The organism is Bacillus sp. F9_6S_D1_P_5 (genome assembly GCF_054823925.1).
Window position 1 is genome coordinate 1 of sequence record NZ_JBTREW010000026.1, and the last position, 57671, is coordinate 57671.

The 57671-nt window shown below is 35.2% G+C and carries 59 protein-coding genes, 3 riboswitches and 2 other annotated features (1 of these 64 running past the window's edge); of the genes, 40 read left to right on the plus strand and 19 right to left on the minus strand.

Annotated features, from left to right (window positions below; translation table 11 throughout):
- Positions 1-111: 111 nt before the first annotated feature.
- Both pssA and ACUXEY_RS24105 read right to left on the minus strand, forming a co-directional pair.
- Positions 112-813 carry a CDP-diacylglycerol--serine O-phosphatidyltransferase gene (gene pssA / locus ACUXEY_RS24100; protein WP_000285421.1) on the minus strand — a complete coding sequence of 234 codons (702 nt, stop codon included), beginning with the start codon at positions 811-813 and terminating at the stop codon, positions 112-114.
- A 181-nt stretch (positions 814-994) separates the two neighbouring features.
- Complete coding sequence (locus ACUXEY_RS24105; RefSeq protein ID WP_461301792.1) at positions 995-2881, minus strand: LTA synthase family protein; 1887 nt, start codon at positions 2879-2881, stop codon at positions 995-997.
- Between the two features lie 248 nt (positions 2882-3129).
- Between ACUXEY_RS24105 and ACUXEY_RS24110 the strand changes: the two genes are divergently transcribed.
- The 12 genes from ACUXEY_RS24110 to ACUXEY_RS24165 all read left to right on the plus strand — a co-directional run bounded on the left by ACUXEY_RS24110 (position 3130) and on the right by ACUXEY_RS24165 (position 14292).
- On the plus strand, positions 3130-3525 hold the full coding sequence (locus ACUXEY_RS24110; RefSeq protein WP_166705391.1) for a DUF3888 domain-containing protein: 396 nt from the start codon (positions 3130-3132) through the stop codon (positions 3523-3525).
- A gap of 89 nt (positions 3526-3614) precedes the next feature.
- Positions 3615-3796, plus strand: a riboswitch (Lysine riboswitch).
- Positions 3797-3976: 180 nt separating this feature from the next.
- Positions 3977-5293 carry a diaminopimelate decarboxylase gene (gene lysA / locus ACUXEY_RS24115; protein WP_166705392.1) on the plus strand — a complete coding sequence of 439 codons (1317 nt, stop codon included), beginning with the start codon at positions 3977-3979 and terminating at the stop codon, positions 5291-5293.
- 117 nt (positions 5294-5410) lie between these two features.
- Positions 5411-5519, plus strand: a riboswitch (SAM riboswitch).
- Positions 5520-5591: 72 nt separating this feature from the next.
- Positions 5592-5735: a YezD family protein gene (locus ACUXEY_RS24120; protein WP_000116165.1), complete on the plus strand. Its 144-nt coding sequence runs from the start codon at positions 5592-5594 to the stop codon at positions 5733-5735.
- Between the two features lie 86 nt (positions 5736-5821).
- Positions 5822-6526: a phosphoadenylyl-sulfate reductase gene (locus tag ACUXEY_RS24125; RefSeq protein WP_078384272.1), complete on the plus strand. Its 705-nt coding sequence runs from the start codon at positions 5822-5824 to the stop codon at positions 6524-6526.
- Positions 6527-6564: 38 nt separating this feature from the next.
- Positions 6565-7701, plus strand: coding sequence for a sulfate adenylyltransferase (sat, locus tag ACUXEY_RS24130; protein ID WP_000107517.1), 1137 nt, complete (start codon positions 6565-6567; stop codon positions 7699-7701).
- 12 nt (positions 7702-7713) lie between these two features.
- On the plus strand, positions 7714-8313 hold the full coding sequence (gene cysC / locus ACUXEY_RS24135) for an adenylyl-sulfate kinase (RefSeq protein ID WP_461301793.1): 600 nt from the start codon (positions 7714-7716) through the stop codon (positions 8311-8313).
- A gap of 157 nt (positions 8314-8470) precedes the next feature.
- Positions 8471-10093: a nitrite/sulfite reductase gene (locus ACUXEY_RS24140; protein ID WP_461301794.1), complete on the plus strand. Its 1623-nt coding sequence runs from the start codon at positions 8471-8473 to the stop codon at positions 10091-10093.
- Positions 10094-10103: 10 nt separating this feature from the next.
- Positions 10104-10304 (plus strand): DUF3906 family protein, encoded by a 201-nt coding sequence (locus tag ACUXEY_RS24145; RefSeq protein WP_071757530.1) that lies wholly within the window; start codon positions 10104-10106, stop codon positions 10302-10304.
- Between the two features lie 85 nt (positions 10305-10389).
- On the plus strand, positions 10390-11166 hold the full coding sequence (gene cobA / locus ACUXEY_RS24150) for a uroporphyrinogen-III C-methyltransferase (protein ID WP_166705396.1): 777 nt from the start codon (positions 10390-10392) through the stop codon (positions 11164-11166).
- Between the two features lies 1 nt (position 11167).
- A complete protein-coding gene (locus ACUXEY_RS24155; protein WP_461301795.1) occupies positions 11168-11923 on the plus strand; it encodes a sirohydrochlorin chelatase in 756 nt (251 codons plus the stop codon).
- On the plus strand, positions 11898-12515 hold the full coding sequence (locus ACUXEY_RS24160; protein ID WP_429602142.1) for an NAD(P)-binding protein: 618 nt from the start codon (positions 11898-11900) through the stop codon (positions 12513-12515). The genes ACUXEY_RS24155 and ACUXEY_RS24160 overlap by 26 nt, the downstream gene beginning before the upstream one ends.
- Before the next feature lie 61 nt (positions 12516-12576).
- Positions 12577-12825: a binding site (T-box leader), on the plus strand.
- 111 nt (positions 12826-12936) lie between these two features.
- On the plus strand, positions 12937-14292 hold the full coding sequence (locus tag ACUXEY_RS24165) for a sodium-dependent transporter (RefSeq protein ID WP_461301796.1): 1356 nt from the start codon (positions 12937-12939) through the stop codon (positions 14290-14292).
- A gap of 31 nt (positions 14293-14323) precedes the next feature.
- Here ACUXEY_RS24165 and ACUXEY_RS24170 read toward each other — a convergent pair whose 3' ends face one another.
- Together ACUXEY_RS24170 and ACUXEY_RS24175 are read right to left on the minus strand one after the other, a co-directional pair.
- A complete protein-coding gene (locus ACUXEY_RS24170; RefSeq protein ID WP_429602143.1) occupies positions 14324-14503 on the minus strand; it encodes a hypothetical protein in 180 nt (59 codons plus the stop codon).
- Positions 14504-14576: 73 nt separating this feature from the next.
- Positions 14577-15839, minus strand: coding sequence for a murein hydrolase activator EnvC family protein (locus tag ACUXEY_RS24175; protein ID WP_166702122.1), 1263 nt, complete (start codon positions 15837-15839; stop codon positions 14577-14579).
- Positions 15840-16331: 492 nt separating this feature from the next.
- Between ACUXEY_RS24175 and gltP the strand changes: the two genes are divergently transcribed.
- From gltP to ACUXEY_RS24220, 9 genes are all read left to right on the plus strand, one after another.
- Complete coding sequence (gltP, locus tag ACUXEY_RS24180; protein WP_098096779.1) at positions 16332-17603, plus strand: glutamate/aspartate:proton symporter GltP; 1272 nt, start codon at positions 16332-16334, stop codon at positions 17601-17603.
- Between the two features lie 66 nt (positions 17604-17669).
- Complete coding sequence (locus tag ACUXEY_RS24185; protein ID WP_461301797.1) at positions 17670-18188, plus strand: ribonuclease FAU-1 family protein; 519 nt, start codon at positions 17670-17672, stop codon at positions 18186-18188.
- A gap of 120 nt (positions 18189-18308) precedes the next feature.
- Positions 18309-18414, plus strand: a riboswitch (SAM riboswitch).
- Positions 18415-18508: 94 nt separating this feature from the next.
- Complete coding sequence (locus ACUXEY_RS24190) at positions 18509-19825, plus strand: Na+/H+ antiporter NhaC family protein (protein WP_000665481.1); 1317 nt, start codon at positions 18509-18511, stop codon at positions 19823-19825.
- A gap of 229 nt (positions 19826-20054) precedes the next feature.
- On the plus strand, positions 20055-20411 hold the full coding sequence (locus tag ACUXEY_RS24195; protein ID WP_000808632.1) for a lmo0954 family membrane protein: 357 nt from the start codon (positions 20055-20057) through the stop codon (positions 20409-20411).
- A gap of 45 nt (positions 20412-20456) precedes the next feature.
- Positions 20457-21119 (plus strand): PspA/IM30 family protein, encoded by a 663-nt coding sequence (locus ACUXEY_RS24200; protein ID WP_000814138.1) that lies wholly within the window; start codon positions 20457-20459, stop codon positions 21117-21119.
- Positions 21120-21225: 106 nt separating this feature from the next.
- Positions 21226-21966, plus strand: coding sequence for a cell wall-active antibiotics response protein LiaF (gene liaF / locus ACUXEY_RS24205; RefSeq protein ID WP_429602144.1), 741 nt, complete (start codon positions 21226-21228; stop codon positions 21964-21966).
- Entirely contained in the window at positions 21966-23021 is a 1056-nt protein-coding gene (locus tag ACUXEY_RS24210) for a sensor histidine kinase (RefSeq protein WP_461301798.1), read from the plus strand. Before liaF ends, ACUXEY_RS24210 begins: the two co-directional genes overlap by 1 nt.
- A complete protein-coding gene (locus tag ACUXEY_RS24215; protein WP_000598709.1) occupies positions 23018-23650 on the plus strand; it encodes a response regulator in 633 nt (210 codons plus the stop codon). The genes ACUXEY_RS24210 and ACUXEY_RS24215 overlap by 4 nt, the downstream gene beginning before the upstream one ends.
- Positions 23651-23708: 58 nt before the next feature.
- The gene (locus ACUXEY_RS24220) at positions 23709-24047 is read left to right on the plus strand and encodes a DUF3922 domain-containing protein (protein WP_166702639.1); all 339 of its coding nucleotides are present in this window, start codon (positions 23709-23711) and stop codon (positions 24045-24047) included.
- A gap of 24 nt (positions 24048-24071) precedes the next feature.
- Here the strand turns inward: ACUXEY_RS24220 and brnQ3 are convergent, their stop codons facing one another.
- On the minus strand, positions 24072-25427 hold the full coding sequence (brnQ3, locus tag ACUXEY_RS24225) for a branched-chain amino acid transport system II carrier protein BrnQ3 (RefSeq protein ID WP_166702127.1): 1356 nt from the start codon (positions 25425-25427) through the stop codon (positions 24072-24074).
- Positions 25428-25483: 56 nt separating this feature from the next.
- Positions 25484-25742 (minus strand) — a binding site (T-box leader).
- 282 nt (positions 25743-26024) lie between these two features.
- Here brnQ3 and ACUXEY_RS24230 point away from each other — a divergent pair.
- Positions 26025-26234, plus strand: a complete 210-nt coding sequence (locus ACUXEY_RS24230; protein WP_000880630.1) for a hypothetical protein — start codon at positions 26025-26027, stop codon at positions 26232-26234.
- Between the two features lie 39 nt (positions 26235-26273).
- On the opposite strand, the gene ACUXEY_RS24235 is transcribed toward ACUXEY_RS24230, so the two are convergent.
- Entirely contained in the window at positions 26274-27050 is a 777-nt protein-coding gene (locus ACUXEY_RS24235; RefSeq protein ID WP_461301799.1) for a class I SAM-dependent methyltransferase, read from the minus strand.
- 108 nt (positions 27051-27158) lie between these two features.
- Between ACUXEY_RS24235 and ACUXEY_RS24240 the strand changes: the two genes are divergently transcribed.
- Entirely contained in the window at positions 27159-28010 is an 852-nt protein-coding gene (locus ACUXEY_RS24240) for a hypothetical protein (RefSeq protein WP_461301800.1), read from the plus strand.
- A 108-nt stretch (positions 28011-28118) separates the two neighbouring features.
- Here the strand turns inward: ACUXEY_RS24240 and ACUXEY_RS24245 are convergent, their stop codons facing one another.
- On the minus strand, positions 28119-28316 hold the full coding sequence (locus tag ACUXEY_RS24245) for a hypothetical protein (protein ID WP_001053353.1): 198 nt from the start codon (positions 28314-28316) through the stop codon (positions 28119-28121).
- Positions 28317-28463: 147 nt separating this feature from the next.
- Between ACUXEY_RS24245 and ACUXEY_RS24250 the strand changes: the two genes are divergently transcribed.
- From ACUXEY_RS24250 to hmpA, 3 genes are all read left to right on the plus strand, one after another.
- Positions 28464-29561 (plus strand): site-2 protease family protein, encoded by a 1098-nt coding sequence (locus ACUXEY_RS24250; protein WP_166702130.1) that lies wholly within the window; start codon positions 28464-28466, stop codon positions 29559-29561.
- 114 nt (positions 29562-29675) lie between these two features.
- On the plus strand, positions 29676-30194 hold the full coding sequence (locus ACUXEY_RS24255) for a hypothetical protein (protein ID WP_461301801.1): 519 nt from the start codon (positions 29676-29678) through the stop codon (positions 30192-30194).
- A 159-nt stretch (positions 30195-30353) separates the two neighbouring features.
- Positions 30354-31562 (plus strand): NO-inducible flavohemoprotein, encoded by a 1209-nt coding sequence (gene hmpA, locus ACUXEY_RS24260; protein WP_461301802.1) that lies wholly within the window; start codon positions 30354-30356, stop codon positions 31560-31562.
- A gap of 30 nt (positions 31563-31592) precedes the next feature.
- Here the strand turns inward: hmpA and ACUXEY_RS24265 are convergent, their stop codons facing one another.
- Entirely contained in the window at positions 31593-32105 is a 513-nt protein-coding gene (locus ACUXEY_RS24265) for a Crp/Fnr family transcriptional regulator (RefSeq protein ID WP_166702133.1), read from the minus strand.
- Positions 32106-32274: 169 nt separating this feature from the next.
- On the opposite strand from ACUXEY_RS24265, the gene ACUXEY_RS24270 reads away from it, so the two are divergent.
- The gene (locus tag ACUXEY_RS24270) at positions 32275-32502 is read left to right on the plus strand and encodes a hypothetical protein (RefSeq protein WP_000882907.1); all 228 of its coding nucleotides are present in this window, start codon (positions 32275-32277) and stop codon (positions 32500-32502) included.
- 294 nt (positions 32503-32796) lie between these two features.
- Here ACUXEY_RS24270 and ACUXEY_RS24275 read toward each other — a convergent pair whose 3' ends face one another.
- The 3 genes from ACUXEY_RS24275 to ACUXEY_RS24285 form a co-directional block, all read right to left on the minus strand.
- Positions 32797-33597 (minus strand): sulfite exporter TauE/SafE family protein, encoded by an 801-nt coding sequence (locus ACUXEY_RS24275; protein WP_076856103.1) that lies wholly within the window; start codon positions 33595-33597, stop codon positions 32797-32799.
- Positions 33598-33714: 117 nt separating this feature from the next.
- Complete coding sequence (locus ACUXEY_RS24280; RefSeq protein ID WP_166702134.1) at positions 33715-34713, minus strand: inorganic phosphate transporter; 999 nt, start codon at positions 34711-34713, stop codon at positions 33715-33717.
- A gap of 11 nt (positions 34714-34724) precedes the next feature.
- Positions 34725-35345: a DUF47 domain-containing protein gene (locus tag ACUXEY_RS24285; RefSeq protein WP_000231448.1), complete on the minus strand. Its 621-nt coding sequence runs from the start codon at positions 35343-35345 to the stop codon at positions 34725-34727.
- Positions 35346-35657: 312 nt separating this feature from the next.
- On the opposite strand from ACUXEY_RS24285, the gene ACUXEY_RS24290 reads away from it, so the two are divergent.
- Entirely contained in the window at positions 35658-37700 is a 2043-nt protein-coding gene (locus tag ACUXEY_RS24290; protein ID WP_461301803.1) for a transglycosylase domain-containing protein, read from the plus strand.
- A gap of 95 nt (positions 37701-37795) precedes the next feature.
- Here ACUXEY_RS24290 and ACUXEY_RS24295 read toward each other — a convergent pair whose 3' ends face one another.
- The 3 genes from ACUXEY_RS24295 to ACUXEY_RS24305 all read right to left on the minus strand — a co-directional run bounded on the left by ACUXEY_RS24295 (position 37796) and on the right by ACUXEY_RS24305 (position 41237).
- Positions 37796-38224 carry a hypothetical protein gene (locus ACUXEY_RS24295; protein WP_461301804.1) on the minus strand — a complete coding sequence of 143 codons (429 nt, stop codon included), beginning with the start codon at positions 38222-38224 and terminating at the stop codon, positions 37796-37798.
- A gap of 195 nt (positions 38225-38419) precedes the next feature.
- Positions 38420-39730 carry a Gly-Xaa-Xaa repeat protein gene (locus ACUXEY_RS24300; protein WP_461301805.1) on the minus strand — a complete coding sequence of 437 codons (1311 nt, stop codon included), beginning with the start codon at positions 39728-39730 and terminating at the stop codon, positions 38420-38422.
- 235 nt (positions 39731-39965) lie between these two features.
- Entirely contained in the window at positions 39966-41237 is a 1272-nt protein-coding gene (locus tag ACUXEY_RS24305; RefSeq protein WP_461301806.1) for an ATP-binding protein, read from the minus strand.
- Between the two features lie 160 nt (positions 41238-41397).
- Between ACUXEY_RS24305 and ACUXEY_RS24310 the strand changes: the two genes are divergently transcribed.
- The gene (locus ACUXEY_RS24310) at positions 41398-42243 is read left to right on the plus strand and encodes a DUF72 domain-containing protein (RefSeq protein ID WP_461301807.1); all 846 of its coding nucleotides are present in this window, start codon (positions 41398-41400) and stop codon (positions 42241-42243) included.
- A gap of 283 nt (positions 42244-42526) precedes the next feature.
- Here the strand turns inward: ACUXEY_RS24310 and ACUXEY_RS24315 are convergent, their stop codons facing one another.
- From ACUXEY_RS24315 to deoD, 4 genes are all read right to left on the minus strand, one after another.
- Positions 42527-42721 carry a DUF3924 domain-containing protein gene (locus tag ACUXEY_RS24315; protein WP_001094861.1) on the minus strand — a complete coding sequence of 65 codons (195 nt, stop codon included), beginning with the start codon at positions 42719-42721 and terminating at the stop codon, positions 42527-42529.
- A gap of 120 nt (positions 42722-42841) precedes the next feature.
- Positions 42842-43372 carry a tyrosine-type recombinase/integrase gene (locus tag ACUXEY_RS24320; RefSeq protein ID WP_000806236.1) on the minus strand — a complete coding sequence of 177 codons (531 nt, stop codon included), beginning with the start codon at positions 43370-43372 and terminating at the stop codon, positions 42842-42844.
- 107 nt (positions 43373-43479) lie between these two features.
- The gene (locus ACUXEY_RS24325; RefSeq protein ID WP_461301808.1) at positions 43480-45291 is read right to left on the minus strand and encodes a sensor histidine kinase; all 1812 of its coding nucleotides are present in this window, start codon (positions 45289-45291) and stop codon (positions 43480-43482) included.
- A gap of 156 nt (positions 45292-45447) precedes the next feature.
- Entirely contained in the window at positions 45448-46155 is a 708-nt protein-coding gene (gene deoD / locus ACUXEY_RS24330) for a purine-nucleoside phosphorylase (protein WP_000110707.1), read from the minus strand.
- Positions 46156-46330: 175 nt separating this feature from the next.
- Here deoD and ACUXEY_RS24335 point away from each other — a divergent pair, with 175 nt between their 5' ends.
- Complete coding sequence (locus tag ACUXEY_RS24335) at positions 46331-47119, plus strand: hypothetical protein (protein ID WP_166702141.1); 789 nt, start codon at positions 46331-46333, stop codon at positions 47117-47119.
- A gap of 4 nt (positions 47120-47123) precedes the next feature.
- Here ACUXEY_RS24335 and mprF read toward each other — a convergent pair whose 3' ends face one another.
- Positions 47124-49709, minus strand: coding sequence for a bifunctional lysylphosphatidylglycerol flippase/synthetase MprF (gene mprF, locus ACUXEY_RS24340; RefSeq protein WP_429602155.1), 2586 nt, complete (start codon positions 49707-49709; stop codon positions 47124-47126).
- Positions 49710-49896: 187 nt separating this feature from the next.
- Between mprF and ACUXEY_RS24345 the strand changes: the two genes are divergently transcribed.
- From ACUXEY_RS24345 to resC, 10 genes are all read left to right on the plus strand, one after another.
- Entirely contained in the window at positions 49897-50286 is a 390-nt protein-coding gene (locus tag ACUXEY_RS24345) for a hypothetical protein (protein ID WP_429602156.1), read from the plus strand.
- A 22-nt stretch (positions 50287-50308) separates the two neighbouring features.
- Positions 50309-50800, plus strand: a complete 492-nt coding sequence (locus tag ACUXEY_RS24350) for a YpuI family protein (protein WP_429602157.1) — start codon at positions 50309-50311, stop codon at positions 50798-50800.
- 105 nt (positions 50801-50905) lie between these two features.
- Positions 50906-51820, plus strand: a complete 915-nt coding sequence (locus ACUXEY_RS24355; RefSeq protein ID WP_098670396.1) for a superoxide dismutase — start codon at positions 50906-50908, stop codon at positions 51818-51820.
- A 111-nt stretch (positions 51821-51931) separates the two neighbouring features.
- Positions 51932-53056 (plus strand): D-alanyl-D-alanine carboxypeptidase DacB, encoded by a 1125-nt coding sequence (dacB, locus tag ACUXEY_RS24360; protein WP_461301809.1) that lies wholly within the window; start codon positions 51932-51934, stop codon positions 53054-53056.
- The gene (gene spmA / locus ACUXEY_RS24365) at positions 53049-53645 is read left to right on the plus strand and encodes a spore maturation protein SpmA (protein WP_000247808.1); all 597 of its coding nucleotides are present in this window, start codon (positions 53049-53051) and stop codon (positions 53643-53645) included. The genes dacB and spmA overlap by 8 nt, the downstream gene beginning before the upstream one ends.
- The gene (gene spmB, locus ACUXEY_RS24370; protein ID WP_000029511.1) at positions 53642-54172 is read left to right on the plus strand and encodes a spore maturation protein SpmB; all 531 of its coding nucleotides are present in this window, start codon (positions 53642-53644) and stop codon (positions 54170-54172) included. Before spmA ends, spmB begins: the two co-directional genes overlap by 4 nt.
- Positions 54173-54461: 289 nt before the next feature.
- Positions 54462-55190 carry a 23S rRNA pseudouridine(2605) synthase RluB gene (rluB, locus tag ACUXEY_RS24375; protein WP_029440666.1) on the plus strand — a complete coding sequence of 243 codons (729 nt, stop codon included), beginning with the start codon at positions 54462-54464 and terminating at the stop codon, positions 55188-55190.
- A gap of 94 nt (positions 55191-55284) precedes the next feature.
- The gene (gene resA, locus ACUXEY_RS24380) at positions 55285-55806 is read left to right on the plus strand and encodes a thiol-disulfide oxidoreductase ResA (protein ID WP_151631096.1); all 522 of its coding nucleotides are present in this window, start codon (positions 55285-55287) and stop codon (positions 55804-55806) included.
- A gap of 121 nt (positions 55807-55927) precedes the next feature.
- Positions 55928-57553 carry a cytochrome c biogenesis protein ResB gene (resB, locus tag ACUXEY_RS24385; protein WP_166702147.1) on the plus strand — a complete coding sequence of 542 codons (1626 nt, stop codon included), beginning with the start codon at positions 55928-55930 and terminating at the stop codon, positions 57551-57553.
- A gap of 14 nt (positions 57554-57567) precedes the next feature.
- Positions 57568-57671, plus strand: partial view of a cytochrome c biogenesis protein ResC gene (gene resC, locus ACUXEY_RS24390; RefSeq protein ID WP_087958103.1) — the 5' portion only. The gene runs 1054 nt beyond the window's last position; the window shows 104 of its 1158 coding nt (coding positions 1-104); its start codon is at positions 57568-57570; its stop codon lies beyond the right edge, outside the window.

Consider the following 57671-nt stretch of genomic DNA (forward strand, 5'->3'; position numbering starts at 1 on the left):
AAAGATGGCTCCGATTGAATATCGGAACCACCTTTTAAGTGCTTGATTTTTCAGGGCTTTTTTATTAAACTGTCCATTTTATAGGGTACAGTTCAGAACCGGAAGGTTTTTTTATTTGTCTTTATTTGCTCTTTTAGATGGTCTTTGTCTAAGAAATTGAGATAGCATATACAAAATGTATAGTGGAATAGCAATGAATAAGAAAACAGAAAAATTACCGAACCCTGTTTGGTACATTGTGATAATGATTCCAACTAAAAATAGTGTAATAATGATGCTATATCGTGGAATTGGTACATCTTTTAAACTTGGGATACGAATGCGGCTCACCATTAAAAATGCGAACGTTACAAATACTGTAATAAGAACGATTTTTGGAATGGTATGTGAAAATAATGTTAAGAAAGCAACAAGCCCTCCCGCTGCTGTAATCGGTACCCCAGTGAAATATTTCATTGAAGTAGAAGATGGTGTTACATTAAATCGTGCTAAACGATATGCTCCGAAAAGAGGGAATAGTCCCGCTATGTATAGTCCGATGATTCCGTAATTGGAGAAAGATGTGTAATACATAAGAACAGCAGGTGCGGCACCAAATGTTACGACATCTGCAAGTGAGTCAAGCTCTTTTCCCATTTGTGAATCAACGCGTAATAAACGAGCAACACGCCCATCAAGACTATCTAACATCATCCCGATAAGTACTAAAATAGCAGCTGATTTATAATATCCTAAAGATGCATAGCCGATTGACAAGAATCCACTATATAAATTTCCGAGCGTAAATAAGTTTGGAATAGCTGCTCTATACAAAATCTGATCCCTTGCTTTCTGTAATAAATTCTTAATTAGTGTATGAAAGTTTACTTATTTTATCATACCATAAATTTCTTCCTCATACGAAAAAAATTCCCAATTTGTGAAAGATTTCATAGAAGAATGATTTGAAAAATAAGTGAAAAAAGAAGCAACTTTTATAAAGTTGCTTCTTGTATTATTCAAATTTCGTTGTCATCGTTCCAGTTTTATACCGATTGTTAGGGTCGAAACGTAATAAATCTCCATAAATGAGTTTGTCGGAGAGTTTCAATTCATTTTTTGCTTTTTCAATATTCGGTTGACATAATGAAATGTCTGCTTCTTCACCCGTATTTCGTTTATAACACATGTTTTTTGTATACACATAATCTTCTGAAACGAAGCTACCATCACGCATTACCATAAGTGGGTCTTCTTCTTTAATAAATAAGTCAGTTCCAAATTCAACCGATTGATTTGTTTTAATACCAAGTAAATGAAGTAGCGTTGGTTTAATATCAATTTGACCAGATACTTTAGAAATGACTTTTCCTTCTTGACCAGGCACGTGAATAATGAGAGGGACGCGTTGTAATTGCATAGAATCAAACGGTGTAATAGCGTCTTTCCCAAGGAACTGAGCCATAGATGCGTTATGGTTTTCAGAAATACCGTAATGATCTCCGTAAATGACAATAACGGAATTATCATATAGTCCTTCTTCTTTTAATTGTTTAATAAATTGTTTAAGAGCTTCATCAGTGTAACGAACAGTTGGGAAGTAACGATTTACAACACCACTTTCTGAATTGAACTCATCAACATATTGGTCTTCTGGATTTAGAAGAAACGGAAAATGGTTAGTTAAAGTAATGAATTTTGTATAGAACGGCTGTGGTAAAGATTTTAGCTTTGGAATAGATTGTTCAAAGAACTCTTTATCTTTTAATCCCCAACCGACAGACATTTGTTCTGTGCCTACGTAATCATTTAAATTAAAGTAACGATCATATCCAAGTGCAGGATACATTACATCACGATTCCAAAATGTTTTATCGTTTGAATGGAAGACAGCAGAAGAATATCCGTATTTCTTTAACTGTTCTGGTGTAGCTGTATATTCATTTGTTGCGTGAGTAAAGAATACAGAACCGCGGTCTAACGGATAAAGTGAATTTTCAACGATAAATTCAGCATCAGAAGTTTTACCTTGTCCTGTTTGATGATAGAAGTTATCGAAATAAAAACTATCTTTAATAAATTCGTTTAAAAATGGAGTGATTTCTTTTCCATTTATTTTTTTATTAATAACAAAACTTTGTGTAGATTCCATGGAAATCAAAATGACATTTTTACCTTTTGCAGCTCCAAATAAGTTTTTATCAACTTGCTTATCTTTTGAGTCTGTATAGTTTTTAATTTCAGAGAACCCGTCACCACTTGCAAATACACGTTCAGCTGAAGATTTAGATTGAAGTGTAATATCGAATAGATGATATGTGTATAAACCTAAATTTTTCACGACAGTTTGACGATCAAATGAACGTGAGAACATTTGTGGTTTATAAATAACTGAAATAACAATTTGTAATGCTAGTAGAGCTGTTACACCGCTAAAGAAAGTTCGCTTCTCAGAGCGAGAAAGTGGCGTCTTGTCGCAAAATGCCGGGAATTTACGCGAAAGAAACATTAAAATAATCGCGTCTGCAAATAACAGTAATGTTTTATACGTAAAGAGTTCTTTTATACTTGTCCCTAAATCAGCCATATTATTTGTTTGAAATAATACTGGGAACGTAACGAAATCGTTATAAAACCCATAAAACATTGCATTTCCAAATAAAATGAATGATAGTATAAAACTAATTCCAACTATAATGCGGTTTCGGTGTTTAGATGCAAACAAAGCAAAACCAAAAAATAAAAGTAACGCAGCTAGTGGATTAATAAAAAGCATAAATTCTTCAAAGAAATTATCAATTTTAATATCGAATGCTAGCTTGTACACAATATATGTTTTTATCCATAATAAAACGACTGCAACGAGTGCAAATCGCAGTTTTGGAAACAGACGTTGTAGCATAATATACTCCTCTCCTAAAAAGCATGACAGTTCTTGTGAGCCGATTTAATTAGCGCCTCATTTTATATATACGAACAGTCCTTTGTTATTATGTTTATTATACTATGAGTATCATTATACGAAAATAAAAGAGAGTTGTGGGCTTTTTTATAATAATTGAGTAGAAAAAGGGCAGTAGGAGACAATAAAACGGAGTTTCTATATATGATTATTGTCGTACGCAGAAAGAATCGTGTAAGGAGGTTATAATGCGAAAGTTATTGTATTTTATAGTATGTAGTAGTGTTATACTTTTTGCTTCACCGAGTGTGTCGGTAGCCCAATATGATGCACCTCTTATGGAAGATGCCCTTTATTCTGTCTTATTTCCGAAAATAAATAAAGCAATTGAAAAACAATATGGGAGTTTAAAACCTTATCAATGTCCTAAAATTATCAGTTTAAAAAAAGTGTATAGCGGTACATATTTATTTCAAGCGAGTATTGAAGTGACGAAGTATGAGCAGGTTGGTGGGAAAATTGTTCCACCATTTGAGAAGGTAACGATTACATTTAATAATGAAGAGGGCGAATGGGAAGTAACAAAGATAATAGTAAAGCGCTTACCAAATGATACGAAATTAAACTGTAAAAAAACAATATAAAAAATTATTTGACAAATAAAATGTTCCTTTGGTATTGTTAATAACAACAATTAGATGTTTGAAAATTAAATAGACTTACCTCATCTACTCTCAAAGGTAGAGGCCGCGATAGGAAAGAGTAAGCTATGGGAGATTTAATGGAATCTGTGATCATAGGTTGAAAGGGACTATTGCCGAAATATAAGAATAACCATCTTATTCATATATTGGGACTGCATTGAATAAATGTAGTACTGTCATAAGATTTATTTTATGGAGAGCTATTTGGAGATGTTGATGCGGTTTCTTATTTTGAGGAGATAACAACTCGTTTATTTTTTCAATATATATTTTTCCTAATAAGAAACGCGTGTGAACATTGTTCCGCGCGTTTTTTGTCTATCTAAAAGCGTGCTGCAATGAATAGAAGATTGGGGTTATGAGTTTTAGAGGAAATAAGGGAGGAATTCAAATGTATTTACACGGCACAAGCCGAATCAATGGGCAAGGACACTTAGAAATTGGAGGGTGCGATACGACGCAGCTAGCAAAACAATATGGAACACCACTTTATGTATACGATGAAGAGTCTATTCGAGGAAAGTGCCGCGCGTTTCATCGTGCTTTTAAAGAAAGTGGTTTCACTTACCAAGTAGCATATGCAAGCAAGGCGTTCTTGTGCATGGAGATGTGCCGAGTGGCTCGTGAAGAGAATATGTCATTAGATGTTGTTTCTGGAGGGGAATTATATACTGCGCTTCAAGCAGGATTTCCGGCATCGCGTATTCATTTTCATGGCAATAATAAAACAGATGAAGAAATTGTGATGGCTCTTCAGGCGAATATTGGTTGTTTTGTCGTAGATAATTTCTTAGAATTAGAGATTTTGCATGATTTAGCAGTGCAACATGGGAAATTTGTGAACATATTAATTCGTGTAACGCCTGGAGTAGAGGCGCACACACATGAATATATTACAACAGGTCAAGATGATTCGAAATTTGGATTTGGCGTGTCAAATGGTCAAGCGATGCAAGCAATTGAACTTGCTTTACAAAAATCAAATTATAACGTGCTAGGGATCCATTCACATATTGGGTCGCAAATATTTGAAACAGCTGGTTTTGTTCGAGCAATTGAAGTTCTTCGCCAATTTTTAGAAGAAGTGAGAGAGCAAACAAACTATGTAGTAAAAGTGTTAAATGTAGGCGGGGGATTTGGAATACGTTACACAGAGTCAGATACACCATTAACTCTTGAGACATATGTGCGAGCTGTAACAAGTGCAGTGAGAGAACAATTTACAGTATGTAATTATCCATTGCCAGAAATATGGGTTGAACCAGGTCGTAGCATTGTAGGAGATGCTGGAACGACACTTTATACAGTCGGATCTGTGAAAGACATTCCTGGTATTCGGAAGTATGTATCAGTGGATGGTGGGATGACTGATAATTTAAGACCTGCTTTATATAACGCTCGTTATGAAGCGATGTTAGCGAATCGAGGGAACGATGAGAACGAGGAAGTTGTTTCGATTGCAGGAAAATGTTGTGAGAGTGGAGATATGTTAATTTGGGATATCACTTTACCGAAAGTTGCTACTGCTGATTTATTAGCAATTTCTTGTACAGGGGCATACGGGTACTCGATGGCGAATAATTATAACAGGATTCGTAGACCAGCTGTCGTCTTCGCGAAAGGCGGCACATCACAAATTGTTGTAGAGCGCGAAACATATGAAAATATCATTGGGAACGATCGCATACGTATTAAAGAACTGGTTTAAATAGGGGAAAAGGAGTTGTTCGGATGGGCAATTCCTTTTTTGTAAAATAAAATAATTAAAATATATCGGAAAACTAGGATTGAAAAAAATCTGAATTGTGATAAAATACAAATACAAAGCTTATCAAGAGAAGCGGAGGGAACTGGCCCGACGAAGCTCGGCAACCTGCTTATAGAAAGCAAGGTGCTAACTCCAGCAAAATGGAATCCATTTTGAAAGATAAGGTAAAATATATTACCGAACAGTCTTTTCGAAATGGGAAAGATTTTTTTTATGAATAAAAAGGGGGGCTGTTCGCGTGAGCGTACGGGAACATTTTGAGGAAGTATCTGAGAGAATTCAAGCGATGCTTGCTGATATGAAATATGGTTCAATTACAATTGTTGTGCAAGATGGGAAAGTCATTCAATTAGAGAAAAGTGAAAAAGTACGTTTAAAGTAAAAAGCGCTGACTAGAAAAACTAGAGGCGGTTTTAACCTATATCATTAGGTTAAAACCGTCTTTTTGCTTTTACAGGGGGAAAGAACATGTTGACGTATGAAACGTGGGAAGAAAATAACATTTCATTTTCAGAAGAAGATGAAACGAAAGGCGCGCTATCTGTATTAAGTTGGGCTTATAAAGAATACAAAAGTGAAATTGTATACGCATGTAGCTTCGGAGTGGAAGGGATGGTACTACTGCATCTTATAAACCAAGTAAATCCATCTGCTAAAGTTGTATTTTTAGATACAAATGTTCATTTTCAAGAAACGTATGAATTAATTCAAAAAGTGCGGAGACGATTTCCTTCATTAAATATTATAGAACAACAGCCGGAACTTACACTTGATGAACAAGCGAAGTTGCATGGTGAGAAATTATGGGAAAGTAATCCGAATCTCTGTTGTAAAATTAGAAAAATTTTACCGTTAGAAAAATCATTAGCAGCAGAAAAAGCGTGGATATCGGGCTTAAGGAGGGAACAATCAGAAACACGTAAGCATACAAAGTTTATAAATCAAGATCATCGCTTTCAATCTATTAAAGTTTGTCCGCTCATTCATTGGACGTGGAAAGAGGTATGGCGATATGTATACAAACATAGTTTGCCGTATAACCCGCTGCATGATGTTGGATATCCAAGTATTGGGTGTGAGAAGTGTACGTTACCTGTAGGTGAGGGTGGCGATTCGAGAGATGGTAGATGGGCCGGGAAAGTGAAAACTGAATGCGGTCTACATTACCAATAAGATGAATTTGAAAATAAAGCTAAGAGAGGATATAGAAAATGAGTACAAGAAACGAATTAGTAAATCTTATAGATGAGACATATGACGTATCACAAATTGAAAAAGAAATTGCGCTAGACAACATTGCGTTAAGTGATTTAGAGCTATTAGCGACAGGGGGATATAGCCCGCTTACTGGTTTTTTAGGAAAGAAAGATTATGACTCGGTTGTAGAAACGCTTCGTTTAGTTAACGGGAGTGTTTGGAGTATACCGATTACGTTACCAGTAACAGAAGAAGTAGCAGAGAGTCTGAAAGCTGGAGAGGAAGTAAAACTTGTTAACGCTGGAAATGTATATGGCGTCATTCAAATAGAAGATATTTTTGTGCCTGACAAGGAAAAAGAAGCGTTACTAGTGTATAAAACGACGGATGAGGCTCATCCTGGAGTGAAAAAATTATACGAACGACCGAATGTTTACGTCGGAGGAGCTATTATTCTTACGAAACGTTTTGAAAATAATCCGTTTCCTTCTTATCATTTAGATCCAATTGAAACGAGAGAAGAATTTAAAAAACGTGGTTGGAAAACAGTAGTCGGATTCCAAACGAGAAATCCGGTACATCGTGCCCATGAATATATTCAAAAATCTGCTCTTGAAATTGTAGACGGCCTCTTTTTGAATCCGCTCGTTGGAGAAACGAAGTCGGATGATATTCCTGCTGATGTAAGGATGGAAAGTTATGAAGTATTACTTCAAAATTATTATCCGAAAGATCGTGTCTTTTTAAGTGTATTTCCTGCAGCAATGCGTTACGCAGGACCGAGGGAAGCGATATTTCATGCGCTAGTTAGAAAGAATTTTGGATGTACACACTTTATAGTAGGGCGCGATCATGCAGGGGTAGGAGACTATTACGGTACTTATGAAGCGCAAGAAATTTTTACAAACTTTACAGTGGAAGAGTTAGGGATTACACCGCTATTTTTTGAACATAGTTTTTACTGCGCGAAATGTGAAGCGATGGCTTCGACGAAAACATGCCCGCACGGAAAAGAAGATCATGTCATTTTATCAGGTACGAAAGTAAGAGAATTATTAAGAAACGGTGAGGTTCCGCCAAGTACATTTAGTCGTAAAGAAGTAGTGGAAGTACTAATTAAGGGTTTGAAAAAAGAAGTAGTAACAGAATAGGGAGAGAATGAGATGGACACAAATATTACTTGGCATACAGCATCTGTTTCAAAAGATGAGAGAAGAATAAAAAATAGGCATCATAGTTTTGTAGTTTGGTTTACTGGATTATCAGCTTCAGGTAAATCTACAGTGGCGAACGCGGTTGCTCGTAAACTATTTGAAAAGAATATTGGAAACTATGTACTAGATGGAGATAATATACGCCACGGTTTAACTAAAGACTTAGGTTTTTCTGAAAGTGATCGTATGGAGAATATAAGAAGGATTGGCGAAGTGGCGAAGCTATTTGTAGATCAAGGTACTGTTGTTCTTACGGCATTTATTTCACCGTTTCGAATAGACAGAAAACAAGTTAGAGATCTATTAGCTGCAGATGAGTTTATAGAAGTGTTTGTAAAGTGTCCAATTGAAGAGTGCGAAAAGCGTGATCCGAAAGGGCTTTATAAAAAAGCAAGAAAAGGTGATATTAAAGAGTTTACAGGTATCGATTCACCGTATGAGGAACCAGAGCAAGCGGAATTAATTGTAGAAACGCACAAGTATTCTATTGAAGAATGTGCAGAACAAATTGTGAAGTACTTACAAGAGCGTAGTTTTATCCCGCATTAACAGGCAGTAAAACTCCCAACTCAAAATTTGTCTAGGGAAAAGAAGTTAGGTGGGAGATAAACTGCCCGTAAATGCCCGATTGGTTAAGGTTAATAATCAGTGGGGGATAAACACCCCCCACTGATTAAAGTTTCACTTTATATAGGGGGATTAAAAAATGAGTTATGAAAAAGTATGGGCTAACAATGAAAAATTAAATCAAACTGAGAAAAATAAATTGAAAAAAGATGGATTGCAAATCTTTAATGATATTCCTTATTATGCGGAGAATGGCTTCGAATCGATTCCGAAAGAAGAGTGGGATGCATTCAAATGGGCAGGGTTGTATTTACAAAGACCGAAAGAAGCTGGATATTTTATGATGCGTGTAAATATTCCTTCAGGGATTATTACGAATGCACAGGCAGAAGTGCTTGCTTCTATCGCTGAGGATTATGGGCGTGACGTAATAGATATTACGACAAGACAGGCGATTCAGTTTCATTGGTTAGAAATTCATCAAATTCCAGATATTTTTAAAAGGTTAGCAAGAGTTGGGTTATCTTCAGCTGGAGCGTGTGGTGATATAACGCGTAATATTACAGGAAATCCGCTTGCTGGCATTGATGCAAATGAACTGTTTGATACAACTGGTATTGTGAAAGAGGTATATGACTATTTCCAACATAATGAAGAGTTTTCTAACTTACCACGTAAATTTAAAATGTCTATTAGTTCTAACATTTATAATTCAGCAAACGCAGAGATTAACTGTGTTGCATTTACACCTGCAACGAAAGAAATAGATGGTGAGAAAAAAGTTGGTTTTCATATAAAAGTAGGCGGTGGATTATCAGCTCGTCCATATTTAGCTGATGAATTAGATGTATTCGTTTTACCGGAAGAAGTAAAGGTGGTATCGATTGCGATTGCTACGATATTCCGTGATTTTGGATATCGCGAAAAACGTCATTTAGCTCGTTTGAAATTTCTTGTTGCAGACTGGGGAGCAGAGAAATTTAAAGAGAAACTAATAGAGTATACGGGACCATTGCAAAGTAAAGGAGAAAGTGCTGTCAAAGGATGGAATGCTGGATACTTTTATGGGGTTCAAGATCAAAAACAAGATGGACTAAAATATGTAGGTTTTAATGTGCCGGTAGGACGTCTACATGCAGAAGAAATGTTTGAGATTGCAAGAATTGCTAAGCAGTATGGAAATGGACAGATTCGTACATGTAATTCGCAAAACTTTATTATTCCGAATGTTCCGCCAGAAAATGTGACGGGTTTACTAAATGAGCCATTGTTTGAAGCAATATCAGCAAGTCCGAAATCATTTATTGGTCATGCGGTTTCTTGTACTGGTATTGAATATTGCAACCTTGCTTTAGTAGAAACGAAAGAAAGATTGCGGAAAATTGCCGAATACTTAGATACACAAATTGCACTTGATGTTCCGGTTCGTATTCATATGGTAGGGTGCCCGAATTCATGTGGTCAACGTCAAATTGCTGACATTGGATTACAAGGTGTGAAAATGAAAACGAAGGAAAAAGGAATTGTTGAAGCATTTGAAATATATGTAGGTGGAACGTTATTAGATGGTGGTGCTTATAATCAAAAGTTAAAAGGGAAAATAGATGGCGAGGATCTACCTGCTGTACTTGCTTCATTTATAAGTTATTTCAAAGAGAATAAATTACCAGCTGAAACGTTTTATGATTTTGTCGGTCGTATCGGTGTAGATACATTACAAATAGCGTTAAATAACGTACTAGAAGAATTAATAGCGTCTTAGGAGGGACAATATGGATTTATATCGATTTGAAGCTGTGTTAATAAATAGTATTGTTCCGATTGTTGTCGTTGCTCAAAGTGAAGAACAGGCATTTAAGCTCGCGGAGATGGAGCTTGAAAAGCATTTTTTACCGTTGCCAGAAGTAAAGGAGATTTCCCTATTTGAAAAAAAGAAGATTCGAAAAGGGGCGGCTTTTGTTATTCATGAGTAAGGAACAAGTAATACGAAATAATGCAAACTTCCATTCGTATATAAGGATGGAAGTTTCACTTTAATAGTAGAAATGAGGAGAGATGATGGGGAAGGTTTATATCGTTGGTGCGGGTCCTGGTGATCCAGATTTAATTACTGTGAAAGGGTTGAAATGTATTAAAGAGGCAGATGTTATTTTGTACGACCGTCTCGTAAATAAAGAGTTACTTTCCTATGCAAAGCCTGAAGCGGATTTAATTTATTGCGGAAAACTACCAAATTATCACACGATGAAGCAAGAGACAATTAACACGTTTCTTATTAAGTATGCGAAAAAAGGAAAAGTTGTAACGAGGCTTAAGGGCGGCGATCCATTTGTATTTGGTAGAGGGGGAGAAGAAGCTGAAGCGTTAGCGAAGCAAGGGGTACCATTTGAAATTGTTCCTGGTATTTCAGCTGGAATAGCTGCTCCTGCTTATGCTGGTATTCCGGTGACACATCGTGATGCAAGTGCAAGTTTTGCTATTGTGACAGGGCATAGGAAAGAAGATGCTGAAGAAGAAGTGAAGTGGGAACATTTAGCGAAAGGTGTAGAGACTTTAGCTGTATATATGGGGGTTAGTAATTTACCCTACATATGTGAACAACTGATGAAGCATGGAAAAGATAAAAGTACACCTGCTGCTATTATTGAGCGAGGAACGACATCTATGCAGCGCACAGTTGTTGGGACGTTAGGGACAATTGTAGATGTTGCCAAAAAAGAACAAATTCAAAATCCGAGCATGATTGTAATTGGAGAAGTGGTCCGTTTTAGAGAAAAAATCCATTGGTTTGAGAAACAGACAGAAAGTACGTATCAAGTAAGTGGAGTGTTATAAAATGAAAGCCATCTTATATATATGTCATGGAAGTCGTTTGAAAGCAGCTAAAGAAGAAGCGGTTGCTTTTATTACGTCATGCATGAACCGTGTAGAGGCAAGTATTCAAGAAGTTTGTTTTTTGGAGTTAGCGAGTCCGACTATTGATGAAGGGTTCCGTACATGTGTGAAGCGTGGTGCTACAGAGATTATTGTTATTCCAGTTTTTTTATTAGCGGCAGGTCATGTGAAAAAAGATATCCCGTTTGAATTGGAGAAGTTAAATAATCAATTTTCGGATGTTAAAGTGACCTATGGTAACCCATTTGGTGTATCAGAAACACTTGTTAAATCGGTATATAGCGGAAGTGGCATTGAACAGGAAGATAAGAATGAAGTGACGCTACTTCTCGTTGCAAGAGGGAGCAGTGATCCTGACGTATTACGAGATATAAACTGGATCGCCTCTTTATTTCAAACAGAAGAGAGAATTAAAAAAGTAGAGGTTTGTTATTTAGCGGCTGCTGAGCCGAAATTTGAGGAGAAGTTAAAGGAAGTTGTAGAACGAAAAGAAAAGAACATCGTTGTGCTACCTTACTTGTTATTTACAGGTTTACTTATGAAACATATTGAAAAAGAAGTGGGCCGATATGAGTTGGGTGATATAAAAATAAGTCCGTATTTAGGAAAGAATGAAGCGTTTCAGTATATGTTAATTCAAAAAACGAAGAAATTATTGAAGGGGGATCAATATGTATCCACTTACAGTGCGAGTTGAGAAGAAACGTGTTGTTGTCATTGGTGGAGGGAAAGTTGCTGGGTTCAAAATTATTCCTTTACTAAAACAAGATGCGGATATAGTTGTGGTAAGTCCTGAATTGGATGCAAATTTAGTGAAACTAGTAGAAGAAAAGAAAATCCGTTGGTATCAAAGGGAGTATGAAAAAAGTGACATTAAAGACGCTTTTTTAGTCGTAGCAGCGAGTAGTGATGCCGTATTAAATGAACAAATAGCTGAAGATAGCGCAGAAAATCAATTAGTAAATGTTATTACGAACCCGGAAAGTGGTAATGTTCATTTTCCAGCGGCGATTCATCGTGGATTACTGAATGTGGCTGTTTCTACTGGAGGAGCGAGCCCGAAACTTGCAAAAAAAATTCGTGATGATATCGCAAATAAATATGACGTGGCGTATGAATCATATCTTGATTTTTTATACGAAGTTAGAATAAAAGTGAAAGAATTACAAATAGAGAAAAAGCAGAGAAATATATTGTTGCAAGAAGTATTAAAGTCGATATATGTTCAAGATGAACAAAAAAGAGAAATGTTTTTACAAGAATTAGAGAGAAGAGTTCATATAGGATAATGAATAAATTGTACTTTACAACTATAAAAATATAATTTATAATCACAAGTAACTTCAATAGATGAAATCGATGAGCAAGAAGAGTATGTATATTTGATACGTTCAGAGAGCTGGGGTAAGGTGTGAGCCCGGTACGATAAAATATACAGAATGGGCTTGCGAGAGGTATGTTGAACATTGTAGTAGGCAACCCGGGTTCCGCCGTTAAAAGGATAGAGTATCGGAGTTTTTCCTGTACTTGAACAAGTGGGATTTATCAATCCAATTGAGGTGGTACCACGGTATTTACATTACATATATCGTCCTCTACATGCATATTTGCGTGTAGGGGACTTTTTTATTTTCTAAAGGAGGTGTGCGAGTATGAAATGAAAGTGTATAATTAACAAAAGTTTAAATATTCAGAAAAGGAGAATTTATGATGAAAGAAACACAGCAATGGACGTCGAAAATAGGCTTTGTACTCGCAGCAGCCGGAGCCGCAGTAGGTCTTGGTGCGATATGGAAATTTCCATATGTTGCAGGTAATGGTGGGGGAGGCGCATTCTTCCTTGTATTTTTACTATTAACTTTATTTATAGGTATGCCGCTTCTTTTAGCTGAATTTGTTATTGGACGTAGTACGCAAAAAGAGGCAGTTACAGCGTATAAAGTATTGGTGCCAAATAGCAAGTTATATCCTTGGATTGGTCGTATGGGTGTTGTTACTTGTTTTAGTGTACTATCTTTTTATAGTGTTGTAGGTGGATGGATTTTACTGTATTTATACTATAGTGTTACAGGAAGCTTCTGGAATGGTGCTGTTGATTATGGACAATTGTTTGGTGAAACGATTTCAAATCCAGTTAGCGCGATTGGAGCACAATTTATCTTTATGCTTTGCACTATTTTTGTTGTAAGTAAAGGTGTAGAGAAAGGGATAGAAAAAGCAAGTAAGTATATGATGCCGCTATTATTTATTTTATTTATTGCGATCATAGTTCGTGCGTTAACATTGGATGGTGCTTTTGCTGGGGTAGAGTTCTTCTTAAAACCAGATTTTTCAAAGCTGACAGCAGATACAATTTTATACGCGATGGGACAATCGTTCTTCTCGTTAACAGTTGGTGCCTCAGTAATGGTAACGTATAGTTCATATTTGAAGAAAGAAGAGCATTTAGCTAAATCAGCAACATCTATTGTAAGTTTAACTGTTTTTATTACAGTACTTGCAGGATTAGCAATCTTCCCGGCGATTTTCGCATTAGGCGTTAAGCCGACTGAAGGACCAGGACTACTGTTTATCGTCCTTCCAGCAGTATTTGCGAAAATACCATTTGGACAATTTTTCTTTATTATGTTTTTAGTTTTATTCTTCTTTGCAACGTTAACATCGGCGATTTCTATGCTTGAAATTGTAGTAGCATCTGTTGCGAAAGATAATGAGAAAAAGCGTCCGTCAGCATCATTATTAATTGGTATTCTTATTTTTGCAGTTGGAATTCCGTCAGCTCTATCGTTTGGAATTATGAGTGATGTGAAGATATTTGGGAAAACGTTCTTTGACTTAGTCGATTTCTTGGTAAGTAACGTATTACTGCCGCTGGGTGTACTAGCCATTTCGCTATTTGTACCAAATAAAATGAGTAAAGAAATGTTAATGAAAGAATTAGAAGTTACGGAAACGAAAGGGAAAACATTATTTAATATTTGGTTCTTCTTACTTCGTTATGTTATTCCAGTAACGGTAATCATTGTATTTTTAAATGCGATAGGCGTATTTAAAATGTTTGCATAATAAAAAGACGGAGATTTCTCCGTCTTTTTTATTATGTTGGAGGTGTATTTAATAAGCGATTATAGGCTGTGACGACTGCAATAAATGATTCAATTAAAAATAACGCTGAGCCGCCAAATGTAAATAACCGGCCAATGTAAGTTTCTCTAGCTTCTTCTATTTTTTGTTGTAATTGTGTAGTCGTATGATTTCCCCCGTAAAATATAGGCATTTAGTTGTAGTCTATGTGGAGTGCCTATAGTGTGTGAAGGGAAAAGAAAAAACTCGGTATGCACCGAGTTTTTTTATAATCCGATATAAGGAGATGGATCAACTGCGTTTGTCTTACCGACATTCCATTCTCCAAGATGAAGTTCGAAGTGTAAATGTTGTCCGTATGATTGGCCAGTATTCCCCATAAATCCAAGTTGAGTGCCTTGTTTTACAGTTTGGCCATTTGATACAGAACGGCTACTCATATGAGCATATACTGTCGTGTATGTTTTTCCGTTAATACGGTGAGATAAGTACACAACATTTCCGTAACTAGATGATAATTCTGAGCGAATAACAACGCCATCTGCAGCGGCTATAATGGGAACAGTTCCTGAAGCAGCGATATCGATTCCTTTATGGTTATCTAAAGAACGTGCGCCAAATCCAGAAGTTTTTGATCCAGCTGCTGGTTTAATAAATCCACCGATGTTTGTATCGTGCGGTACCGGAGCGGCTTGAGCAGGTGTGGCAGCTTGTTTGCGAGCTTCCTCTGCCTTCCGTGCCTCTTCAGCTTTACGAGCTTCTTCTGCGCGCTTTTCTTCTTCAATTGCTTTTTGAACAGCTTGACGCTGATTTTCTAAAATACCTTTAGATTCTTCTAATCCTTCAATCTCTGAATCTACTTTTGCTACTTTCGTATGTAGATCGCTAATAAAGGTTTGCTGCTGTTGTTGATTCGTTTGCAACTCTTGTTGTTTTTGAACTAATTTCTGTTCGGCTTCTTTTAATTGTTGCTCTTTTTTCTCGACAGCCTCTTTTTCCTTCGTCACAGCATCTTGGTCAGTTGTTTGTTTTTTCACAATATCGGTATCGTTGTTTAAAATTAAACTGACAGAGTACATATTATCAACGAGATCAGCAATGTTTGCAGAATTTGTTAATACTTCTGTAATGATATTTGTGCGAGGTTTTTCTTGCATAGATTGCAGTCGTTGTTTAATAACTTCCTGACGTGTATCTATGTTTGTTTGTAATTGTTCTATATGTTTCTTTTTTTCGGCAATTACTTGTTGTGTTTTACTAATTTCTTTTTTTGTATCGTTTAACTCAGCTTCGTTTTTATTAATAGAAGTAGTTAAGTCGTCAATTTTCTTTTGTAATTCTTGAATTTCTTTTTCTATTTGTTCTTTCTCAGCTGATTTATTTTGTAAGTCATTTTGTTTTCCTTCTAATTCAGATTGAATATTAGATAATTTATCTTGATTCGTTTCAGCGTATACGGGTGAAAGTAGTGGAGAAACAAAAATTGTTCCTGCTGCTAAAACACTAAACGCTGCAAATTTCTTTTTCATGGTTGTCTAACTCCTTTCCCTATGAATGTTATATATCATAAGAAGAAGAGTGTCTATCGTTGTAATCATAATGTAAAGAAAATTTTATAAAATTGCTAAGTTTTGTCGGAATTTAGCATTTTTCAACAGTAATTGTAATGTTGATTTTATTTTTTTAGTTTGTGCAACAAAGGTGTATTCTAAATTTTTTCTGTAAAATAAAGGGAAAAAACGCAGTTTTATATAGTGAAATTCAAGTTGAAAACCCAATAAAATACTAGTGAGGAATCGTTCTCATGTGAGGTTTTCTGACATGGGATTTGTTTTTGTCAAGAAAATTATTTGCGTTCAGGAAAAGTTATTTTGTTGTCAGATTTAAAATTTTGATTTATGATTTTTAACAGGGACAAAATGTAGTGAATTGTCGAATAATATGTAATACTCTTAATTTCGAGTTTTATAGAGATAGAATGAGAGATAGAGTGACACATCGAAGAGGGGGTTACAATAAATATGAAAAGAATAGGACTTGCATGGCAAATATTAATTGGTCTTGCGCTAGGTATTGCAGTTGGGGCGATTTTCTTTGGCAATCCGGCAGTGGTGAGTTATTTACAACCAATTGGTGATATTTTTATCCGATTAATTAAAATGATCGTTGTACCGATTGTTGTAGCAAGTATTGTTGTTGGAGTTGCTGGTGTTGGCGATGTTAAAAAATTAGGTCGACTAGGCGGAAAAACAATTATTTACTTTGAAATCATTACAACAATTGCAATTATTGTCGGTCTATTAATTGCGAATATTTTCCAACCAGGAAAAGGCGTAAATATGGAGCAGTTAACAAAGACAGATATTTCGAAATATACACATACGACAGAGCAAGTACAAAGTCATTCATTTGCAGATACATTTGTAAATATTGTTCCAACGAACATTATGAAGTCATTAGCTGACGGAGATATGCTTGCTATTATCTTCTTCTCTGTATTATTTGGTTTAGGTGTAGCAGCAATTGGTGAAAGAGGAAGACCGGTTCTTCAATTTTTCCAAGGTGTAGCTGATGCAATGTTTTACGTAACAAATCAAGTTATGAAATTTGCACCATTTGGTGTGTTTGCGCTAATTGGAGTTACAGTTTCTACATTTGGTCTCGCTTCATTAATTCCATTAGGGAAATTATTAATTGTAGTATACGGAGCAATGATTTTCTTCGTTGTAGTCGTATTAGGGATTACAGCGAAAATATTTGGAATTAACATTTTCCAATTCTTTAAGATTCTAAAAGACGAGCTGATCTTAGCATATTCTACAGCTAGTTCAGAAACAGTTTTACCGAAAATCATGGAGAAAATGGAGAAGTTTGGTTGTCCGAAAGCAATTACATCTTTCGTTATTCCGACAGGTTATTCATTTAACTTAGATGGATCAACTTTATATCAAGCAATTGCGGCTATTTTCTTAGCACAAATGTACGGTATTGATTTATCTATTACACAACAAATTACATTATTACTTGTATTGATGGTAACATCAAAAGGTATCGCAGGCGTACCGGGCGTATCATTCGTTGTATTATTAGCGACACTTGGTACAGTAGGTATTCCACCTGAAGGTTTAGCATTCATCGCTGGTATTGACCGTATTTTAGATATGGCTCGTACAGCAGTTAACGTTGTAGGTAACTCTTTAGCAGCTGTAGTTATGTCTAAGTGGGAAGGTCAGTATGACGCTGAAAAAGGACAAGCCTACTTGAAAGAAATTTCTAATAAGCAAGCAGCTTAATTATAATTTGAACAAGCTCTCACATAATATGTGGGGGCTTTTCTATATAGAAGGGGAGCAGACGTAATGAAACGTAAATATGGTGACGGTTCTTCGTGGAAGCGACTACTAGAGAAGAATTATACGGTTAAGCAAATAGAAGAGGGAATGCTAGGAATACTGGAAATAAAAAAGGTGAGAGAACCGAGTTGTAAAGAATATGACGGTAAAGAGCTATGTATTGCTGGCAATCAGTATACGTGGATTCAATATTTCATAGACGGGAAAAACTTTGCGATTACCGCTATGTTAGATGATCAAAAAGAATTAGTGCAATATTATATCGATGTGGCGAAAGAATATGAAATAGACGAGCGTGGTTTACCGTATTTTGATGATTTATATTTAGATGTAGTGTTATTACCGAATGGTAAGATGTATGTGCTAGATGAAGATGAGCTAGAGGATGCTTATAAAAGTGGCGATGTTACAAAAGAAGAGTATGAGTTAGCTTGGTACACTACGAAATGGATAATAGATGCAATAAAAAATAGTGAATTTTATTGGATTTCAATATTGGAAGAAGAAATCAAAAAGTTAAAATGATTGTTGTATTCAAATTTTTGCATAATTACCAAAAAAATCTATACAAAAAATAATTGACTTTTGTTTTGTAAGCGAGTAAAGTTAGGGAAGAAATTATTATTAAAAAATAAATATGAAACCTTCTTATAAAGAGAGGCGGAGGGACTGGCCCTACGATGCCTCGGCAGCGGACTCGATTTCAGAGTGCTGTGCCAAATCCAGCAAGCATGTGCTTGAAAGATGAGAAGAGCGTTTCTTATAGATGTATAAGACCTCTTCTCATTGGAAGAGGTCTTTTGTTATTCATTAGAAAAAGGTTGAAACTAGGGAGAGATGGTACTTTGAAAGAAACGAGAGGAAATGGTTTGGCTTTATTACCACTTGGGATATTTTTGGCGCTATTTATTGGTTCTGGAATTATTACAGGTGATTTCTATAAATTGCCGATACTTGTAGCAATTTCAATTGCTGTAGGGGTTGCTTTAGCAATGAACCGTAAAGAAAGCTTTAATGTAAAAGTAGAACGATTTGCTAAAGGTGCAGGGAACCCAGATATTATGATTATGGTTCTAATTTTTGTCCTGGCAGGAGCATTTTCTGAAACAGCAAAAGGGATGGGCGGCGTTGATTCTACAGTTAACTTAGCGTTATCCATTTTACCGCAAGGATTTATCGTAGCTGGAATTTTTGTTATAGGGGCATTTATTTCATTGGCGATGGGAACTTCAATGGGAACAATTGCTGCATTAGCACCAATTGCTGTAGGTATTAGTGGGCAAACTGATATCTCCATTGCACTTACGATGGCTACTGTTGTTGGCGGGGCGATGTTTGGTGATAATTTATCATTTATTTCAGATACAACAATCGCAGCTGTACGTTCACAAGGAACAGAAATGAAAGATAAGTTTAAAACGAACTTTTTAATTGTACTACCAGCAGCGATTATTACAATTGTACTATTAGTAATCATTACTTTAGGAAGCGACACGCAAATTAAAGCACATAGCTTTGACTGGATAAAGATTTTACCGTATGCAGGAGTACTGATTACAGCATTACTTGGCTGGAATGTACTTATTGTATTAACTGGTGGAACTGTACTATCCGGCGTTATCGGTCTTTTAGATGGAAGTTATACGTTAGAGAGTTTCTTTAAAAGTGTAACGACTGGAATGGGCGGTATGATGGAGTTAGTATTACTTGCTATTTTAATTGGCGGTATGGTCGAACTAATTCAATATAATGGTGGCATTCAATATTTAATGAATATTTTAACACGTAACATTCGTTCAAAAAAAGGAGCAGAGTTTGGTATCGCTGGTTTAGTAGGTATGACGAATATGTGTACAGCGAATAATACGATTTCTATTATCTTTACAGGTCCGCTTGCGAAAAATATTGCAGATCAATATGAAATTGATCCCCGTAAATCAGCGAGTGTATTAGATCTTTTCTCATGCTGTGTGCAAGGATTAATACCATACGGCGCGCAAATGTTAACAGCAGCAGGATTTGCGGCGTTATCTCCAATTGAACTGTTACCATATGCGTTTTATCCGATCTTAGTTGGAGTATGTGGAATCATTTCTATATTAATTGGTTTCCCGAGGTTTTCTAAAGTAGCGGGAAAGAAAGAGTATCATAAAACAGCATAATGAAAAATGAAGTTTATGAAATGAAACGAAAGCCGTACAGAGAATGTCCTCTGTACGGCTTTTTATATGCGCTAAAAGAGTGAATGATACGATGCTACCGCATGTTTTTACAAAAGGCTGAATGCAACTCAGTCTTAAGTCTGAGTCGAAAACGGTTCTTAAGCTCGTTATGGAAAAAAGAAAAAATAGTTAAGATAAGAGTATCAAATCGAAGGGAGGCAAGCACAAGATGAAACAATTTCTAGCGTTTATCGCGGCTGGTATTTTAGCTTTAATTGCTCTTGGCAGTCTTGCTGGTATTATAGGATTCGCAATTGGAGCAGGAGTTGTGTACTGGAGCTATAAATCATTTGTGCGAGCACAATCATTTTTTGGAAAGTTAGCTTGGGGTATTGTTGGTTTAATCGGCTTGTCCATCGCCCTTTCTCATTCCCCAGCATTAATCGGTATTGCAGCATTAGTAGTTCTATACTACGGATACCGTGAGTGGAAAAAAGAAAAAGATGTAGTTGTTGATTCTGCTCCAGAAAGTTCTAAACCATATAGCAACTTTGAAGATGAGTGGAACAAGTTAATGAAAAACTAATATAAAATAAATCAAATTTATAAAGTAGAAGAGAGGAAGATTATAATGAAACAATCTTTATTCGGACGTGTACGCGATGCAATTTTAGCAGATTTTCATAATGTGTTAGATGAGAAAGAAAGAAAAAATCCAATCGCTATGTTAAACCAATATTTACGCGATAGTGAGCGTGAAATAACAAAAATTGAGAAATTAATTCAGCGTCATAAAACATTAAAATCTAATTTCGCTCGTGAGCTTGAGCAAGCACGTTATTTCGTGAATAAAAGATCAAAACAGGCTATTATCGCTCAAGAAGCAGGCGAATTACAGTTACACGAACGTGCATTAGAGGAAGTAGCTTATTATGAAGGGCAAGTCACTCGATTAGAAGAAATGTATGCAGGTGTTGTAGAGCAAATTGATGAGTTAGAGCGTCGTCTTTCTGAAATGAAAAATAAATTAAAAGAAATGCACGCAAAGCGTATGGAATTAATGGCACGTGAAAATATGGCACATGCGAATCGCCGTATGAATACTGCGATGCATAAAATGGATGAAAATAATCCGTTCTTACGATTTGAAGAAATTGAGGATCATATTCGTGACTTAGAAACTCGTATGAATGAGGAGCATGAACGTGACACATTTGATATGAAGATTGCAAAGCTTGAGCGTGAAATGAAGGAAAAGAATGATGTATCGTTAACGAAAGAGTTAACAAAATAATAGTAGTATATTATAAAACAGGCTTATGATATAGTGATAGGAGAAAAGGTGTTGGAAAGCAATGCCTTTTCTTCTATGTATATGTGACAAGAAGGGGGGAGCTGAAATGAAGAAACATTTTTCAAAAACACAATTAATGGGGATGCTCCTCATCATATTTGGATTCGGTCTTTTTCTTGATATGATACTTGGACATTTTGAACCAGGTGGTCTCATTTTTGCATTTATTATGCTTATGTTTGGAAGGCATTATCGTAAAAAGAATCGTTATGTACGGGGAAATGTATTTTTATTTGTTGGTGGTATCGTATTTTTATTCTTCTTATTCTCATCAGCAGCATTTGTTCTTGTCGTATTCGCTTGTTTAGCTTTAATTGGTTATCAATTGATTCAACAAGGACATAAGCAAAAGGCAATGAAGGTTGAAATTAAAGAAAAAGGGATTATAGACGAAGAGAAGCAAATATATCGTACAGAACCATATTTGAAAAATATGTTTGTAGGTAATGTACGAATGATGGATCATATTTATGAACTTGAGGATATTAATCTTCAATATGGTGCTTGTGATGTGGAAATAGATTTAACAACTGCTATGATTCCAGAAGGAGAAACGGTAATTGTTATTCGGGGTGTCGTTGGTAATATTCGTTTATATGTGCCATATGATATTGAACTGTCTTTAAATCATTCTGTTATTGTCGGACGTGTGCTCTTGCCAGGACATGAAGAGACAGGGTTTAACCGTAATGTTACATTTAGAACAGAGCAGTATAAAGAGGCTCCTCGGCGTATTAAAATTATTTCTTCGCTTGTCGTAGGCGATACGGAAGTGAGGAAAGTATAATGAAGAAACAAAAAAATATTTCATGGATGTATATTCGTTATTCTATGTTGTCCTCTGTTAGTATCGCACTCATTTGTACAATTGTATATGTATGGAAGAGCGAGCAACAAGTGTATGATTTATTATGGAAAGAATCCATCGCTTCTGTTCCAATTGGCTTGTTTATTATGACTACAAGTTTACTTATCGGGGGAATTGTAGGATATGCAATTGGTTACTATATAGAGCAGCGTATACAAGGGTTAAATACGTTTTTATTTGAAGTAGAGCGAGGGAATTTTCCAACCGATGTTTCGTTTACTGCAGATGATGAATTTCATGAAGTGGAACGAAAAGTAATCGTTCTTGCTCGTCGATTAGAGGAGCAAGCTGGACTCTTTCAAAAAGTAACGAATGAACGAGCTCATTGGAATGAAGAGATGAGACAAGAAGCGATTTCCCAGGAAAGGCATCGATTGGCGAGGGAGCTGCATGATTCTGTAAGTCAGCAGCTTTTTGCAATGTCGATGATGATGTCGGCTATTAATGAACAAGTAGCTGTATTTCCAGAAACGACGAAAAAGCAGTTGCAGCTCGTTGAAAATATGGTTGTAAATGCACAATCAGAAATGAGAGCATTGCTTCTTCATTTACGCCCAGTGCAGTTAGAAGGTAAGAAACTAACAGAGGGTATAGAAGAGCTTTTAACAGAGCTGTCTAGAAAGCAACATATGAAAATTGAATGGTTAATTGAGCCAATAGAATTGAAAAAAGGTGTAGAAGATCATTTATTCCGCATTGTACAAGAGGCGCTGTCTAATACTTTACGACATGCGAAAGCAAAGAAAACGGAAGTGCGTCTTCGAAAAATTGATCAATATGCAATATTGAAAATTATTGATGATGGCGTGGGATTTGAAGTTGGAGTTAATAAAGCTGGTTCATATGGTTTAAGATCCATGCAAGAGCGTGTGCATGAAATTGGTGGGACATTAAAAGTGCTTAGTTTTCCGGCTAAAGGTACGCAAATAGAAGTGAAAGTACCGATTATGATTGAGAGAGGGGGAGAATCATGATAAAAGTATTATTAGTGGATGATCATGAAATGGTTCGAATGGGTGTATCAGCATATTTATCAACACAGCCAGATATTGAAGTAGTTGGAGAAGCTGAAAATGGAAGAAAAGGTTCAGAGTTAGCTTTGCAATTAAGACCGGATATTATTTTGATGGACCTTGTCATGGACGAGATGGATGGGGTTGAAGCAACACGAGCTATTATTCAGGAATGGCCAGAAGCAAAAATTGTAGTTGTAACGAGTTTTTTAGATGACGAGAAATTGTACCCTGTAATTGAGGCCGGAGCGACAAGTTATTTATTAAAAACATCAAGAGCGAGTGATATAGCAGACGCTGTACGAGCTACTTATGATGGAGAAACGGTATTAGAGCCAAAAGTTACTGGTAAAATGATGTCTCGTATGCGTCAGAAGAAAGAACAACCTTTGCATGAGGAGTTAACAGAAAGAGAGTCTGAAATTTTGTTATTAATTGCAGAAGGAAAAAGTAATCAAGAGATTGCAGATGAATTGTTTATTGCCCTAAAAACAGTAAAGACACATGTGAGTAATATATTAAATAAGCTAAATGTAAGTGACCGGACACAGGCGGTTATTTATGCGTTTAGACATCAATTGACGAAATGATAAAGTAAAACTTTAATCAGTGGGAGGGGTTATCCCGCTGATTATTAGTTTGCACCAAATCTTTTTATTGACGTTAATAAATGTAAGCGTTATCATTAAGTTGTTGACAGTACATACAAAGGGGAGAATGTATATGTTAGTTCAAACTATATTTGGCATGGATAAGTCTAAAAAATTAGGGGATTATGTGAACGCATTACAAGCACTTTGTGAACAATATAATGTGGAAACAAATAAAATTGCAATTGTTGAGGCGACAGAAGAGTACTATTTATTTTTAGTGAAACAAGAGGATTGCTATGATGTTGTCAAAGTAGAAACAGTGGATACAAATATCGACTATTATACGAAAGCTTATAAAATAAGTAGCTTTAATCATACTGCTTTTCAAATGTAAAAAAACTCCCGAAAGGGAGTTTTTTTAGGATGCTTTTACTTCATGAGATTCAGTCAGTAAAGGAACTTTTTTCGCACCGCTTAACTTAGCGATTATAAGACCGATAAGGGCTCCGGCTAATGCTGGTATTAACCAGCCAATTCCTTCATTATATAAAGGGATAAATTCAAAATATGGTGTGATAAATGAAATAGAAATACCACCTTGTTTTAATCCATCAAATACGCTCACCACTGCTGCTCCAATTAAAGCACCTACATAAACAGAGCGATATCCACCGAAATATTTATGTAGTAACGATAGTAGAACGAGTACAATTGCAATTGGATATACGACAAGTAGAATTGGAACAGAGATAGCAATAATTTTTGTTAAACCTAAGTTGGCAACTAATAATCCTAATGCACAAATGATGCTAGCGAACGTTTTATATGAAAATGTAGTCAATAATGTTGAGAAGTATTGACTACATGCAGATACAAGTCCAACACATGTTGTTAAGCAAGCGAGTGTAACGATTAGAGATAATAGAAGTAGGCCATATGGACCGAATAATTGCTGTACGATGACAGTAAGTAATTGTCCACCATTTTTTGCATATCCAAGAGAGACACTAGTTGCACCGAGCCAGCCAAGTGCACCATATACAAGTACGAGACCGGTAGCGGCAATAAGTCCTGCTTTCGCTGTTGCGATGGCAATCGATTTACGGTCCTTTACACCTTTAGAACGAATGGCATTTACTACGATAATTCCAAATGCAAGTGCAGAGATGGTATCCATCGTTAAGTATCCTTCCATAAATCCTTTGAAGATTGGAGAGGTTTGATACTCTTGCATTGCTGCTCCTGATTGCCCGAGTGGTGTAAATACACTTTTAACAAATAATAAGAAAATAGAGAGTAATAAAATAGGTGTTAAAATATTTCCGATGCGATCGACAAGTTTAGATGGATTTAAACTAAGCCAAAATACGATAGCGAAGAAAATGACCGTGTATAAAAATAGTGCTAGGCTACTAGAGCGAATTGTTTCTGGTAAGAAAGAACTAACGCCCATTTCATAAGCGACATTTGCAACGCGCGGAATTCCCATAGAAGGACCGATTGCGATGTATACAACTACAGTAAAGAAAATTCCGAATAATGGGTGAACATGACTTGCAAGTTGTTGCATACCATTTCCTGATAAAGAAATTGCAATAACAGTTAATAATGGTAAACCGACTCCTGTTAGTAAAAACCCAATCATTGCCGGCCAAAAGTTTTCACCTGCATTTTGTCCAAGCATGGGAGGGAAAATTAAATTACCTGCCCCAAAAAATAAAGAAAATAGCATAAGACCAGTGAAAAAAATATGTTTTTTTGATACAGTGTTCATTGTTTTTCCTCCTTTTTTAAATTCATTTGTAAGAACACAAAAAACTCGTCCCTAAAGAAAGGGACGAGTTATATTTACCCGCGATACCACCCTAATTTATACATGTAGAAATGAGTCTATATGTATACGGCTTTACAACGTACAACATGATACGTGTTCCTTGTAACGGGGGACAGCCGGTAAGAACTTACTGTAACATTCGGTTCTACTTCTCGGAGATGATTTTCGGTTACGCACTGAACGTTGGCTTTCAGCAAATCGCCAACTCTCTGGTGGACAGTCCTATAACGTACTCGTTCTCGTCAATGAATTTTTATTCAAGTATTCTGACAGTATTGTTGCATGTTTTTTTTTGAAAGTCAATATTTTTTTGAAAAGATATATTTATATGCGGAATTACCTGAGGGAATATTCTTTGTTTTGAAGCGGAGGGGGATGTAAATTGGATTGTAAAATAGGAGTGAAAATTTGTAGAGAATTGTAAAATTTGTGGAGAAAGTTGATATTTATAGGAGTAAAGAAGGTATTGTTTGAATTTACAGAGAATAATACAACAATCCACTTGCTGGAAAGAACAAACCAAAAGAGGTGACTGAAATGCTTGCGATGGGAGTATTATTTGGCATTATTGCTATAATTGGTTTTATGTGGTTATATTATTCGCGTTCGTTTAAACAAGCAGAAGTTTTACTCTTTCAAAAAGGTAGTTTGTTGACAAATCAGTCTAGATATTTAGTATGTCCGAAGTGTGGAAGTGCACAGGCCAGAAGTGGAGGGTATCAAGAGTGTTGCAAAATTAGATTATGAAAGAAGGAAGCCTCACATTATTTTGTGAGGCTTCCTTCCTTACAATTTCATGGCGCTCCAAATTGTCCATCGATCTCTTTCGATAATAGGAGATACGTTTTGCAAGGCAGTCTGTACTTGTTGTAGAAGTTGAGAAAGTTCATAATCTGTTAATTCGTATAGAATAGATCGACCTGTTCGAGGTGATAAATCTTGTAGCAATGCTTCTACAGAATCATGTATTTTTCGTACTTCCCATTGTGTTTGAGCGGGGAATACGTGAAGAAAATATTTTTGTAGTTCCTGTTGTATTGTGTTGGTTTTTGGACGTCTTTTTGATTCAATATCAATGAGTTTTGGAAAGATAGAGAAAAAATATCCACGGATGTGTTCAGGGCTTCCAGGAATTGTACAATCTTCAATGGTCCGGTCTTGTACAATAAGTACACCGTTTTTCTTTAATATACGAGAAGCTTCACGTAGAAATGTAGGAATGTCGTGTAAATGATGAATAACTGCGCGCGAAATAACAATGTCGAATGTATCATTAGGATAGGGGACGCTATGTGCATCGCCGTGAATGAATGAAATGTTTGAAAAACCGCTACAATTTTCTTTTGCAGCTTGTAATATTTCTTTTGAAAAATCCAGCCCAACAACACTTTTTGCTCCCATAAGAGCAAGTTCTTTCGTATAAATTCCACCACCACAGCCGATATCAATTATTTGCTTGTTTTGTATACTTGTAATACTTTTTATCATTTTTCCCCAAGAAATATGGGCGTTTCGCTGTGCGTATGTGTATTTATTGTTTGCATCGTGAAAATTAATAGACATGAAAAAGACCTCCTTTCAATGCTTAGTATAGCGTATTTTATAGTGTGTCACGTTTTTGTTTTTTGTATGAAGATTATAAGGATTTCTTATTGTAAAGGGAGGATTAAATTGAAAAGGAAATATGTATTGTTAGTGCTTGCTATGTTACTAGCATCTTGTAGTCAAACTGAGCCAAAAAAAGAAACAGAAAAAGTAGAAGAGACGGTGAATGAAGTGAAAGAAATAATAGGGGTAACTGTTATACAAAAAAAACATAAAGAGAAAAAGTTACAGGAATCAGAAGCGAAGTTAGTAATAGACATTATGGATAAAGCGGAGAAACAAGAAATAACAGGGAGCTTTGGTGAACCTGAATATGAAATACAAATTAGTAGAGATGGGAAGAAAGAAACGTATTATGCATGGCTAAGAGGAGAAGACAGACGAGGTTGGGTACAACATAAGAAAGCTATGTATATGCTAAATAAAAAAGATACGGAAAAGCTTTTGGCTATATTTCCAAATGTTTCAGAACAAAAAGAAGATGAGAAGCAGGTAGGACCTTTAACGGAAGTAACAAAAAAAGATTTGCAGATTACCGCGTTTCATATTAAAGCAGGAAATCAAAAAGTGAATTATACGGTACGGTATACAATTTCACAATCACTATACAAAAAGTTAGAGAAAGAAAGAGAATATTATTTGCAAGTCATTTATCCGGAAAAAGTTCAAAAATTAATTGGAGCAAAAGAGAGTGAGGAAATTTCAGGTGAAAAGGTAAAGGAAGGGTATAAACAGTATGAATTACGTGCTACTGTGCATGTAAAAGATGCTTCAGAATCACAATTAAAGGCATTAGAAACATATTATGAAAATTATGATTTGAAAATATTAAATAGTAAAAAAGAGAAAATAGGTGTTTTTCAAAATATCATTCAAATTGTGAAAGATTATGGTGAAAAAATGGATTTACAAAGATAAAGTGAAACTTCAATTAGCCCTTACGGATCGGGGGGGGAATGTCAATTCGTAAAGTCTATATGACCTTTCCTAGGAAATGATAATAGAGAGGGGAAAATCCCCTCTCTATTACTTTGCCTTTGCAGATGGCTCATTCATTGATTTTCGTGTAATAAGAAAAGAAATCATAAGGGCGGACAGGATGATAAGAGCAATAAATACGTGATTGGGCAACAAATCTAATAATAATACGTAACTAACGGTATAAAAAATAAGAGTTGAAGCTAAAAACGATAGAGCTCCTATTATAAGTGATTGTAAATTCATTTGTATGCACCTCCTTGTATTTATATTTTTGGCTAAAAATGGATTATATAAACATTATTTCTAACAATAGAAAAAAATATGTCATAATAGAGAAAAGAACAAGCTTTGATGAATATGATTCATTCATGAGAGATAAAGGAGAGGAATATGAAAAATAATAAAAAAGGATTATGGGGAATTATTGTTGCAATAGGTCTATTTTTACTTTCTAAGTTAAAGTGGGTATTTGCAATTTTTAAATTAGCAAAGTTTTCAACGGTGTTTAGTATGTTTCTATCACTTGGTGCATACGCAGTTATATATGGTTGGAAATTTGGGGTAGCGCTCATTTATTTGTTATTTATTCATGAAATGGGCCATTTATGGGCTGCGAAAAGAAAAGGTATACCAACATCGCCAGCAATATTTATTCCATTTATGGGTGCTCTTATTGGGATGAAAGAGATGCCGAAAAATGCAAAAGATGAAGCTTACATCGCCTTTATGGGACCTCTTTTCGGGTTGTTGTCATTTTTACCGGCAATTCCACTTTATATAATAACGAAAGAGCCATTTTGGGCATTAATTATTTTACTTGGAAGTATGATTAACTTCTTTAACTTGATTCCAGTTTCTCCATTAGATGGTGGGCGAATTATTTCAGTTGTAAGTACAAAGATTTGGGGAGCGGGCCTTATTGTATTGCTCGGTTATTCTATTTACTTTAAAAGTATTTTGGGAGGGTTTATTGTTATTATCGGTTGTATGGAATTATATAGAGTAATAAAGAGAGATGGGCCAATTAAGGAATTAGGATATAGAATTGATGGAATGAAAGAATATGTTGCAAGGCTTGAAGAGGAGTTAAAAGAAACTGGTGCAGTACATCGAAATATATATATGATGCAACATGAAATAAATGTATTAAGGCAAAAAGAACGAGAGAAAGAATTAAAAACAGGAGAACTTCAAAAGCTTGAAGTGTTAGAGTATCTTTTACCAAAGTTTGAGCCACTTGATTACGTCCCATATGAAGATGAAAAAGAAACATATACAATTCATATAAGAGAAGCATTTGAAATGTCAGAAAGAAAATTACAGGAATGGGATGCAGACAAGAGACAACAGGAAAACTATTACAAAGTGGATACAAAAACGAAATGGACAGTATTTGCTTGTTATATCGGATTAATGGCTATACTCGGTTACACAGCTTATGAAGGATATGTTGTTTTACAAGAACATTTGCCAACGAGAAATGTATAGAAAAATATTGTCGAAATGATAGGAAGGATTTATACAGGAATTATTTTTCTACGAGAGAATGTTACAAGTATAGTCATACATTGTAATATCTTTAATAGATAAGGGGTTCTGTATATGAAGAAATTGTTACGTGTATTCGGGATTATTATCGTGATGATCATTGCGAGCTATAGTCTTATGAAAGTGCTGTTACATTATGCGAATAAGCCTGCGGAGGTAAATACGGTAGCTCAAATAGAAGATGTGCAAGAAGAGACAAAAGTGCTAGATTTTATTCGTATGACACATGAAAGCTATAATAATTTCTTAAATTATGGTAAAGCAGAGAATTATACAGAAGGGGACTGGAACCAATTTAAACAATGGTTTCAACAACAAGAATCGTCTTTAAAAAATATACATAAAGAAATAAAGAATGAAAAAATAAAACGCGATGTAAATAGAAGCTATGAAATTGCAAAAAAAGGTGTGGAACTTCACAATATTGAGTATGTAGTTTATGCACATCGTGTATACCATGACTTAGATATTATCGTAAATAAATATAGAGGTGAAACGAACATCTGGGGGTATACAGAATTTGGAGATGGGAAAGATATAAGGGTAATTGAACAAGCTATTGAGTCTAAATAATAAGCTAGCTAGAATTCTAGTTAGCTTATTTTCTTTTGTAAGTACAATGTTCATATATTTTTCACAAAAACACCGTGTTAATAGTGATTAAAATCACAATCTGTATTATACAATTCAGTTAAACTAAAAACAGTTAAGGAAATAGAGGAGTGGGATACAATGTTAAGTGAAAAAACAATTGAAATTGTAAAGTCAACAGTACCATTATTACAAGAAAAAGGCGTTGAAATTACAACGAGATTTTATGAAATTTTATTTTCGGAACATCCGGAGTTATTGAATATTTTCAACCATACAAATCAGAAAAAGGGAAGACAACAACAAGCGTTAGCGAATGCTGTTTATGCAGCTGCAACGTATATTGATAATTTAGAAGTTATTATTCCAGTTGTAAAACAAATTGGTCATAAGCATAGAAGTTTAGGTATTAAAGCAGAGCATTATCCGATTGTAGGTACATGTTTACTACGTGCAATTAAAGAGGTCGCAGGTGCACCTGATGAAGTGTTAAACGCATGGGGAGAAGCTTACGGTGTCATTGCTGATGCATTCATTAGCATTGAAGCAGAGATGTATGAAGAAGCGGCACATAAAGAGGGCGGATGGAAAGATTTCCGTAACTTTGTAGTTGTTAAAAAAGTGAAGGAAAGCGATGTTATTACGTCATTTTATTTAAAACCTGAAGATGGAGGGAAAGTTTCTTCATTCATCCCAGGACAATATGTAACGGTTCAAATAAATATCGAAGGTGAAACATATACACATAATCGTCAATATAGCTTATCAGATGCCCCTGGAAAAGAATATTATCGTATTAGTGTAAAGAAAGAAAAAGGTGTAGATACACCGGATGGTAAAGTATCTAACTACTTACGTGATCATGTAAAAGAAGGCGATATATTACCAGTAAGTGCACCGGCAGGAGATTTCGTATTAAATATGGATTCAACATTACCAGTTGTACTAATTAGTGGTGGAGTAGGTATTACACCAATGATGAGTATGCTAAATACGTTAATTGAACAAAATTCAAAACGTAATGTATGTTTTGTTCATGCCGCACTAAATAGTAATACACATGCAATGAAAGAATACGTTGAGACAATAGATAATGAATACGAACAAGTTAAAGCATACACTTGCTATTCGGCACCGACTGAAAAAGATCTGGAAATGAAAAACTTTGATAAAGAAGGTTTCATTGACGCTGAATGGTTGCAAACGATTATTCCGACAACAGAAGCAGAATTTTATTTCTGTGGCCCAGTACCATTTATGAAACATATAAATGCAGCACTAACTAATTTAGGTGTGAAACAAGAGCATATTCATTATGAATTTTTCGGTCCAGCAGCAAGCTTACAATAGATGTAATTTGAATAAGCAAAAAACGAGGTATTATTTTACCTCGTTTTTTATTTGTTCTCGTAATAGTCGATTTACCGTTTCACGGCGTATACCAATGAGCTGACCAATTTCAGTTTGTGTTAATATTTCATATATAGGAATGTCACCTAAATATAGTGTGAACCATTCTTGTAAGCGATGAAGACGTTCTTTTGGAGAGACGGTCGTCAATTGATCGATACGTTGCTGCATCATTCTTAATTTTGATTGTAATTGCATAGCGATATCTGCATATGATGCAGGGTTCGCTTGAAGTTGATCGTACCACTCATTACTCATTATAGGTTCAACTTCTGTTTTCATTAAAGCGATTGCTGTACCGTGATATTCCTTCGGTGAAATTAAGGAATGGTGAGGTATCGTTTCTCCTGGAACGATAATGTTGAATAGAAATGGTGTTCCATCTTCTTCTATCCTTACTACTTTTAATAAACCTGTTTTTATAAAATATAAAGGACCGTCCTCGCCTTGACGGAATAATACATCTCCTTTGTGTAGAATCAATGTTAGCCCCCCATTTAAACATTTCTATTTCTTTTATTTTAGCGTATATGTATAAAGACAATATGTTTTTAAACAGCAATTTCATTGACGAAATATATGCTATTACAGTAGTATACTATTTAGTGTGTAATAGTACTAGCAATGAATACGCTGTAGGGGGTTTAGTATATTGTTAGATGCGATAAAAATGACGGATATGAGAATTCCGGCGAATGCTATCATTCATGTAGAAGAGATGAAGGGTGGAGTCGTGTTATCCGTTGAAGTGGACGGCCAAATTATTTATACGATGGCTTATGATGAAGAAACAGATAGTTATGCTGAATTATATGATCGAAACGATAAGAGGGCGTGCCAAGTACATGAGGATTTTATGGGATGGTCACTTCTTCACTAAAAAAGATGTCAATATGACATCTTTTTTTATTAAACCGATAGAATATACAAAGAAATGAAATATAAGGATAAAATTTGTAATAAATGATTTTGCATTGTTAGCACTTTGTAACTGCAAGTAAACTATTTTTTCGCTATCATAAAGATAACAGTCGCAGTTATAGGAGTGGTCAACGTGAGGAAAGTACATATTTCTAATTACATGCTATTATGTGTTTGTTTAATTTTATTTGTTCTCTTAGGAGGATTTTTATATTCATGTGTATAAGAAAAAACGCATTCTAAAAAGAACGCGTTATAAAAAAGAAGTAATGATTAATCTAGTTCCGAGAATAATTAATGTGATACGTAATAAATTAATTACGGCGTTACCGCTTAATTTTGTATTAATATAAGCCCCGATTTTTCCGCCAATCCATGCACCAGGAATAAGAATTAATGCGTAAATCCAGCTGACATTTCCAAGAGAGATGTGAGTTGCCGAACTTACAATTGCTGATAGAAATACGATAAACATCGAAGTTGCTACAGCAATGTGTGCTGGGAATGCAAAAAGTAGCATCATTGCTGGAACAAGTAAGGCACCGCCACCAATTCCAAATAACCCAGATATAAAACCAACTATAAAGGCGATAAAGATAGCGAGAAGCGGTGGGAATTGATAGTGTACAGTGTTTCCTTCGTTATCTGTAAAAGAACGCTTAATTACCGTCATATTTGATAAAGAAAGGGGGTTTAATTTGTCTCGTAACATAAGAAGAATGGAGACAAAAATAAGGAAAATCCCAAAATATAAAGAAAATGTATCTTGGTTTAAAAATTTATTTGCCCACGAGCCAATGATGCCACCAGGGCCACTCCCGATAAATAAAATAAGTCCACTTTTGTAATCTACTCGTTTATGCTTCATATAAGTAAGGGTGGAAGATAGTCCTGTAAAAACGACTGTTACCATTGAAGTTCCTACTGCAAGTTGTGGTGATAGGCTGTGTAATCCGATTAGTAACGGAACAATAATAATTCCGCCACCAAGCCCGACTAGACTCCCGACTGTCCCGGCGATTAGCCCGATGAAAAGTAACATGATGTATTCCAAAATTGCCAACTCCTCTATATAACTTATCCACCAATTATTATACACGCTTTTTCATGAGAAAAAGCTTTGTTCACAAAAAAGTCGTCTTCCTAGAAAAATAAGGAAGACGACTTTTAATTAAAAGATTAATTGTAATAAAGAGTAAAATAAAGCAGCTAAAGAAGCTGAAATAGGAAGTGTGATAACCCAAGTAATTAACATGCGTTTTGCAGTTCCCCATTTTACACCTTTTACACGATGAGAAGCACCAACCCCTAAAATAGAAGAAGAGATAACGTGCGTCGTACTAACTGGTAAGTGAATGAATGTTGCCCCGAAAATAACAAGAGATGATGATAAATCGGCAGCTACACCATTTACAGGACGAATTTTCATAATTTGTCCACCGACAGTTTTAATAATTTTCCATCCACCGACAGAAGTACCAAGACCCATTGCAATCGCACAAGATAATTGTACCCAGAACGGGATGTCGCTAGAAGTATGGTAGCTATTAGCCATAAGAGCCATCGTGATGATTCCCATTGCTTTTTGCGCATCATTCGTACCGTGTGTATAAGCTTGTAATGCAGCAGTGAAAATCTGGAATATACGGAAGTTTTTGTTCGTCTTCGTTAAATTGAAGTTTTTAAAGACGACTTTAAAAATACTGTATACGGTATAACCGATAACAAAAGCGATAATCGGTGAAATGATTAAAGCTTCAAGAATTTTGATAAACCCTTTAAGATTTAATGAGCTAATACCGGCAGCAGCGATAGCTGCACCTGCGATTGAGCCAATAATTGCATGCGAAGAACTACTTGGAATACCGTAGTACCAAGTAATTAAGTTCCAAGCTATTGCCGCAAGTAAAGCAGCTAAAATTACAAGAGAACCATTTTGCAAGGCAAATGGGTCAACGATATCTTTTGTAATCGTTTTTGCTACACCTGTAAATGTCATTGCACCTAAAAAGTTCATAATAGCTGCCATAACAATTGCATGTCTAGGCTTTAGAGCTTTCGTTGAAACAGCCGTTGCAATAGCGTTTGCTGTATCGTGAAATCCATTGATAAAGTCAAAAGCTAAAGCGCAAATGACTACTAAAACGGTCAGTATCAAGAGTGTATCCATGATCAAACTCCTTACGCGTTCTTCATAATAATTGTTTCTAGTACGTTTGCAACGCTTTGGCAGCTATCCGCTACTTCTTCAAGCTCTTCGTAAATCTCTTTGTATTGAATAATTTTAATCGGATCTTTTTCACGAGAGAATAAGTGTTTAATCGCATGACGGCGAATATCATCACATTGCGATTCGTAATCCTTAATCTTAATCGCATTTGTACGAATGTCGACTAATTTTTTGTTAGACATTAATTCAACAGAGTTTGCAATTTCAATCGCACATTGATTAATTGCTTCTACGAATTTAATCATGTATTCATCAGCTTCTGTAATAGAATACATTTCGAATAGACCAGCACTATGATCTAATCCGTCTAATACATCATCCATACTCATTGCAAGTTGTAGGATGTCCTCACGTTCAATAGGAGTAATAAACGCTTTGTTTAGCTCCATAATGATTTCGTGAATAAATGAGTCACCTTTTGACTCATACTCTTTCATGCGCATAGAAAACTCTTTTAAATCGCTAGCATTTTTAATTTTATACTCCACGAAAAACTGCGCGCCTTCTTTTAAATTTTCGGAAACATTCATTAACATTTCAGAAAATTTATCTTTTTTTGATTTAAAGACCATTATTAGTTACCCCCACAAAAGTAATATATGTAAAATATATTGGCTAGTCAATTCTAACAAAAAACTGTCGTTTTTTAAAACATTTTATCGAAAAGTTTACAAAAACTTAACATAACTCTTATTGTTGTATTAATAATATTAATAATCAATATTGAATATCTTACTTGTAGAATGTCCTTTTCTTGCAAAAAGTATGAATGTGAAAGAAAAGCTTTACACTACAGGAAAGACTACGCTATTATAATAAATTTAAAAGGAGGTATATTCTTCCTTTTGAAAAGAAGAGTGTAAACAAACGAAGGAAGTGAACGAATGAAATTGAAGAACACTCACTTAAAAAAAATGCAGGAGTGGTTCAATAAGAGAAAGAAACTTCGTAATTCATTAATTGTATTAGGAAGTTTACTTGCTACTCTATTTATTGCTATAAATATAATAATTTCCATTCAAGACATATCTGAATTAAAACAAGCTGTTCCGCAACCGACCTTAATTTATGATGCAAATAATGAAGTTGCGACTAAATTAGCTTCTTCTAAAACAGAAGGTGTTAAAAGGAAAGATATTCCTGATATTATGGTTCAGGCAATTGTTGCAGTTGAAGATAAGGAATTTTTTAATCATCACGGTATTTACTATAGTGGAATTATAAGTGCAGTTTTTAAAAATATTACAGCAGGAGAAGTTGTAGCAGGGGGAAGTACAATTACACAACAACTTGCGAAAAATGTATTTCTAACACAAGACCGCACATACTCTCGAAAAATAAAGGAATATTTTTTAACAAAAAAAATAGAGCGTACGTATACGAAAGATGAAATTATTGAAATGTATATGAACCAAATTTATTTTGGTGAAGGTGCTTGGGGGATAAAAAGAGCAGCTAAATCTTATTTTGATAAAGAGGTAAAAAATTTAACAATTTCAGAAGCTGCAACGATTGCAGGATTAATTAAAGCACCATCTGCATATTCACCTTATAAAAACTTTAATAAGTCAATTGAAAGACGTAATGTCGTATTAAGTTTAATGAAAGAGCAAGGGTATATTTCTGACGAACAGTATAATAAAGAAAAAGAGAGCGGTCTTGTATTAAAACGTGGTGTGGATGATAAATACAAGGGGAAATATTCTCAATATGTAGACTATATTGTTAGAGAAGCGATGGACAAGTACGAATTAACACAAAATGAAATTTTAGCGGGTGGTTATCGTATTTATACAGAGCTTGATCCGAAAAAACAACAGGCTGTAGAAGACGTTGTGAATAATGATAGTTATTTCAAAGATAGTGGCTCAGACCAACTTATGCAAACGGGTGTAGTTCTTACGAATCCAAAAACAGGTGGTGTACCAGCTTTAGTTGGAGGTAGAGGGCCGTATCAGTTTTTACAGTTTAACCATGCAACCCAATTAAAAAGACAACCTGGCTCAACGTTAAAGCCTTTAGCTGTATATGTACCCGCGTTAGAGCAAGGGTATGAAGTATACGATATATTGAAAGATGAACCATTTAATATTAAAGAATATAAACCACAAAATAGCGATCATACTTTTCACGGTGATGTGACAATGTATGAAGCTGTGGCAAAGTCGTACAATGTTTCGGCTGTTTGGCTATTAGAACAGATTGGATTAGATAAAGGATTGAAATCTTTAGAGCGATTTGGTATTCCATTAGTACCAGAAGATCGTACGTATCCGATTGCTTTAGGCGGTATGCATGTAGGTACATCTCCATTTGTAATGGCTCAAGCGTATAGTACATTTGCAAATGATGGTGTCCAAGTGGAAGCTCATGCGATTAGAGAGATACAAAATGCTGAAGGTGAAACGATTGGAAAGTGGTATAAGAAAGAGACACGAGTGACAAGCGAGAAAATTTCTCAAAAGATGACATATTTATTAAAAGGTGTTGTCGAAAAGGGGACGGGCGAAAAGGCGAAAGTTAATAATGTTGATACAGCCGGTAAGACAGGAACTACTCAAATTGTAAATGGACCAAGCACCGGTGCAAAGGATTCATGGTTTGTTGGATACACACCAGATTTAGTAGGTGCGATTTGGATAGGATATGATAAAACAGATAGTGATCATTATGTTCCGGGCGGGAGTCAAATTACGACGACAATGTTCCGGGATATTATGAGAAAAGCGAATGCCAATCCAGCTCAAAAAGCATTCCAGTTATCGCTCATATCTGAGGCTGATTATAAAAAACAATTGAATACAATAGAAGAGGAAAAACGAAGAAAAGAAGAAGAGAAGAGAAGGAAAGAAGAAGAACAACAAAGAAAAAAAGAGCAACAAGAGTGGATTGATAAAGTGAAAGAATGGATTCCTTCATTTTGGTAAAAGAAAGAGGCGGATAACGAAATTCGCCTCTTTTTCGTATGAAAAACAAAGTGAAACTTAAAATGGTGAAGATTTTCATCTACTCTTACTAGTTATTACTCGTTAAGTATAATGTTCGTACTGCCAAAGGATTCGGAATCATATGTGACGATTATTTTTCCTTTACTAATAGGTTCGTAAGGTAATTTTTCTTCGTAATTACCATTATTTTCATTGTGGATAGTGAGTGTAATTTCATCAATGTCTTTATTTGTATACTGATCTTTAATGGCTTCAGCGATTTGAAGTAATGCTTCGGAACTAGAAGCTTTCGTAATGAGCATTCCTTTTATAACTTTTTTTTCATTATTTGTGGCATTGAAATAAGGGATGTTACTTTGTTTCGTATACAAAAGTTTGTATGGAACAGTTTTTCTCTCTGCTTTTGATATAGTGGAATATTTTAGAGTTAAAAAAAATCCTACACATAAAATAATGCATACCATAAGAGCAAACCAAATGCGTATTAGTGACATAACTCTCATTTTCATCCCTCTTTCATATCTTTGACTTCACTATTTATCATACAAAATGAGGATTAAGATAGAGTAAATTTGAGGTAAAGAAACGTAAAGAAGGAGCACTTATCCTCCCAAATAAGTGCTCCTTTCTATATAAAGAGAGATTTAATGCACGGTTAAACGATACATATTATTATAAATATGCTTATTGAGTGGAAATTAGTAAATTCGGAATACTGATAGTGTTGCAGTTGTATCACCTGTGTTAGGAATAGAAATAGTATTTGCTGTAGGTTGTACAGAAATTGTTGTGCCAGCTTGTAAAGTAACGATTGTAGAGAAAGAAACAGCACTACCGATAACGTTAGTTGAGAAATTACGAGTAGGTGGTTGACCGTTGAATGAAATACCGAATCCAAATGGTGAAGATCCTGGGAAAGTTGTAGATGCTGAGAAACTAATATCATATACACCTGTTTCTAAAATTGTTAAAGTATCTGAAGTATCGTTGAAAGTGATATTATTTAATTCAAAAACTTGATTAAATTGGATGTTTGTTCCAGGTGATATAGTTTGTGGATTTGAGTTTCCAATTGCAGCGATAGTTACAGGAATTGGAGTACCCGCTGGTCCTGTTGCGCCAGTAGCACCCGCTGGCCCTTGAGCACCAGTAGCACCTGTTGCGCCCGCTGGTCCTTGAGCACCAGTAGCACCTTGAGCACCAGTAGCACCTTGAGCACCCGCTGGTCCTTGGGCACCAGTAGCACCTTGAGCACCCGCCGGTCCTTGAGCACCAGTAGCACCTGTTGCGCCCGCTGGTCCTTGAATACCTTGAGGTCCTTGAGGTCCAGTAGCACCTGTTGCGCCTGCTGGTCCTTGAATACCTTGAGGTCCAGTAGCACCTTGAGCGCCCGCTGGTCCTTGAGCACCAGTAGCACCTGTTGCACCCGCTGGTCCTTGAATACCTTGAGGTCCTTGAGGTCCAGTAGCGCCTTGAACACCTGCTGGTCCCTGTGCACCTTGAGGTCCTTGAGGTCCAGTAGCGCCAGTAGCACCTGTTGCTCCTCCTCCGCCAAGGCAACCTGATCCGTATTGAACGAGGATAGTTTGGATCTCTGTTATGAGTCTAACTAGTTTGTCGATCGTACAACAATCTACTTTGAATAGCTTAGCAATATACAATAAATAATTAAGCAGGCTTTGTAGCTCAACGTACAATGCTCCGCATGAGAAAGGTGTTGTTCTCAAAATAGTTAATAGATTAGCGATAATAGAATTTCCAATTTGTTTTTGTGCTGGAGATAAATCTAAACAATTGAGGAATTTTTGTAAGTTATTTAGGGCAGCGATTAAGTTATCGATATTATTTTGAGAAGGGTTTTGAAATACAGCTTGAATAGCTTGGCCAATAGCTTGAAGAAGTCTAACGAATTCTGTAAGTTCGGACTTAGAAATGTTAATATGACTACAAGCTCTGACTTCGCAACAATCATTACCATAAAATACTTTTCCTTTATTTTTATTGTGCATCTTTTCATTCCTTTCTTCCATAGAATCAATAGTCGTTACTATATATTAAAATGAAATTTATACTAAATTCGTGATGGACAAACTACCATTTCTAAAAAAATAAGAAATTGGCCCATCTAGCAAAAGATAAGTAAGGTATAGCGAAGGTTTCATATAATGTAAAGAAGAAAAGTTCAACATAAAAAACTGCATGCCGAATGTTGAACAATTGGCATGCAGTTCGTGGGTTAGTCCTTTAGTCACATTGATTTAATTTTTCAAGGGCTGTCTTAGGTAAGATTGGAATTGAAATAGTGAAAGTTGTACCATTTTCATTACTAGTCATTTTTAATGTACCGTTATGATTTTGAATGATTTTCTTCGTTACTGACAAGCCTAGCCCTGTACCTGAATCTTTTGTTGAGAAGAACGGATCAAAGATATACTCTTGAATGGCTGGAGGAATACCAATCCCATTATCAGTGAATGTAATACGAACAAAATTATCTAGGCGATAACTAGTGATTTGAATAGAAAGTTTTTTTTCACCTCGTGCATCGACAGCGTTCTGAAATAGGTTTAAAAAAACTTGCACAAGTTCGTGACGATCAATATGGACTAATATATCATCTAATTCGGTAGAGAAATTATAATCAATTGAAATGTTATGTAAAAAGACTTCACTAGCTAGTAACTGTTGAATATACTCACGTAAAAACGTATTAATGGGAAAGGGTTCTCTTGTAAATTCGCGTGTTTTTGAAATAGATAAAAATTTTGTAATAATACTATTCGCGCGATCTAATTCAGGAATAAGTAAGTTTTTAAATAGTTCTTTATTAGATGGAGAAACACTTTCTTGTAAAAATTGTAAATAACCTCGTACGGTTGTAAGAGGATTACGTACTTCATGTGCAATACCAGCTGCGATTCGTCCTGCTAGCGAAAATTTTTCTGCATCACGTTCTGAGTTTAAATAATGAAATACACTAATAACTCTAAAAATCTCTCCGTTATAATCACGAATAATTCGGTTATTTAAAATGCCATAGTTTTTGTCTAAAACTTCTTCATTATATATTTCTGTTCCTGTTCTTAATGTTTCAAGGGCTTTAATTTTTTCTTCTGGTAATTGTAGTAATTGTTGAATTGGCTTTCCGATAATATCATTTCGTACTACACCAAAATCATCTGCTGCAATTTGATTACATAATGTTATATTTCCTTTATTATCAACAAATGTTACATGATGTGAAAAAGCATCAAAAATATGAACAAAGTATGTTTCAAGTTGTTCGAATAAAAATAATGAATCGCAAGTAAGTTGAAAATCAGCCTCTTTATTTTCTTTTTGTATGTTTTGAATGGAATGAGTCGTTCTCGTTTTCTTTATTTGTAAACCAATATGTGGATTTTTGTATGTGAAATGATGTGGTAATTGATTCACAAGTTCTTCATAAAAACGTACTTTGTTTTCTAGTTCTTCTATTCGTTTTTCATGAGATACAATATCATCGTTTGGAAGCATAAATAAATAACCCCTCAATTTAAAAATTCTTCCATCTAGTATATCATATTTTTATACGGATACTCTGAAAGAAGGGACTACTTAATGAAATTGATTAGTCGAAGTGTTCAGGAAGTGAGTAGAATGAATAGAAGATGAAGTGAAAAAGGGAGGGATATATTTGCTTTTCATTGGAGTAACAGGATGGGGAGATCATGATTCTTTATATATAGATCCCTATGAAAATAGAAATAAATTACGAACATATAGTGAGCATTTTCCTATTGTAGAAGTGGATAGTTCATTTTATGCGATGCAACCTGCACGAAATTATACAAAATGGGCAATGGAGACACCGAATGATTTTTCTTTTGTCGTAAAAGCGTATCAAGGAATGACGGGACATATGAAAGGTGAAATTCCTTTTTCTACGTTTGACGAAATGTTTGATGTATATAAACAATCCATTCTTCCTTTAATAGAAGCTGGTAAATTACAAACGATTTTATTTCAATATCCACCATGGTTTGATTGTAGAAAAAAAAATGTAGATTTTCTTCGATATACGAAAGAAAAAATGGAAGGTTTGCCATGCGCCATAGAATTTCGGAATCAAACATGGTTTTATCCGGAAATGAGAGATAAGACGCTACAATTTTTGGAACAAGAGAAATGGATTCATACCATTTGTGATGAGCCGCAGGCTGGAATAGGTTCAGTACCACTCGTATTAGAAGTAACGAATGCAGAGATGGTGTTAATACGTTTTCATGGTCGAAATGTTCATGGTTGGCTTGATAAAGGAGAAAATTGGAGAGCGGTTCGTTGCTTATATCGCTACAACAATAAAGAATTAGAAGAATGGGTAGAGAGATTAGAGCAATTAAAAAAGAAGACAAAGAACATATATGTACTATTTAACAACAATTCAGGCGGGGATGCAGCGGATAATGCGAAACAGCTTATGAAAATGATGAACATTACATATGGTGAGCCGAAGCCCGAGCAATTAAATTTGTTTGAATGATAATAAACAAGAAAGGCACTGTACAAACAGGGGGAATGTACAGTGCCTTTCTATATGAAAAAGAGGGGTAACAATGTTACTGAGCGTTTGGTTGATTCATCAATTGTTGGCTTCGTAATAAATGATAATGGTTATCATTATCATTGTCAATAGTTTTCCGAAAAATATATAAAAAACTTTTTATGAGACATTAACAGTAGGGAGATTCCAAATAAAAGGTTTGGATGAAGCGAAGAAGTTATTATCAGAGATCTCTTGATAAAGTACAAAAAAAGAACAGCAATTAATGCTGTTCTTTTCCAGTGACGAATTGTTGTAAATCAAAAGGAGTTATCGCCTGGATAAACTCTTTTGAGATAAGTGTTTGAACTAGAGTACTCTCAGAAATGGAAGCACCTGTTTTCTTTTCGTAAGCTTGTTTTAATAAATCAAGTTTTTCAGCCGTTTCTTTCGGTAATTCAATTGTTAATGTGTTCATAATTTCTCCCCCTTACTATTAGAGTACCACTACAATATAGGAGAGACAAGGGAAGAGAATGTGAAACATAAAAAAGGTTACCATTTATAAAATGGTAACCTTTTTTATGTATAAGAGTTATTAAGCAATACCGATATACTTTAAAGTTTTTGATGGAGTACTATGATCAAAGAAGTGTTGTAAAAATGCGATGTCAACACCTGATTTGTATGCACAATATCCCCAAGTTTTTCGAAGTGTATGTGAGCTAATCCCTTCTAATCCAACTTCTTTTGCAGCTTTGTTTAAAATGTACCATGCATGTTGTCTCGTAATAGATTTTGTTCCTTTTTGAGACTTTAATAATGGTTCATTACGTTTCCAAGTTTTACGTTCTTTCATGTAGTCTTCGATTGCGTGCTGTAAGTCTTCATTAACAGCAAACCATTTATGTTTCTTTACTTTTTCATTGTAAAATAAAATGGAATGGCGAACATTTTCATTTTCATCGATTACATCGCTAACTTTTAATTGTAAGATTTCACTTACTTTTAAGCCAGAATTTACAGCTAATACGAATAATAAGCCATCACGTTTCGAAGATTGTAAAAGTATATTTTTGATAGTTTCTAATTGTTTTTCATTTTGAATAGGTTGTCCTGCTTGTTTCATTTCACGCACTCTCCTCTTTTATATGTGTAAAGGAAAGGATTAACTTGTTTCTTACTATAAAGGGAGAGTGTGAATTTCATGTGAACTCCTAGTGAAATTAAGACAAATTATTTGACTTCTTTTACTTTTTGTAAATTAAAGTAGAATACAACACTATTAGTTGTGTTATATACACCGTACTCCGCCTTGTGGAGATCTAAAATGTTTTTTACAATTGATAATCCGAGACCAGTACCACCCGTATGACGGCTACGAGATGCATCTAAACGGTAGAAACGATCCCAAATTTTTTCAAGACTTTCTTCTGGGATAGGGTTTCCTGTATTTTCGATTTCGACTTTTACTGTATCTTCCATTTCTATAACGGAAACTTGTATTTTTTCTCCTTCTGGCGTATAGCGAATTGCATTGCTAAGTAAGTTCACAACCACTTGCTCAATACGACTACGATTCGCTTGAACAAATATAGAAGAGTCTACATCTATGTTCACTTGTAAATGCTTTTCTTCCATGCTAAATAATAACTTTGTATAGACTTGTTGAATTAATTCACCGATTGAGAATGTAGTTATATCTAGTTTGTACGTACCTGATTCTAATTTTGCTAATTCTAACATTTCAACAATAAGTCTGTTCATGTTTTCGGTTTCTTCTAAAATAACATCTGTGTAATACGTCGTATCTTTACTAACGCCATCTTTAATTCCTTCTGCGAAACTTCTAATTACACTAAGTGGTGTTTTTAATTCGTGTGATACGCCAGAAATGAATTCTTTTCGCGTTTTCTCTAATTGACGTTCACGTTCAATATCTTGTTGTAATTTTGTATTGGCAACATTTAATCGATCGATTCGGTCTTTTAAGTTTACAGATAACGTATTAATACTACCGGAAAGCCCACCAATCTCATCGTCTGCTGTCACAGGTAATTTCTCGCTAAAATCAAAATTGGCCATTTTTTTTGTAACGCGATTAATTTTAATTAATGGTTTCACAATGATTTTTGAGTAGTAGAAGGATAACAAAATAATGACGAGAAATACGATGATTAAGGCATAGACATAATAATCCTTTAAAACGAGCATTGCTTCATTAACAGGCTGTAAAGATGCTATCGCAAAAGCGTATTCTGTAATTTCTCCGTCTTCCATAATAGGTTTTACAAAGATACTATTCTTTATATTCTCTCCGCCATCTATTATATAAGTGTTTAATTGGTGCGAGTTAGCATTGCCATTTCTAATAATGTCTGCAAAATATTGAACGGCTTGTAATGTTTCAAAATCATTTGCAAGCCGAACCTCGGCTTTTGATGGGAGCTGTAATTTAGATATAATACCAGTAAACTCAATTTGCTTTACAGTTTTGGAGCGGTTTGTAAGTCTATTTTTGGAAGAGTTGCCATTAATGGATTGAAAATCTGAAGTGACACGTTCGTTTTGCCATCTATTATAATTTGTTGTCAATTCTAGTGGGGTTATTGATTTCCCTCGTAGCAAACCGACGACGTTTATCATGCCATCTTTTTTCAATCCTAAGTTTTCGAATTTCTTATATTCTTCGGGCGTTAAAAGATTATTGAGTGGAATGAAATATGTTTCATTATTTTTAGGATTAATGACATTAATGTAGTAATTGTTATCACTTTTAATAATGCCTTCAGAATTTAAAAATTGCATATCAGCATTTGTTTTATCATGAAATTCTTGTTTTAGTTTTCTAATTTCCTCAGGATCTTTATCACTTTTTTCATAATTAGCTACGAACTTCTCAAAAGCAGTTTGAACTGTTTTTACTTTTTTATTAATATAAAATTTCTCTAAAAATAGAGATTGTCCTAAGAAAAAAAGGAGGAATATGATTGTAAATAATGTCGATGTTAATAAAAATAGTTTAAAGACGATACTTCTGTTTTTCACTGCGTCACCTCTTGTGAGAAATACTATAAATGATTTCTTTATTATAACAAATGGTACAAAAAAGTAGAGGAGAAAATCTGTCTCTTCCGAAAGTAGTTTTTAATAAAAAGTCACATAAAAAGAACTCGACAGACGTATGACGAGTTCTTTAATGTATTATTGTTGAATTGCTGCATCTAAAGCGATTTCAATCATTTCGTTAAATGTAGTTTGGCGCTCTTCAGATGTTGTTTCTTCACCAGTGAAGATGTGATCGCTTACTGTTAATACAGATAACGCATTTACACCGTATTTCGCTGCTAAAGTGTAAAGAGCAGTTGTTTCCATTTCTACTGCTAGTACACCGTAATCTCCAAGTTTTTTAACCATGTCCATGCTTTCGCGGTAAAATACATCTGCTGTTAAAACATTACCAACACGAACATGTAAGCCTTTTTCAGTTCCAGCATCGTAAGCTTTCTTTAAAAGATCAAAGTTTGCAGCTGGTGCAAAATCAAAACCTGGGAATGTTAAACGGTTCATATTAGAATCCGTACAAGCTGTCATTGCAATAATAACGTCACGTACTTTTACGTCTTTTTGAATCGCACCGCAAGTTCCAACGCGAATTAAATTTTTAACTCCGTAGCTTTGGATTAATTCGTTTACATAAATAGAAATAGAAGGAACACCCATACCTGTACCTTGAACAGATACACGTTTTCCTTTATAAGTTCCAGTGAAACCTAACATGCCACGCACGTTATTATAGCATGTAACGTCCTCTAGAAATGTTTCAGCGATATATTTTGCACGTAATGGATCACCAGGTAATAGAATAGATTCAGCGATTTCGCCTTGTTTTGCTTCAATATGTACACTCATGAAAAGTCCTCCTTATAATGTATCGATAGAAATCAATATCATCTGCATTATACACTACGAATCCTTTCAATTAAAATCTTTTTATTATTTGTAATATGTGCAAAACAGGAGGATTTCATAAATCACAATCTAGAATATATAAGTAAGAAGTTTTGTATGAACAGAGACAATAAAAATGGTAGGTGATGTCTTGAAAAATCTTGTCATTGGATTTGTTGCTTTGTTATTTATTGTAGTAGGAGGATTTTACATAAAAAAGTATCAAGAAACTACAGAGACTGTAGGTGATATTCAGGAAGTAAAATGGGATGTGTCATACGGAAAAGGAAATGAGAAAGTAGATATTTCATTCCAATTACTAAATAATAAAAATAACGAAGTTCGTGGTGTGAATGATCAAATTCAGGCAGTTATTGTGGACGGACAATTAAAGCATGTACAGCAAATGAAACCTACATTCGCAGGGAATGGATCATATAAAGTATCTTCCAAAATAGCGAAAGATGAAAGATATACAATATTTTTATATGAAGACGAAAATAAGTCGGTGAAATCATTTGCGAAGAAAGATTTTGGGAGAGAAGTAGAGGAGAAAAATAAGAAAAAAGTAAAATTTCCAATCGATAGTGTACTTACAAAAAAAATAGGGGAGTATGAAGTTTCTCTTTTATTTGGTGCATTGCATCCGAATGAACCAGCGACGTTAACATTTCAATTCCAATCGAAAAAGGGTGAGAAATTGAAATTACATTCAGAGAGAGGAGAAGTGGAGGCGCTCTATATCGTGGACGAAACGAGAGAAAATTTTTTATACGCAATACCTGTTGATACAGATGAGCAATTACAATATCGCATTACATTCCCTGCTGAAGGAACGTATAAAATATGGGGAGATTTCTATATAAATGGTAAGAAATATGAAAAAGAATTTATTGTACAAGTTCAAAAAAGAAAAAACAGCTAAATGTTTAGCCGTTTTTTCTTTTTCCTATTAATTTTGTTACAGAGAGCATTGTAATTGGTAAAGAATGATTCTTTCTAAATGCTAAATATTTACCGCTCCATGCTGGTTTATATTTTTCTTTAAAATGTCGTAACCCGCTGAAACTATACGTATAACGAACATTATTAAAGATGGCAGCAGCAACTCGTTCAGACCAGAAAGACTGTGTCGATAAACCTACATTTGAAAGTGGTGCCATACCAATATTAAAGGAATGGTATTCATTTTCTTTTGCCCACTGGAATAGGTGGATGAAAATTGCATCCATAATGCCGCTAGGTGCATCTGGATAATAGCGCATTAAATCAACAGACAATGATCCGTCTTGATATACGGGCATAAAGGTTGTAAATGCAATGATTTTTCCATCTGCATCAGATAATGTAGCGATAGGCGCTCGGCTAATATATTCACGATCAAAGTATCCGAGTGAAAAACCTTTCTCTTTTTTTCCGCCGAGCCACGCATCTGAAACTTTTCTTAACTCTTCAAATAATTCGTTTGAGAACGGTGGCTGATGAATAGAGAATGTATAGCCTTCTCGTTCAAAACGGTTGAAAGTCGCTCGCATACCGGCGCGTTTTTTTCCTGTTATTGTAAATGTGTTCAAATCAACGACAGCTTCTTCACCGAGCTTAAAGAAGTTGTAACCGAAATCATGATATAAACTCATCCATTTACTTTCGATTTGGTAGAATACACAAATGTATCCAAATCGATCAGCCTCAGCTAAAAACTCTTGTAACACAGTACGGTAGGAGGAAGGATCCCCAATTGGATCACCTAGCACAACGAGACGTTTTCCAGTTATAGAGAAGAGAAGGAGCGCTTTCCCATCACTACTAAAGAAGAATTGTTTATCTCCTAAAAATCCTAAATGACTAAGTACATTTCCATTATGTTCATCTAAAAAGTTTTGCAATCTTTTATCATTAGCTGGTTGCCCGGGAAATTCATTTCGATAACGATTGGCAATGAGTGAGCCAATCAGTAAAAATGTAGGAACGAAAAAGGCAGCTGCTAATGCACTTCGTTTCACTTGCGTAATATTACGAACAACAAAATCAGGTTTAAAAGCTTCTTTTGCACCTGCAAATAAAATACCTAAGTTTTTATATAAATATAAAGTTACAAGTAAGAATATAAAAACTTTTACCATATCAGAAAGTGAGACTTCCATTTTCTCGCGTACAAATCTTTTACGAAGCATATATAATACAGCGAGTACAATTAATAAAATAAACGTTTCTTCAATATCAATCCCTTTTAGCGTATTAAAGATGGCGGCTCCGATTAAGGAAATAATCGTCATATAGTAAGAACGCTTTGTTCCATAATATATGCCTCGTGAAAGGATCAGGAGGAGAATACCAAATGTTAGTGATAAGCTAAAAGAAAATTGAATAAGATGTTTTGGAGCTAGAATATGTAAGGCGTGTGCTCTGTTTATACTTGTCGGTAGAATGGTCGATAAAATAACCATTAGTCCAGCAAATACTGTTAAAGCAGCAGAGGCCCATGAACCTAGTTTCCCTAGAAAATCACGTTGCAAAGTCCATATAACACCAGTTGTTTCTAATGCAGGCGCGATAAAAGGTTTATCTTCAAACTTTTTAATGGCCACGCCTGTCATTTCAAAAGCTGCAAAAATAAGGCCAAGGCAGAAAGGTAAAATGTAATAGACGAGGCGGTATAATAACATAGCAGGTAGTAATACGCCTGTATCGATGCCATACTGTCCGAGCCCAGTTAAAAAGACGAGATCAAATGAACCAAGTCCTCCAGGTACAAGACTAACAACACCAGCTAAAGCAGCAATTACATACACACCTAAAAACTTTTGAAATTCGATATCGATGCCAAATAATATTAGTATGACGTACATAACAATACCGGCAGATACCCACTCAACTAATGAAACTAATGAGTATAAAACAGTTGGATTTTTCTCGTCTTCTCCTTCTTCTTGACCTTCGGTTTGCTTTGGTTTTCTATTTTTTAGTTTAGAAAAGCCAATGTATATAGGGACGAAAAGGGCGAAGAAGATAAGAACAGGCCATAGCCACGGTTTTTCATGCAAAATAAAACTTGTGTCTAATATTCCAATAAGACCGAGGAAAGAAAGAATTGCTAGTCCGTTAATAAAAGCAGTTGTCATCCAGGCGATACTTTTAATAAGTTTACCATTTTCTTTTATGTGTGGACGATAAAGCATTGTACGTACACCAGCTCCAACGAGACCACCAAATCCAATGAATCCATTTAAAGTATTAGCAATCCATGAGATGCGAAAAATCTTTTGGACGGGTATATCAGCTTTTAAATAACGAAGCATAACATAGTCATAAAAGAACATTGTTGATACGGCAAATGCACCAAGTGTAATTGCTAAAAAGACTCCTCCTGTTGGAATGTTTTTAATTGTATTGATTGCTTCTAAAAAAGAAATGCCTGCTAATTCTTTTTTTGCTTGAAAGAATACAATTGTTAATACAACAAATGGGAAGATAATTTTCCCGATTTGTAAGAAACGTTTCCATGAAAACGACATAAATACAACTCTCCTTGTATAAGAAAACTGAGACAATAATATTATTATGACAAACTTCAAGAAAAATAAAAAGGTAAATTCCTGTATAAGGGAAGCTATTTTTTATGATGGTTATATTTAAAAGAGTATTTCGTTTGTCAGAAAATTAAGTTAAAATAAGTTGAAAGAAGGAAGAGGGGGGAAGTAGATGATTATAATAGGTTATGCGGGGTATGAGCTAGAGAAAGAAAAACCTAATACATCAGAAGATTTTTTTAATAGATCTGAAGTGACATATATATTAAATGATAAAGAAAGAACCTTTTCCGTTTTATACGTACGGTATTTTGAAGAAGTTTTACAAGAAATTACTCCTTTTGAAGGAAATTCAGTATGTAAAGTAGAAGAAAAAGACATATATTTGCGAGATATTGTAGCGATATGTTGTTTACTGAAAGAGAATGAGCTTCGCATGCAAAAACGTTTGTATTTAAATAATATAGAAGAATTCCAACAATATTTTGATGCGGGAACAGTGGTGAAAGTACAAGAAATATTGGCTGAATTACATAAAAATAAAAGAGTAGAAATAGCGTGAAATGGCAAAGGAGAGGGAAAAAATGTCTAATCTAATGGTTGAAAATCAAACAGAACAAGTTTCTATGTTTTTAGAAGATGTTATTCATTTGATAACCAATTATGTAAATTATCATACGTTACCTTCTTTATTAGAAGAGACACCAGCAGGGAATGAACAATATTATAAAGGGTTATTAGCGTCAATAAGACGTCTTCTCGTTTTTTGTGAAGAAGGACATGATGCATGTTTTGTTTTGTTAAATAGCCAGCCATTTCGAAAAACAGCAGCTGAAAAAATTCTATATAAAATTTATCATCAAGTAATTGCAGAGTTTTTTTCACCAAAGAGTGATTATTGGTATGAAAATAGTCGATCTGCTTATACAGGGAAAAACTCCATCGTTTTTCAACAAACGCCACCTGTATCTATAGAGCAAGTGATGAAGAGTTTAGAAGGTAAATTTCAATTAATGCGTGAAGAACTAGAATATTATGAGACGGATTATCAAACAAAGATGTTACACAAATATTAATGGCGAAAAAGAAGCTAAGGGGACTTAGCTTCTTTTCCTTTTGTACAGTTATATAAGGGATTTCCTTTGAATATATTTAAGGGGATAGTATTAAGGAGGTGTAACATGAGTCAGCAAGGTGTATTTACAGATTACTTTCATGAAGTAGAAAACTGGTGTGAAAGTGTTCTTCACGTATTAGATAGCCGTGCAATGGAAGTGTATGATGTCCATATGCTTGCTTATAAAATCCAAACGTTATTAGACCGTATGAAAGAGCATGAGTATGATACAGATGCAGAGTTTATGTATGAAATAAGTGATGATGTAGAGCATATTCAGCATCATTTGCAGGAAGTGTTCGTACAGGGAGAAGAGGAGTATGAACTATATGAAAGAGGGGAAAGTGAACGAGCTGTTCCCATTGGAGGACACACACTTCCACCATTACCTTATCCGTATAATGCGTTAGAACCGTATATTTCTAGAGAAATTATGATGTTACACCATGATAAACATCATCGCAGTTATGTGGAGGGATTAAATAAGGCAGAAAAGATGATGGAAGAGGCGAGAAAAACAAATCAATTTGATCTAATTAAGCATTGGGAAAGAGAAGCGGCTTTTCATGGATCGGGTCATTACTTACACACGATATTTTGGAATAACATGAAAAAAGGTGGTGGAGGAAGTCCAAGAGGGGCTCTTTCACAACAAATTGAACAAGATTTTGGGAGTTTTTTACGCTTTCAAAAACATTTCACAGAAGCAGCTTCTAAAGTGGAAGGATCAGGATGGGCGATTCTCGTTTGGGTGCCACGATCTGGAAGGTTAGAAATTTTACAGAGTACACTTCATCAATTATTTACACAATGGGATACGATACCGCTCCTTGTACTAGACGTGTGGGAACATGCGTATTATTTACAATACCAAAATCGTAAAGATGAATATATTAAAAACTGGTGGAATGTTGTCAATTGGCCTGATGTAGAAAAAAGATTTGAAAGTGCGAAACAAATTGAATGGACACCGTATTAGACGCAGGTTCTCTGCGTCTTTTTTATTGGAAGGGGAGGGATATTTCGTTCATATTTTAAAAGGCCAAGCATACACTTGTACAAAAAGTGCCAAAAGGACGTGGGGGGAAATATGAGACGAATTTGTGTAATAATTACGCTTCTTATTATGTACGCAAGCGTTATGTCAATTCCTACATATGCAAAGATGAACAGTAATGTCAGTGCTCGAAATGCTGTATTAATGGAGCAACAATCAGGTCGTGTATTATACGGAAAAGCAGAACATGAGCCACAAAAAATTGCTAGTATAACAAAAATTATGACAGCCTTGTTAGCTGCTGAATCAGGCAAAATGAAAGAAATGGTATCGGTTAGTAATGAAGCAGTGAGAGTAGAAGGTTCAGCAATTTATTTAAAGCCTGGACAGAAGGTGAAGTTAGAGGATTTAGTATATGGGCTCATGCTTAGATCTGGTAATGATGCAGCACAAGTAATTGCTGAAAATGTAGGAGGGAGTATAGAAGGGTTCGTATATTTAATGAATGAAAAGGCGAAACAAATTGGAATGAAAGATACGCACTTTTCAAACCCACATGGCTTGGATGGAGATGGATCTCATTATTCGTCTGCTTATGATATGGCACTATTAACGAAGTATGCGATGGGGAACGAAACCTTTAAGAAGATTTTTGGGACAAAAACGTATAAATCAGATTCGTGGGATTATCCGTGGAAAAATAAACATAAACTCGTGACGTCGTATTATGAATTTGCAACAGGAGGAAAAACAGGTTTTACGAAGAAAGCAGGACGGACGCTTGTTACAACAGCATCAAAAGATGGACTAGATCTAATTGTCGTAACTTTGAGCGCTTCTAGCGATTGGGACGATCACATGAATTTATTTGATAAAGGTTTTGAACGTTTCAAGCAAACGAACGTTGTAGGACAAGGAGCTCTTGCTGAAATAACTGAAAAGAAATATGCCAATCATGTATATACGAAAAATAGTTTCGCGGTGCCATTAACTGAGCAGGAAAGAAAGCATGTCATATTAAAAGTTGAACTCGATAAAAGTGCAAAACTTAAAGATGGAGTAAAGGTTGGGAAGACAGAAATTTATGTTGGCAATGAGAAAGTTGGAGAACGGAATTTATTTTATAGTAAACGAAAGTTAGTAGCTACAACGGGAATGTATTGGAATAATGTGAAAGAAATTTTTTCTCATATGATAGGTGTTGGGAGCGATGGTTAATCTCGTATGGGTAGCGATGGCAGTCATAGGGATTGTTTATGCCATGATAAATGGAACGATGGAGGAAATAAATAAAGCTGTATTTGACGGGGCAAAAGACGCAGTAACAATTTGTATAGGGCTTATTAGTGTATTAGTATTTTGGCTCGGTTTAATGAAAATTGCAGAGGAAGCAGGGTTGTTAAAAAAGTTAGTGGCACTTTTTATGCCGATAGTAAAAAGGCTGTTTCCAGAAATACCGAAAGATCATCCGTCAATGGGGTTTATTTTATCGAATATGATGGCGAACTTTTTTGGATTAGGTAATGCAGCGACTCCTCTTGGTATTAAAGCGATGGAACAATTGAAAGAGTTAAATGGAGGAAAGGATTCGGCGAGCCGTTCCATGGTGACGTTTCTTGCGCTAAATACATCAGCGATTACTTTAATTCCTACAACCGTTATTTCTATTCGAATGACGTATGAATCAGCGAATCCTACTGAAATTGTTGGGGTAACATTCATTGCACAAGTACTCTCTATGATCGGAGCGATTTGGATTGACCGCTATTTTTACCGAAGAAGGAGTAGGAAGGGGCGGAAAAAATGAGCATTGTAAATACGATATCATTATGGGTAATTCCTTGTGTAATTGGTTTTATCCTGTTATATGGCACGATTAAGAAAGTGCCAACTTATGAATCATTCGTTGAGGGAGGAAAAGAAGGAATTCAAATTGCGATTTCCATTTTACCGTTTATGGTTGGGATGCTTGTATCTATTTCTATATTTCGAGCTTCAGGTGCATTGGATGCAATGATATCAGTAATGAAGCCGATGTTAGATTTAATTCACGTCCCAGCAGAAATTGTTCCGCTAGCACTTATACGCCCTATTTCAGGCTCTGCTGGTTTAAGTATAACGACCGATTTAATTGCCACATATGGGCCAGACTCGTTTATTGGAAGGTTAGCTTCTACAATGCAAGGAAGTACAGATACGACTTTTTATATTTTAACAGTATACTTCGGAGCTGTTGGAATTAGAAAAATGGGAGATGCATTAAAGGTGGGACTTTTTGCCGATTTGATCGGAATTATTTGTTCCATTGTGTTTGTTTCTTTAATGTTTAAGTAATACTATTCATTTTTTATGCTATTTCGCTTATAATACGTATACGACCACTATTAAGGTGTTGCTTAATAGTGGTTTTTTTATGCGGTATTTTTGACAAAATGATGAACTTTTATTGTGAGAAATATGAAAAAGATGGACAATAATAAAAGGTAAAAACATGATTTGACCTTTATATGTTTATTATCATCGCTATGTTGTTTAAGTAAGGTGAAGCGAAGAGCCGTCAAGCGTATGCGGTTGCCAAGTCTTTCTAATGTAAGGTAAGATAAATTCGAGGTGAAAAAAAGAAATGGAACGATTACAAAAAGTGATTGCACAAGCAGGTATTGCATCGAGAAGAAAGGCTGAGGAATTAATTCAGCAAGGAAAAGTGAAAGTGAATGGAAAAATAGTGAAGGAGTTAGGAACGAAAGTAACTCCTCAAGATAAAGTAGAAGTAAATAACATCCCTCTTGAAAAAGAAGAACCTGTTTATTTTTTACTATATAAACCAACTGGCGTAATTTCAAGTGTATCAGATGATAAAGGAAGAAATGTTGTAACAGACTTTTTCCCAGAAATTACACAACGTTTATTCCCAATCGGACGCTTAGATTATGATACGTCTGGCGTATTATTAATGACAAACGATGGGGACTTCGCAAACGTATTAATGCACCCTAGATATAAAGTTGAAAAAACGTATGTTGCAAAAATAAAAGGTCCACTAACAGGTGAGAAAATTCGCATGTTAGAACGCGGTGTTATGTTAGAAGACGGGAAAACAGCACCAGCGCGTGTGAAAATCATTTCTTGGGACAAGCGTAAAGAAATGGCGATTGTACAATTAACAATTCATGAAGGACGTAACCGTCAAGTACGTCGTATGTTTGAAGCGTTAGATTGTAAAGTAGTGAAACTAAAGCGTGAACGCTATGCTTTCTTAGAAGTAGGAAGTCTGCGACCTGGTGATGCAAGAGAATTGACACCACATGAGGTGAAACAATTACGTGCATTGGCTTCTACAAAGCCTCGCTAATCGATATTGTGAAAATTTCACCAGTGGAATGCTCCGCTGGTGATTTATTAAAAAATACATATATGCATCACTCGTCGAAGAGAGGGGAGACAATATGAAAAAAAATCGCTTATTATTTCGCGTTATTATTCTGCTCATTTTAAGCGGTGCTGTAGGATTTACACTTTATCAAGGATTCTTTGCTGATAAAGAGAAAATGCAAATTGGAAAAGAAGCACCTAACTTTGTTGTGACAGATTTAGAAGGAAAGAAAATTGAACTAAAAGATTTAAAGGGAAAAGGTGTATTTTTAAACTTTTGGGGCACTTGGTGTAAACCTTGTGAGAAAGAAATGCCTTATATGAACGAATTATATCCAAAGTATAAAGAAAAAGGCGTAGAAATCATTGCGTTAGATGCAGATGAAACAGATATTGCTGTTAAGAACTTTGTGAAACAATATGATTTGAAATTCCCGGTTGCCATTGATAAAGGAACAAAAATCATAAGCACATATGGGGTAGGACCATTACCGACAAGCTTCTTGATTGATAAAAATGGAATAGTAGTGGAACAAATTATAGGTGAACAAACGAAAGAACAGTTAGAAGGATATTTAAAGAAAATTACTCCGTAATAAAGAAAGCCTTTACATAGGAGGTGCTTACCTATAGTACCTTCGGTTTAAAAATTCTGAGTATTGTGGTAACTTAAGGTTAGAATATACAATAGTACACATAGATACAAGGGCGGTGAGAGTGTTGAAAGAAATTAAGTGTGAATGTGGACATGTGAATCCAATAGGAACTGTTTTTTGTGAAGCTTGCGGGAAACCGTTTGAAAGCAATGAAAATATAAAACTATTGGATATGCGCTATGAGGGGAGTGCTCGAAGATCTCTCACGCAAACAAAAACGATAGTCGATAAAATTTGGAGCTTTTTCTCTTCTGTAAAAGTGGGTGTATGGCTCATTGTAATTACTTTAGCTGCATCGGCGATTGGAACTATTTTTCCGCAAGAAATGTACATAACTCCAGGGGTTGCACCCGCTGAATATTATAAGGAAGAATACGGATTTTTAGGGCAATTATACTATCAATTAGGATTTAATAATTTATACGGTTCATGGTGGTATATGATTTTAATTGCTTCAATTGGTATTTCACTTGTGATATGTAGTTTGGATCGTGTCATTCCGCTTTATAAAGCATTAAAGAAACAAGGGGTGAAAAGGCACCCTAGTTTTTTAAAGAGACAAAGGTTATATGGCACTGGTACACCGCAAGATGGTGATTTGGAAAGAGTGCAAATGAATTTAAAGAAAACGAACTATAACGTGAAAGTGGAAGATGGGAACATTTTAGCTGAAAAGGGACGGTTTTCACGATGGGGTCCATATGTGAATCATATCGGTCTCATTATCTTTTTATTCGGTGCAATGCTCCGTTTTTTACCGAGTATGTACGTAGATGAAGCACTTTGGTTACGTGATGGTGAAACGAAAGAAATACCAGGAACGGATGGGCAATACTATTTAAAAAACGAGAAGTTTATAAAGGAAGTTTATGATAAAAGTAAGGACAAAGAAGTTTTTGATGAAGCGATTGATCGTGTAGGCGATAAGATGATTGCGAAAAACTTCCAAACGAATGCTGTATTATATAAAGTGGTCGGCGAAAATATAGCAGGACAAAAACCGAAATTAGAAAAAGTAAAAGAAGCGGAAATTCGAGTAAATGAGCCAATGAAATTTGATGAGTTCGCTGTTTATCAATTGGATTACAAAGAAAATGAATTTAAAAGTATGTCCTTTAACTTACAAAACAAAGAAAATAATCAAAAGTGGGGACCGATTAAAGTAGATTTAACGAATCCCACAGAAAAATTTGATTTAGGAAACGGTTATTCTTTAGAACTATTAAGCTATTTCCCGGATTTTTATTTTGACGAGAATGGAAGACCAAATACGAAAACGAAATTACCGAACAATCCTGCATTTGTGTTTAAAATGTTTACCCCTGAAACACCGGATGGTGAAGTGAGTTTTGTTGGTATTCAGCAAAATATAGAACCTGATGGAAATAATAAGTATAAAATGTCGTTTGCAGGTGTGGAAATGCAAAATGCAACCGCGCTTACTGTAAGGAAAGATTTAACGCTTTGGATTCTCGGTATTGGAGGATTTATATTTATGGTTGGTGTCATTCAAGGGATGTATTGGAATCATCGCCGTATTTGGATACAACGCGTTAATGATGAATGGTGGATTGCAGGACATACGAATAAAAATTGGTTCGGTTTAAAGAAAGATATTGAAAGAGTAATAGAAGGTACAGCAATTCCGCAACCAAGCGATAAAGTAGTGGATAAAAAAATTAGTTAAGGTGGGGAAACGATATGGTGCAAATAAGTAGTAACTTTCTCTTTACCGCATTTATTTTATATTTAATTGCCACTCTATTTTTCGGGGGAGCAATTAAAGAAAAAGGTCATAAATGGGC

What these genes read in the sequence shown, in the direction of transcription:
- ACUXEY_RS24255 (WP_461301801.1), top strand. Translation starts at nt 29,676, where the DNA reads ATGAAGAAATTGTTACGTGTATTCGGGATTATTATCGTGATGATCATT.
- ACUXEY_RS24295 (WP_461301804.1), bottom strand. Translation starts at nt 38,224, where the DNA reads ATGAGAGTTATGTCACTAATACGCATTTGGTTTGCTCTTATGGTATGC.
- ACUXEY_RS24160 (WP_429602142.1), top strand. Translation starts at nt 11,898, where the DNA reads ATGTATCCACTTACAGTGCGAGTTGAGAAGAAACGTGTTGTTGTCATT.
- cobA (WP_166705396.1), top strand. Translation starts at nt 10,390, where the DNA reads ATGGGGAAGGTTTATATCGTTGGTGCGGGTCCTGGTGATCCAGATTTA.
- ACUXEY_RS24235 (WP_461301799.1), bottom strand. Translation starts at nt 27,050, where the DNA reads ATGTCTATTAATTTTCACGATGCAAACAATAAATACACATACGCACAG.
- lysA (WP_166705392.1), top strand. Translation starts at nt 3,977, where the DNA reads ATGTATTTACACGGCACAAGCCGAATCAATGGGCAAGGACACTTAGAA.
- mprF (WP_429602155.1), bottom strand. Translation starts at nt 49,709, where the DNA reads ATGTCGTTTTCATGGAAACGTTTCTTACAAATCGGGAAAATTATCTTC.
- resA (WP_151631096.1), top strand. Translation starts at nt 55,285, where the DNA reads ATGAAAAAAAATCGCTTATTATTTCGCGTTATTATTCTGCTCATTTTA.
- ACUXEY_RS24290 (WP_461301803.1), top strand. Translation starts at nt 35,658, where the DNA reads ATGAAATTGAAGAACACTCACTTAAAAAAAATGCAGGAGTGGTTCAAT.
- spmB (WP_000029511.1), top strand. Translation starts at nt 53,642, where the DNA reads ATGAGCATTGTAAATACGATATCATTATGGGTAATTCCTTGTGTAATT.
- ACUXEY_RS24155 (WP_461301795.1), top strand. Translation starts at nt 11,168, where the DNA reads ATGAAAGCCATCTTATATATATGTCATGGAAGTCGTTTGAAAGCAGCT.
- ACUXEY_RS24185 (WP_461301797.1), top strand. Translation starts at nt 17,670, where the DNA reads ATGAAACGTAAATATGGTGACGGTTCTTCGTGGAAGCGACTACTAGAG.
- ACUXEY_RS24165 (WP_461301796.1), top strand. Translation starts at nt 12,937, where the DNA reads ATGAAAGAAACACAGCAATGGACGTCGAAAATAGGCTTTGTACTCGCA.
- dacB (WP_461301809.1), top strand. Translation starts at nt 51,932, where the DNA reads ATGAGACGAATTTGTGTAATAATTACGCTTCTTATTATGTACGCAAGC.
- ACUXEY_RS24315 (WP_001094861.1), bottom strand. Translation starts at nt 42,721, where the DNA reads ATGAACACATTAACAATTGAATTACCGAAAGAAACGGCTGAAAAACTT.
- deoD (WP_000110707.1), bottom strand. Translation starts at nt 46,155, where the DNA reads ATGAGTGTACATATTGAAGCAAAACAAGGCGAAATCGCTGAATCTATT.
- ACUXEY_RS24355 (WP_098670396.1), top strand. Translation starts at nt 50,906, where the DNA reads ATGAGTCAGCAAGGTGTATTTACAGATTACTTTCATGAAGTAGAAAAC.
- ACUXEY_RS24215 (WP_000598709.1), top strand. Translation starts at nt 23,018, where the DNA reads ATGATAAAAGTATTATTAGTGGATGATCATGAAATGGTTCGAATGGGT.
- ACUXEY_RS24285 (WP_000231448.1), bottom strand. Translation starts at nt 35,345, where the DNA reads ATGGTCTTTAAATCAAAAAAAGATAAATTTTCTGAAATGTTAATGAAT.
- ACUXEY_RS24170 (WP_429602143.1), bottom strand. Translation starts at nt 14,503, where the DNA reads ATGCCTATATTTTACGGGGGAAATCATACGACTACACAATTACAACAA.
- ACUXEY_RS24175 (WP_166702122.1), bottom strand. Translation starts at nt 15,839, where the DNA reads ATGAAAAAGAAATTTGCAGCGTTTAGTGTTTTAGCAGCAGGAACAATT.
- ACUXEY_RS24200 (WP_000814138.1), top strand. Translation starts at nt 20,457, where the DNA reads ATGAAACAATCTTTATTCGGACGTGTACGCGATGCAATTTTAGCAGAT.
- ACUXEY_RS24345 (WP_429602156.1), top strand. Translation starts at nt 49,897, where the DNA reads ATGATTATAATAGGTTATGCGGGGTATGAGCTAGAGAAAGAAAAACCT.
- liaF (WP_429602144.1), top strand. Translation starts at nt 21,226, where the DNA reads ATGAAGAAACATTTTTCAAAAACACAATTAATGGGGATGCTCCTCATC.
- ACUXEY_RS24125 (WP_078384272.1), top strand. Translation starts at nt 5,822, where the DNA reads ATGTTGACGTATGAAACGTGGGAAGAAAATAACATTTCATTTTCAGAA.
- ACUXEY_RS24305 (WP_461301806.1), bottom strand. Translation starts at nt 41,237, where the DNA reads ATGCTTCCAAACGATGATATTGTATCTCATGAAAAACGAATAGAAGAA.
- brnQ3 (WP_166702127.1), bottom strand. Translation starts at nt 25,427, where the DNA reads ATGAACACTGTATCAAAAAAACATATTTTTTTCACTGGTCTTATGCTA.
- ACUXEY_RS24140 (WP_461301794.1), top strand. Translation starts at nt 8,471, where the DNA reads ATGAGTTATGAAAAAGTATGGGCTAACAATGAAAAATTAAATCAAACT.
- ACUXEY_RS24245 (WP_001053353.1), bottom strand. Translation starts at nt 28,316, where the DNA reads ATGAATTTACAATCACTTATAATAGGAGCTCTATCGTTTTTAGCTTCA.
- ACUXEY_RS24280 (WP_166702134.1), bottom strand. Translation starts at nt 34,713, where the DNA reads ATGGATACACTCTTGATACTGACCGTTTTAGTAGTCATTTGCGCTTTA.
- ACUXEY_RS24105 (WP_461301792.1), bottom strand. Translation starts at nt 2,881, where the DNA reads ATGCTACAACGTCTGTTTCCAAAACTGCGATTTGCACTCGTTGCAGTC.
- cysC (WP_461301793.1), top strand. Translation starts at nt 7,714, where the DNA reads ATGGACACAAATATTACTTGGCATACAGCATCTGTTTCAAAAGATGAG.
- ACUXEY_RS24110 (WP_166705391.1), top strand. Translation starts at nt 3,130, where the DNA reads ATGCGAAAGTTATTGTATTTTATAGTATGTAGTAGTGTTATACTTTTT.
- spmA (WP_000247808.1), top strand. Translation starts at nt 53,049, where the DNA reads ATGGTTAATCTCGTATGGGTAGCGATGGCAGTCATAGGGATTGTTTAT.
- ACUXEY_RS24350 (WP_429602157.1), top strand. Translation starts at nt 50,309, where the DNA reads ATGTCTAATCTAATGGTTGAAAATCAAACAGAACAAGTTTCTATGTTT.
- ACUXEY_RS24210 (WP_461301798.1), top strand. Translation starts at nt 21,966, where the DNA reads ATGAAGAAACAAAAAAATATTTCATGGATGTATATTCGTTATTCTATG.
- ACUXEY_RS24250 (WP_166702130.1), top strand. Translation starts at nt 28,464, where the DNA reads ATGAAAAATAATAAAAAAGGATTATGGGGAATTATTGTTGCAATAGGT.
- ACUXEY_RS24335 (WP_166702141.1), top strand. Translation starts at nt 46,331, where the DNA reads ATGGTAGGTGATGTCTTGAAAAATCTTGTCATTGGATTTGTTGCTTTG.
- gltP (WP_098096779.1), top strand. Translation starts at nt 16,332, where the DNA reads ATGAAAAGAATAGGACTTGCATGGCAAATATTAATTGGTCTTGCGCTA.
- ACUXEY_RS24195 (WP_000808632.1), top strand. Translation starts at nt 20,055, where the DNA reads ATGAAACAATTTCTAGCGTTTATCGCGGCTGGTATTTTAGCTTTAATT.
- rluB (WP_029440666.1), top strand. Translation starts at nt 54,462, where the DNA reads ATGGAACGATTACAAAAAGTGATTGCACAAGCAGGTATTGCATCGAGA.
- ACUXEY_RS24230 (WP_000880630.1), top strand. Translation starts at nt 26,025, where the DNA reads ATGCTTGCGATGGGAGTATTATTTGGCATTATTGCTATAATTGGTTTT.
- ACUXEY_RS24300 (WP_461301805.1), bottom strand. Translation starts at nt 39,730, where the DNA reads ATGCACAATAAAAATAAAGGAAAAGTATTTTATGGTAATGATTGTTGC.
- ACUXEY_RS24320 (WP_000806236.1), bottom strand. Translation starts at nt 43,372, where the DNA reads ATGAAACAAGCAGGACAACCTATTCAAAATGAAAAACAATTAGAAACT.
- hmpA (WP_461301802.1), top strand. Translation starts at nt 30,354, where the DNA reads ATGTTAAGTGAAAAAACAATTGAAATTGTAAAGTCAACAGTACCATTA.
- ACUXEY_RS24145 (WP_071757530.1), top strand. Translation starts at nt 10,104, where the DNA reads ATGGATTTATATCGATTTGAAGCTGTGTTAATAAATAGTATTGTTCCG.
- sat (WP_000107517.1), top strand. Translation starts at nt 6,565, where the DNA reads ATGAGTACAAGAAACGAATTAGTAAATCTTATAGATGAGACATATGAC.